51 protein-coding genes and 1 pseudogene (1 of these 52 running past the window's edge) are annotated in these 57047 nt (G+C 73.0%); 31 read left to right on the top strand and 21 right to left on the bottom strand.

Annotated elements, in window-relative coordinates; translation table 11 throughout:
* Positions 1 to 437 precede the first annotated feature (437 nt).
* Positions 438 to 1445, bottom strand: coding sequence for a stage II sporulation protein M (locus QK440_RS06590; RefSeq protein WP_282792032.1), 1008 nt, complete (start codon positions 1443 to 1445; stop codon positions 438 to 440).
* Between the two features lie 124 nt (positions 1446 to 1569).
* Between QK440_RS06590 and QK440_RS06595 the strand changes: the two genes are divergently transcribed.
* Entirely contained in the window at positions 1570 to 2532 is a 963-nt protein-coding gene (locus QK440_RS06595) for an RDD family protein (protein WP_282792033.1), read from the top strand.
* Between the two features lie 15 nt (positions 2533 to 2547).
* Here the strand turns inward: QK440_RS06595 and QK440_RS06600 are convergent, their stop codons facing one another.
* Both QK440_RS06600 and ahcY read right to left on the bottom strand, forming a co-directional pair.
* Positions 2548 to 3162 (bottom strand): hypothetical protein, encoded by a 615-nt coding sequence (locus QK440_RS06600; RefSeq protein ID WP_282792034.1) that lies wholly within the window; start codon positions 3160 to 3162, stop codon positions 2548 to 2550.
* 355 nt (positions 3163 to 3517) lie between these two features.
* Complete coding sequence (ahcY, locus tag QK440_RS06605; protein ID WP_282792035.1) at positions 3518 to 4975, bottom strand: adenosylhomocysteinase; 1458 nt, start codon at positions 4973 to 4975, stop codon at positions 3518 to 3520.
* Between the two features lie 448 nt (positions 4976 to 5423).
* Between ahcY and QK440_RS06610 the strand changes: the two genes are divergently transcribed.
* Positions 5424 to 7535 (top strand): fructose-specific PTS transporter subunit EIIC, encoded by a 2112-nt coding sequence (locus QK440_RS06610; protein ID WP_282792124.1) that lies wholly within the window; start codon positions 5424 to 5426, stop codon positions 7533 to 7535.
* A gap of 184 nt (positions 7536 to 7719) precedes the next feature.
* Here the strand turns inward: QK440_RS06610 and QK440_RS06615 are convergent, their stop codons facing one another.
* The 7 genes from QK440_RS06615 to QK440_RS06645 all read right to left on the bottom strand — a co-directional run bounded on the left by QK440_RS06615 (position 7720) and on the right by QK440_RS06645 (position 15991).
* Positions 7720 to 8697 carry a cation diffusion facilitator family transporter gene (locus QK440_RS06615; protein WP_282792036.1) on the bottom strand — a complete coding sequence of 326 codons (978 nt, stop codon included), beginning with the start codon at positions 8695 to 8697 and terminating at the stop codon, positions 7720 to 7722.
* 139 nt (positions 8698 to 8836) lie between these two features.
* Entirely contained in the window at positions 8837 to 9988 is a 1152-nt protein-coding gene (gene manA, locus QK440_RS06620) for a mannose-6-phosphate isomerase, class I (RefSeq protein WP_282792037.1), read from the bottom strand.
* A gap of 243 nt (positions 9989 to 10231) precedes the next feature.
* On the bottom strand, positions 10232 to 11386 hold the full coding sequence (locus QK440_RS06625) for an SIS domain-containing protein (protein ID WP_282792038.1): 1155 nt from the start codon (positions 11384 to 11386) through the stop codon (positions 10232 to 10234).
* A gap of 81 nt (positions 11387 to 11467) precedes the next feature.
* Positions 11468 to 11644 carry a Trm112 family protein gene (locus QK440_RS06630; protein ID WP_190138407.1) on the bottom strand — a complete coding sequence of 59 codons (177 nt, stop codon included), beginning with the start codon at positions 11642 to 11644 and terminating at the stop codon, positions 11468 to 11470.
* A 277-nt stretch (positions 11645 to 11921) separates the two neighbouring features.
* Positions 11922 to 13286 carry a phosphomannomutase/phosphoglucomutase gene (locus tag QK440_RS06635; RefSeq protein WP_282792125.1) on the bottom strand — a complete coding sequence of 455 codons (1365 nt, stop codon included), beginning with the start codon at positions 13284 to 13286 and terminating at the stop codon, positions 11922 to 11924.
* A gap of 311 nt (positions 13287 to 13597) precedes the next feature.
* Positions 13598 to 15214: an L-lactate permease gene (locus tag QK440_RS06640; protein WP_282792039.1), complete on the bottom strand. Its 1617-nt coding sequence runs from the start codon at positions 15212 to 15214 to the stop codon at positions 13598 to 13600.
* 351 nt (positions 15215 to 15565) lie between these two features.
* Positions 15566 to 15991, bottom strand: a complete 426-nt coding sequence (locus tag QK440_RS06645) for a DUF3499 domain-containing protein (protein WP_190138409.1) — start codon at positions 15989 to 15991, stop codon at positions 15566 to 15568.
* Between the two features lie 262 nt (positions 15992 to 16253).
* Between QK440_RS06645 and QK440_RS06650 the strand changes: the two genes are divergently transcribed.
* Positions 16254 to 16709, top strand: coding sequence for a metallopeptidase family protein (locus tag QK440_RS06650; protein WP_282792040.1), 456 nt, complete (start codon positions 16254 to 16256; stop codon positions 16707 to 16709).
* A gap of 193 nt (positions 16710 to 16902) precedes the next feature.
* Here QK440_RS06650 and QK440_RS06655 read toward each other — a convergent pair whose 3' ends face one another.
* The 3 genes from QK440_RS06655 to QK440_RS06665 all read right to left on the bottom strand — a co-directional run bounded on the left by QK440_RS06655 (position 16903) and on the right by QK440_RS06665 (position 22636).
* Positions 16903 to 18408, bottom strand: a complete 1506-nt coding sequence (locus tag QK440_RS06655) for a DUF5719 family protein (RefSeq protein WP_282792041.1) — start codon at positions 18406 to 18408, stop codon at positions 16903 to 16905.
* Positions 18405 to 22100 carry a glycosyltransferase family 2 protein gene (locus QK440_RS06660; protein ID WP_282792042.1) on the bottom strand — a complete coding sequence of 1232 codons (3696 nt, stop codon included), beginning with the start codon at positions 22098 to 22100 and terminating at the stop codon, positions 18405 to 18407. Before QK440_RS06660 ends, QK440_RS06655 begins: the two co-directional genes overlap by 4 nt.
* A gap of 272 nt (positions 22101 to 22372) precedes the next feature.
* Positions 22373 to 22636, bottom strand: a complete 264-nt coding sequence (locus QK440_RS06665) for a WhiB family transcriptional regulator (protein WP_030672713.1) — start codon at positions 22634 to 22636, stop codon at positions 22373 to 22375.
* 841 nt (positions 22637 to 23477) lie between these two features.
* On the opposite strand from QK440_RS06665, the gene QK440_RS06670 reads away from it, so the two are divergent.
* From QK440_RS06670 to QK440_RS06680, 3 genes are all read left to right on the top strand, one after another.
* Positions 23478 to 23993, top strand: coding sequence for a cysteine dioxygenase family protein (locus QK440_RS06670; RefSeq protein WP_282792043.1), 516 nt, complete (start codon positions 23478 to 23480; stop codon positions 23991 to 23993).
* An 88-nt stretch (positions 23994 to 24081) separates the two neighbouring features.
* On the top strand, positions 24082 to 25038 hold the full coding sequence (gene cofD, locus QK440_RS06675) for a 2-phospho-L-lactate transferase (RefSeq protein ID WP_282792044.1): 957 nt from the start codon (positions 24082 to 24084) through the stop codon (positions 25036 to 25038).
* A complete protein-coding gene (locus QK440_RS06680) occupies positions 25035 to 26507 on the top strand; it encodes a coenzyme F420-0:L-glutamate ligase (protein WP_282792045.1) in 1473 nt (490 codons plus the stop codon). Before cofD ends, QK440_RS06680 begins: the two co-directional genes overlap by 4 nt.
* A 12-nt stretch (positions 26508 to 26519) precedes the next feature.
* Here QK440_RS06680 and QK440_RS06685 read toward each other — a convergent pair whose 3' ends face one another.
* The 3 genes from QK440_RS06685 to QK440_RS06695 form a co-directional block, all read right to left on the bottom strand.
* Complete coding sequence (locus QK440_RS06685) at positions 26520 to 27590, bottom strand: DNA-3-methyladenine glycosylase 2 family protein (protein WP_282792046.1); 1071 nt, start codon at positions 27588 to 27590, stop codon at positions 26520 to 26522.
* Between the two features lie 163 nt (positions 27591 to 27753).
* A complete protein-coding gene (locus tag QK440_RS06690) occupies positions 27754 to 28836 on the bottom strand; it encodes an NDP-sugar synthase (protein WP_190138417.1) in 1083 nt (360 codons plus the stop codon).
* 95 nt (positions 28837 to 28931) lie between these two features.
* The gene (locus tag QK440_RS06695) at positions 28932 to 30572 is read right to left on the bottom strand and encodes a peptidoglycan recognition protein (RefSeq protein ID WP_282792047.1); all 1641 of its coding nucleotides are present in this window, start codon (positions 30570 to 30572) and stop codon (positions 28932 to 28934) included.
* Positions 30573 to 30710: 138 nt separating this feature from the next.
* Between QK440_RS06695 and QK440_RS06700 the strand changes: the two genes are divergently transcribed.
* The 4 genes from QK440_RS06700 (at position 30711) to QK440_RS06715 (ending at position 37775) form a co-directional block, all read left to right on the top strand.
* Positions 30711 to 31463: a TIGR03089 family protein gene (locus QK440_RS06700; RefSeq protein ID WP_282792048.1), complete on the top strand. Its 753-nt coding sequence runs from the start codon at positions 30711 to 30713 to the stop codon at positions 31461 to 31463.
* A 338-nt stretch (positions 31464 to 31801) separates the two neighbouring features.
* The gene (locus tag QK440_RS06705; RefSeq protein ID WP_282792049.1) at positions 31802 to 33232 is read left to right on the top strand and encodes an LCP family protein; all 1431 of its coding nucleotides are present in this window, start codon (positions 31802 to 31804) and stop codon (positions 33230 to 33232) included.
* Positions 33233 to 33479: 247 nt separating this feature from the next.
* Positions 33480 to 35276 carry an LCP family protein gene (locus QK440_RS06710; RefSeq protein WP_282792050.1) on the top strand — a complete coding sequence of 599 codons (1797 nt, stop codon included), beginning with the start codon at positions 33480 to 33482 and terminating at the stop codon, positions 35274 to 35276.
* Positions 35277 to 35669: 393 nt separating this feature from the next.
* Positions 35670 to 37775 carry an LCP family protein gene (locus QK440_RS06715; RefSeq protein WP_282792051.1) on the top strand — a complete coding sequence of 702 codons (2106 nt, stop codon included), beginning with the start codon at positions 35670 to 35672 and terminating at the stop codon, positions 37773 to 37775.
* Positions 37776 to 37838: 63 nt separating this feature from the next.
* Here QK440_RS06715 and QK440_RS06720 read toward each other — a convergent pair whose 3' ends face one another.
* Positions 37839 to 38870, bottom strand: coding sequence for a glycosyltransferase family 2 protein (locus tag QK440_RS06720; protein WP_282792052.1), 1032 nt, complete (start codon positions 38868 to 38870; stop codon positions 37839 to 37841).
* A 149-nt stretch (positions 38871 to 39019) separates the two neighbouring features.
* On the opposite strand from QK440_RS06720, the gene QK440_RS06725 reads away from it, so the two are divergent.
* Entirely contained in the window at positions 39020 to 40585 is a 1566-nt protein-coding gene (locus QK440_RS06725; RefSeq protein ID WP_282792053.1) for an LCP family protein, read from the top strand.
* Positions 40586 to 40768: 183 nt separating this feature from the next.
* Here the strand turns inward: QK440_RS06725 and QK440_RS06730 are convergent.
* From QK440_RS06730 to QK440_RS06745, 4 genes and pseudogenes are all read right to left on the bottom strand, one after another.
* A pseudogene (locus tag QK440_RS06730) lies at positions 40769 to 41068 on the bottom strand (acyl-CoA thioesterase); the annotation flags it as partial.
* Positions 41069 to 41089: 21 nt separating this feature from the next.
* The gene (locus QK440_RS06735; RefSeq protein ID WP_282792054.1) at positions 41090 to 42856 is read right to left on the bottom strand and encodes a recombinase family protein; all 1767 of its coding nucleotides are present in this window, start codon (positions 42854 to 42856) and stop codon (positions 41090 to 41092) included.
* 36 nt (positions 42857 to 42892) lie between these two features.
* Entirely contained in the window at positions 42893 to 43246 is a 354-nt protein-coding gene (locus tag QK440_RS06740) for a hypothetical protein (RefSeq protein ID WP_282792055.1), read from the bottom strand.
* 30 nt (positions 43247 to 43276) lie between these two features.
* Complete coding sequence (locus tag QK440_RS06745) at positions 43277 to 43735, bottom strand: helix-turn-helix domain-containing protein (RefSeq protein ID WP_282792056.1); 459 nt, start codon at positions 43733 to 43735, stop codon at positions 43277 to 43279.
* Positions 43736 to 43995: 260 nt separating this feature from the next.
* Here QK440_RS06745 and QK440_RS06750 point away from each other — a divergent pair, with 260 nt between their 5' ends.
* From QK440_RS06750 to QK440_RS06845, 20 genes are all read left to right on the top strand, one after another.
* Entirely contained in the window at positions 43996 to 44214 is a 219-nt protein-coding gene (locus tag QK440_RS06750; protein ID WP_282792057.1) for an XRE family transcriptional regulator, read from the top strand.
* Positions 44211 to 44402, top strand: coding sequence for a hypothetical protein (locus tag QK440_RS06755; RefSeq protein ID WP_282792058.1), 192 nt, complete (start codon positions 44211 to 44213; stop codon positions 44400 to 44402). Before QK440_RS06750 ends, QK440_RS06755 begins: the two co-directional genes overlap by 4 nt.
* Before the next feature lie 79 nt (positions 44403 to 44481).
* Complete coding sequence (locus QK440_RS06760; RefSeq protein ID WP_282792059.1) at positions 44482 to 44874, top strand: hypothetical protein; 393 nt, start codon at positions 44482 to 44484, stop codon at positions 44872 to 44874.
* Positions 44871 to 45248: a hypothetical protein gene (locus QK440_RS06765; RefSeq protein WP_282792060.1), complete on the top strand. Its 378-nt coding sequence runs from the start codon at positions 44871 to 44873 to the stop codon at positions 45246 to 45248. Before QK440_RS06760 ends, QK440_RS06765 begins: the two co-directional genes overlap by 4 nt.
* Positions 45245 to 46291 (top strand): ERF family protein, encoded by a 1047-nt coding sequence (locus QK440_RS06770; RefSeq protein WP_282792061.1) that lies wholly within the window; start codon positions 45245 to 45247, stop codon positions 46289 to 46291. The genes QK440_RS06765 and QK440_RS06770 overlap by 4 nt, the downstream gene beginning before the upstream one ends.
* On the top strand, positions 46288 to 46857 hold the full coding sequence (locus QK440_RS06775; RefSeq protein WP_282792062.1) for a hypothetical protein: 570 nt from the start codon (positions 46288 to 46290) through the stop codon (positions 46855 to 46857). Before QK440_RS06770 ends, QK440_RS06775 begins: the two co-directional genes overlap by 4 nt.
* Entirely contained in the window at positions 46854 to 48266 is a 1413-nt protein-coding gene (locus QK440_RS06780) for a DNA cytosine methyltransferase (RefSeq protein WP_282792063.1), read from the top strand. The genes QK440_RS06775 and QK440_RS06780 overlap by 4 nt, the downstream gene beginning before the upstream one ends.
* Positions 48267 to 48481: 215 nt before the next feature.
* Complete coding sequence (locus tag QK440_RS06785) at positions 48482 to 49438, top strand: mucin-2 (protein WP_282792064.1); 957 nt, start codon at positions 48482 to 48484, stop codon at positions 49436 to 49438.
* Complete coding sequence (locus tag QK440_RS06790; protein WP_282792065.1) at positions 49435 to 50127, top strand: cell surface glycoprotein; 693 nt, start codon at positions 49435 to 49437, stop codon at positions 50125 to 50127. Before QK440_RS06785 ends, QK440_RS06790 begins: the two co-directional genes overlap by 4 nt.
* Positions 50124 to 50594: a hypothetical protein gene (locus QK440_RS06795; RefSeq protein ID WP_282792066.1), complete on the top strand. Its 471-nt coding sequence runs from the start codon at positions 50124 to 50126 to the stop codon at positions 50592 to 50594. Before QK440_RS06790 ends, QK440_RS06795 begins: the two co-directional genes overlap by 4 nt.
* Positions 50594 to 50761: a hypothetical protein gene (locus tag QK440_RS06800; RefSeq protein WP_282792067.1), complete on the top strand. Its 168-nt coding sequence runs from the start codon at positions 50594 to 50596 to the stop codon at positions 50759 to 50761. The genes QK440_RS06795 and QK440_RS06800 overlap by 1 nt, the downstream gene beginning before the upstream one ends.
* A 128-nt stretch (positions 50762 to 50889) precedes the next feature.
* Positions 50890 to 51405, top strand: a complete 516-nt coding sequence (locus QK440_RS06805) for an HNH endonuclease signature motif containing protein (RefSeq protein WP_282792068.1) — start codon at positions 50890 to 50892, stop codon at positions 51403 to 51405.
* Positions 51406 to 51408: 3 nt separating this feature from the next.
* Positions 51409 to 51876 (top strand): single-stranded DNA-binding protein, encoded by a 468-nt coding sequence (locus QK440_RS06810; protein WP_282792069.1) that lies wholly within the window; start codon positions 51409 to 51411, stop codon positions 51874 to 51876.
* A 98-nt stretch (positions 51877 to 51974) separates the two neighbouring features.
* Positions 51975 to 52703, top strand: a complete 729-nt coding sequence (locus QK440_RS06815; protein ID WP_282792070.1) for a hypothetical protein — start codon at positions 51975 to 51977, stop codon at positions 52701 to 52703.
* Positions 52700 to 53620 carry a hypothetical protein gene (locus tag QK440_RS06820; protein WP_282792071.1) on the top strand — a complete coding sequence of 307 codons (921 nt, stop codon included), beginning with the start codon at positions 52700 to 52702 and terminating at the stop codon, positions 53618 to 53620. Before QK440_RS06815 ends, QK440_RS06820 begins: the two co-directional genes overlap by 4 nt.
* Positions 53617 to 54459, top strand: a complete 843-nt coding sequence (locus tag QK440_RS06825) for a zinc ribbon domain-containing protein (protein ID WP_282792072.1) — start codon at positions 53617 to 53619, stop codon at positions 54457 to 54459. Before QK440_RS06820 ends, QK440_RS06825 begins: the two co-directional genes overlap by 4 nt.
* A 159-nt stretch (positions 54460 to 54618) precedes the next feature.
* A complete protein-coding gene (locus QK440_RS06830; protein WP_282792073.1) occupies positions 54619 to 55476 on the top strand; it encodes a hypothetical protein in 858 nt (285 codons plus the stop codon).
* Between the two features lie 55 nt (positions 55477 to 55531).
* On the top strand, positions 55532 to 55885 hold the full coding sequence (locus tag QK440_RS06835; RefSeq protein ID WP_282792074.1) for a hypothetical protein: 354 nt from the start codon (positions 55532 to 55534) through the stop codon (positions 55883 to 55885).
* A gap of 54 nt (positions 55886 to 55939) precedes the next feature.
* Positions 55940 to 56278 carry a hypothetical protein gene (locus tag QK440_RS06840; RefSeq protein WP_282792075.1) on the top strand — a complete coding sequence of 113 codons (339 nt, stop codon included), beginning with the start codon at positions 55940 to 55942 and terminating at the stop codon, positions 56276 to 56278.
* Positions 56279 to 56335: 57 nt separating this feature from the next.
* On the top strand, positions 56336 to 57047 hold the 5' portion of the coding sequence (locus tag QK440_RS06845; protein WP_282792076.1) for a hypothetical protein. Its footprint extends 143 nt past the window's final position; only the first 712 of its 855 coding nucleotides appear in the window; its start codon is at positions 56336 to 56338; its stop codon lies beyond the right edge, outside the window.

Below are 57047 nucleotides of genomic sequence, written 5' to 3' on the forward strand. Positions count from 1 at the left end.
GGTATCAACATATCTGGCGTTGACTTTTGGCACGCTGTTGAGTTCTCAAGGAACGGACGCTTCCTTTGTACTCACCCTCTCGGGCTTTCCTCCGGGCGCTTCCCTTCGGTATTTCGTGTTTCCGACTCTATCAGATCTTTCCGGCTTCCCGGTCCGTTCCGATTTCCTCGGTGCCTTTCGGGGCTTCGCTTTCGCGTTTCCCTTTCCGGCGGTTCCGACTTTATCAGAAGTCTTCGGCCGGCCTGACCGGCTCAAGTTTCCGAAAGTCGGGGCGGCTTCTCGATCAATGAAATTCAAGAAGCAGGCAGATGTTCACTGCCGCCGCTCGAGCTGTACAGCTCTAGGCAACTGTTCGAATCTACCTCCCAGGTCCAGCCGTGTCAACGGCTTTTCCGGGGCGACGAGGAGACTAGCAGCTCAGCGGGGTCGTACGCACATCACGCTGCTGCGGGGACCTCGGCGCTCCGCTCCGAGGCGTCGATGTCACCGGTCTCGCCCGCACGGACTGCCCGGCCGCCGAGGACGTAGACGTACGCGAGGAAGAGCAGTTCGGCGGCGACTCCGATGGCTATGCGGGCCCACGTCGGCAGGCCGGAAGGGGTGACGAAGCCTTCGATGGCGCCGGACACGAGGAGGACCAGGGCGAGCCCGATGGCCATCCCCAGGGCGGAGCGGCCCTCTGCCGCCATGGCCACGCGGCGGGTGCGCGGGCCGGGGTCGATCAGGGTCCAGCCGAGGCGCAGGCCGGTGCCGGCCGCTACGAAGACTGCGGTCAGCTCCAGCAGTCCGTGCGGCAGGAGCAGCCCCAGGAAGGTGTCCAGGCGGCCCGCGGAGGACATCAGGCCGATGCCGACTCCTACGTTGAGCATGTTCTGGAAGAGGATCCAGATGACCGGGAAGCAGAGGAAGGCTCCCAGGACCAGGCACATCGCCGCTGCCTGGGCGTTGTTCGTCCACACCTGGGCGGCGAACGACGTCGCCGGGTGGCTGGAGTAGTAGGTCTCGTACTCGCCTCCGGGGCGCGTCATGTCGCGCAGCTCCGAAGGGGCCGCGATCGAGGACTGGACCTCGGGGTGGGTACCGACCCACCAGCCGATGACGGCCGCCAGGAGGACGGACAACAGGGCCGTGGGTACCCACCAGTGGCGGGAACGGTAGACCGCGGCGGGGAAACCGTGCGCCAGGAAGCGTGTGACGTCTCTCCAAGAGGCTCGGCGTGTGCCGGTCACGGCACTCCGCGCGCGGGCCACCAGTTGTGTGAGGCGTCCGGTGAGCTGCGGGTCCGGGGCGCTGGACTGGATCAGGGAGAGGTGTGTGGCGGTGCGCTGGTAGAGGGTGACGAGCTCGTCGACCTCGGGGCCGGTGAGGCGGCGCCGGCGGCGCAGCAGGGCGTCGAGGCGGTCCCACTCGGCTCGGTGGGCCGACACGAAGACGTCGAGGTCCATCGGGTTGGCTGCTCCTCGGCTTCTCGTACTGCTCGCACTCTCGTACTGGTCCTACTGCGGCGCGATCACTCTTCAGCTTGGCAGACTGGCGGTTCCGGGGGCAGAGACGGGAAGGACGGCGGGCGTGAGTGAGCTTGTGACGGGCGAGGCGGTGGCGCTGGAGCTGCGTCCCGCGAAGCTGCCGAGCCGGGTGCTGGCCCTCCTGATCGACATGGTCGTGGCCTGGTCGGTTTATCTCGCCGTGACGCTGGGGCTGCTCGCCGCGACGGCGTCCCTCGACGACGCGGCAGCCGCCGCCGTCGCCGTCGCGACCTTCGTCCTGGTGCTGGTGGGCGTGCCCATCGCCGTGGAGACACTCAGCCACGGGCGGTCGCTGGGCAAGCTCGCCTGCGGTCTGCGGGTCGTACGGGACGACGGCGGGCCGATCAGGTTCCGGCACGCGCTGGTGCGGGGGGCGATCGGGGTCGTCGAGATCCTGATGACGTTCGGGGTGGTCGCCTGCGTCGCTTCGCTCGTGTCGGCGCGGGGACGGCGGCTCGGGGACGTGTTCGCCGGAACGCTGGTCGTACGGGAGCGGGTGCCCGCGGCACGGACCGGGTATGTGCCGGCGCCGCCGCCCTGGCTGGCGGGGCGGTTCTCCGAGCTCGACCTGTCCGGGGTGCCCGACGGGCTGTGGCTGGCGATCCGGCAGTACCTGGCACGGATGGGGCAGCTCGACCCTCAGGTCAGTTGGAGCATGGCGGAGCGGCTCGCGAGCGACCTGGCGGCGCGGACCGGTGCTCCCGCGCCGGAGGGCGTTCCTCCGGCTGCGTTCCTGGCCGCCGTCGTGCACGAACGGCAGACGCGGGAGGCGCAGCGGGCCTTCGGCGGCGGTGGGTTGCAAGGTGGTGCGCCGGGTGCCTGGGGTGGCGCTCCGGCCTCGTACACCCCTCACACCTCGTACACCCCGCAGGACTCCGCGGGTCAGTGGGCGGCTCCGGGCGCGACCGGGGCCGAGGCGCCTCGGTCCTCGGCGTCCGCCCAGCCCGCTCCGGACGCCGCCGCGGAGCCGGAGCGTCCGGCGACGGGCTTCGTACCGCCCGCGTGACGGGGCGCGGCCGCGTCAGGCGAAGACCGACGGCGGCGACTCGAGGTGTTCGAGCTCGATGCCGGGGGCGGCGAGGACGACGTCGCCGCTGAGGTGGACGGCGTGCTGCTCGCCCGTGTCCAGAGCTGTGACCTGGTATTCGTCCACGGTCAGCGGGCCGTTGTCAGTGGCGTGTGCTTCTCTTGCGAGCAAGGCCCAGGACTGGTCGAGGGTGCGCGGCGCCAGGACCGGGTCGGTGAAGGCGACCAGGCGGACGCGCGTCGCGGGGGCGGCGGGGGCGAGGCGCAGCAGCCGGGCGGTGGCGACGAGGAAGGCGGGGGACGTACCAGTGAAGGCATGAGCAGGGGCGTTGTTCTCGGTGGCATGTGCGCCGGTGGCGTCGGTGCGGACCCAGGTGACGCCGTCGAGGGCGGCGGCCCGTACCTGCCAGCCCGCGGCGTTGAGTTCGAGACGGATGGGGCGGCCGAGTTCGTCGAGCGCCAGGTCGACGGAGCCCGCGTGGTCGCCGGAGGGCGTGGTGCGCTGGGCGACGTAGCGCCAGCCGGACGGGCCTGGCGCGCAGTGGAAGTGTTCTTCGCCGAGGGGGGTGTGATCGTGCGTGTCGTACAGCAAATAGCGGCCGCGGGGCATGAGGGCGTGGTCCTTGTCGGGGGACGTGCGTGACGAGGGCGTACGTGACGTGAGGCGTACCTGAGGGGCGTCCTGCGGCGGATGGCGGGGCGGCAGGTCCCGGGAGCGGATTCGGCGGCGGGTTCGCGGCACTCGGGCGAGCGCCCGTGGGCCGCCGCGCGCGGTGGGGCGTCGGGGCCGCTACGGCGGCAGGCCCCCGCCGGGGTGGCGAGGGCCTGCTGGAGTCGTCCTGCCCGCTGGTCCGTGCCGGGTGCCGTGCCGGGCAGCAGTCGGACCGGGCAGCCGCCGACCGTGGTCCGGGCCGGGCGCCCCGCGCCGGGGCGGTCCGTTCCGGGGTCCACGGTCGGGCGGAGGCTCAGTAGCGGTAGTGGTCCGGCTTGTACGGGCCCTCGACCTCGACGCCGATGTACGCGGCCTGCTCGGGGCGGAGCGTCGTGAGCTTCACGCCGAGCGAGTCCAGGTGCAGGCGGGCGACCTTCTCGTCGAGGTGCTTGGGGAGCACGTAGACGCCGATCGGGTACTCCTCCTGCTTGGTGAACAGCTCGATCTGGGCCAGGGTCTGGTCCGCGAACGAGTTGGACATCACGAAGGACGGGTGGCCCGTCGCGTTGCCCAGGTTCAGCAGGCGGCCCTCGGAGAGGACGATGATCTTCTTGCCGTCGGGGAAGGTCCAGGTGTGGACCTGCGGCTTGACCTCGTCCTTGACGATGCCCGGGATCTTCGCGAGGCCGGCCATGTCGATCTCGTTGTCGAAGTGGCCGATGTTGCCCACGATCGCCTGGTGCTTCATCTTGGCCATGTCCGAGGCCATGATGATGTCCTTGTTGCCGGTCGTGGTGATGAAGATGTCGGCCTTGTCGACGACCTCGTCGAGCGTGGTGACCTGGTAGCCGTCCATCGCGGCCTGCAGGGCGCAGATCGGGTCGACCTCGGTGACGATCACGCGGGCGCCCTGGCCGCGCAGGGACTCGGCGCAGCCCTTGCCGACGTCGCCGTAGCCGCAGACGACCGCGGTCTTGCCGCCGATGAGGACGTCGGTGGCGCGGTTGATGCCGTCGACGAGGGAGTGGCGGCAGCCGTACTTGTTGTCGAACTTCGACTTGGTGACGGCGTCGTTCACGTTGATCGCCGGGAAGAGGAGGGTGCCCTCGCGCTGCATCTCGTACAGGCGGTGGACGCCGGTCGTGGTCTCCTCGGTGACGCCGCGGATCTCCGAGGCGAGCTGGGTCCACTTCTGGGCGTTCTCACCCAGGGTGCGGTGCAGGACCTCGAGGATGACGCGGTGCTCGTCGTTCTCGGCGGTCTCGACGGCCGGGACCTTGCCGTCCTTCTCGTACTGGACGCCCAGGTGGACGAGCATGGTGGCGTCGCCGCCGTCGTCCAGGATCATGTTCGGGCCGCCGGTGGGCGTGTTCGGCCAGGTCAGGGCCTGCTCCGTGCACCACCAGTACTCCTCGAGCGTCTCGCCCTTCCAGGCGAAGACGGGGATGCCCTGGGGGTTGTCCGGGGTGCCGTTCGGACCCACGGCGATGGCGGCCGCGGCGTGGTCCTGGGTGGAGAAGATGTTGCAGGAGGCCCAGCGGACCTGGGCGCCGAGGGCGGCCAGGGTCTCGATGAGCACGGCGGTCTGCACGGTCATGTGCAGGGAGCCGGTGACGCGGGCGCCCTTGAGGGGCTGCGCGTCGGCGTACTCCTTGCGGAGGGCCATCAGGCCGGGCATCTCGTGCTCGGCGAGGCTGATCTCCTTGCGGCCGAACTCGGCCAGGGAGAGGTCGGCGACCTTGAAGTCCTTGCCGTTGACGGCAGTCGTCATGGTGAGCTGCTCCTCGTGGTGGGTCGAGGGTGGGCATGGCTGATCTGCGGCGTCGGGGCACGGAGGTGCGCCGGCGCGCGCAGCGCAGTCCGTCGGAGGCCCTCTCTCCCTCGGCCGGTCCAGGGGCGGACCGCCCGACCGCCATCAGCAGCGACGTCTGGCACTGTCACGAATCTACACCGATCGGCGCAGTGAGCCACAAGGGCGCCCGGCGCCAGCCTCGTGGCCGGATCGCGCCCGCGGCGACGTCCAAGCGACGAAGAGACAAAGGCCGCGATGTCCGATGAACTGGGACCTTTGCTTTTTTGATCCTGTGCCTCCCTGTTGCAGGATGCCTGGAGATCGGGAACATATGCGCGATCTTTGGCCACGGCGTGAGGAGAACCACGTGACCAGTCCGGCCGAGCCCTCGGCAGGCGTCGGCGGGCAGCAGCCGCGGAAGCGGCCGATGCTGCTCGCGGTGACCGCCTGCCCGACCGGCATCGCCCACACGTACATGGCGGCGGAGAAGCTCCAGCAGGCCGCCGAGCGCCTCGGCGTCGACATCAAGGTGGAGACACAGGGGTCCATCGGGGCCGAGAACGTGCTCTCTGACAACGATGTCAGAGGCGCTGACGGCGTCATCATCGCCGCCGACAAGGACGTCGACCGCAGCCGGTTCGCGGGCAAGCGCGTGCTGTCCGTCGGGGTGGCCGAGGGCATCAGCCGGCCCGAGCACCTGATCGAGCAGGTCCGGAGTGCGCCCGTACAGGGCGCCGGGGACCAGGGCACGCAGACGGCCGCGGACGGCGGCGACGGAGGTGGCGGCGCGCCAGGGGCCGCGGGCGGCAGCGGCGGCCGGGAGCGGAGCGTCGTGTACAAGGCGCTGATGAACGGTGTCTCGTACATGATTCCGTTCGTCGTGGTCGGCGGTCTGCTGATCGCGATATCGCTGTCGCTGGGCGGGCACACCGACCCCAAGGGCGGGCTCGTCATCCCGGACGGTTCGTTCTGGATGCACGTGAACCAGATCGGCGTCATCGGGTTCACGCTCATGGTGCCGATCCTGTCCGGGTACATCGCGTACGCCATCGGGGACCGGCCCGCGCTGGTGCCGGGCATGATCGGCGGGTGGATCGCCAACACCGGTGAGCTCTACGACTCGGAGGCGGGGGCCGGGTTCATCGGGGCGATCGTGACCGGTTTCCTGGCCGGTTATCTGGTGCGCGGGATCAAGCAGGTCAAGGTCCCGAAGTTCGTCCAGCCGATCATGCCGATCATCGTGATCCCGATCCTGGCGACGAGCGCGCTCGGGCTGTTCTTCATCTACGTCGTCGGCAAGCCGATCTCGTGGGTCTTCGAGCACCTGACGGACTGGCTCGGCGGGATGACGGGCACGAGCGCGATCCTGCTCGGCGCGATCCTGGGGCTGATGATCGCCTTCGACATGGGCGGTCCGGTCAACAAGACGGCGTTCCTGTTCGGTGCGGGGCTCATCGCCACCGGCAACCAGACCGTCATGGGCATGTGCGCGGCGGCGATCCCCGTGATGCCGCTCGGGCAAGGGCTCGCGACGCTGGTCCGCAAGCGGCTCTACACCGATCAGGAGCGGGAGACGGGGCTCGCGGCACTGTTCATGGGGCTGTTCGGCATTTCGGAAGGAGCAATTCCGTTTGCTGCGGCCCGGCCCGCGCAGGTGATTCCGGCGAACATGCTCGGCGGCGCGGTGGCCGGTGCCGTCGCGGGCCTGGCGAGTGTGGAGGACGCGGTGCCGCACGGCGGCCCGATCGTGGCGGTGCTCGGCGCGGTCGGCGGCGTACCGATGTTCTTCGTGGCCGTGGCCGCCGGAACGGTCGTGACCGCGCTCGCCACCGTGTCCCTGGTGGACCTGAGCGAGCGGAAGCGCCGTGGTGGTGCGGCGCTCGGGGAAGCGAGCGGGGTCGAGGTCGCTGTCGCTGCGGCCGTGCCCGCCGCCGCGCCGCCCGCGTCGGAGGCTTCGGCCGGTGCCGCCTCGGCCGGTGCCACCTCGGCTGACGCCGCCTCGGCCGGTGCCGAGCCTCCGCGTGCGCCCGAGAGCCCCTGGGAAGCCGCGGCGGCTGCCTCCGACGCGCCCGCGGAAGCCCCCGAGGTGCTCTCCGGGTACCTCACCGAGCAGACCGTGAAGGTGCGGCTCGAGGCCGGGGACAAGGAGGCCGCGATCCGCGAGATGGCGGAGCTGTTGGCGCGTACGGGCAAGGTCGCGGACGTGGCGGAGCTGGTGCGGACCGCGCTCGCACGTGAGGCGCAGGGGACCACGGGGCTCGGTGAGGAGATCGCCGTCCCGCACGCCAAGACCGACGCCGTGACCGCGCCGGTCGTCGGCTTCGCGCGGTCGGCCGAGGGCGTCGAGTGGGGATCGCTGGACGGTACGCGGGCCAGGCTGATCTTCATGATCTCCGTACCGGAGGCCGCCGCCGGCGATGAGCATCTGCGGATTTTGGCCCTGCTCTCGCGGAAGCTGATGGATGTCGGGTTCCGGGAGCGGCTGGTGGCCGCGGGGGACGAGGCGGCGGTCCTGGAAGTGCTGCGCGAGGTGGAGTGAGCCGCTCCGTTCGGCGCATGCCGCCCCGGCATGGCGGAGGGGCCCGCACCTGTGTGGTGCGGGCCCCTCGTCAGTTCGTTGCCCTGTTGACCGCGCCGCGTTCGTGCCCTCGTCGGCTGCATCGCGCCGGGCGTCGGGCCCGTCCCGTCCTGCGGGGCGCTAGCCCGCGGCACCAGGGCCTGCGTCAGTGGCCGGGCTCCGGTGCCGGGCCGCCCGGGGTCTTCGTCGGGCTCGGGCCCGCGGCGGCCGCTGCCTCGCTGTATATGTCCGGCTCCAGGTAGATGACGCGGGCGATCGGCACGGCGGCGCGGATGCGGTCCTCGGCGGCGTTGATCGCGTCGGAGATCTCGCGGGCGGTGTCGTCGTGCCGGACGGCGATCTTGGCGGCGACCAGCAGCTCCTCCGGGCCGAGGTGGAGCGTGCGCATGTGGATGACGCGGGTGACGGTGTCGTCGTCGACGAGGGCCTTCTCGATCTTCGCGACCTCTTCGATGCCCGCGGCCTCGCCCAGCAGCAGCGACTTGGTCTCGGCGGCGAGGACGATCGCGATGAGGATCAGCAGCACGCCGATGCACAGCGTGCCGACGCCGTCCCAGACGCCGTCGCCGGTGGCGAGCGCCAGGCCGACGCCGCCGAGCGCGAGGACCAGGCCGACGAGGGCGCCGAGGTCCTCCAGGAGCACGACGGGCAGCTCGGGCGCCTTGGCCCGGCGGACGAACTCCTTCCAGGAGAGCGAGCCGCGCAGGGTGTTGGACTCCTTGATGGCCGTCCGGAAGGAGAAGGACTCGGCGATGATGGCGAACACCAGGACGCCGACCGGCCAGTACCAGTGCTCGATCTCGTGCGGGTCCTTGATCTTCTCGTAGCCCTCGTAGAGGGCGAACATGCCGCCGACGGAGAAGAGCACGATGGAGACCAGGAACGCGTAGATGTAGCGCTCGCGTCCGTAGCCGAAGGGATGCTGGGGGGTGGCTTCGCGCTGGGCCTTCTTCCCTCCGAGCAGCAGCAGTCCCTGGTTGCCGGAGTCGGCCAGCGAGTGGACGCTCTCGGCGAGCATCGAGGACGAGCCGCTGAAGAGGAACGCCACGAACTTCGCCACCGCGATCGCGAGGTTGGCGGCGAGCGCCGCCACGATCGCCTTTGTTCCGCCTGACGCACTCATGTGTGCCCGTCTGTCCCTTCGATTGCCTGCCATGCCTGCCGCACGGCCCGCGTACGTACGTCGTTCCGTGCCGGCCGCGCGCCCAGGGGGGCGGCCGGTGCGGTGGGTCATTGTTGCAGCACGTGGTGCGTGGGGTGGTTCAGGCCACCACAGTGGCGCGGAAAAGGGTGCCGCTGCCGGATACGCCGGTCTTTTCACCCGCGGGGACGAACGCGGACCGACCGGGTGTCAGGGAGAGGTCGCCGACGCGGACTGTTCCCGCCGTGCAGAGCAGGATCTGCGGGGTCTCGGCGGTGAGGTCGTGCCGGGTGTCGCTCCCGGGCAGGACGAAACGGGAGAGGCGGAACTCGTCGGTGGGCGTCTCGTAGACCTCCTCGCCGTCGGGCGAGGCCTCGGGGCGCAGCACGCCGGGCTCGCCCGCCTCGAAGCGCACGACCCGCAGGAGCTCGGGCACGTCGACGTGCTTGGGCGTGAGGCCGCAGCGCAGGACGTTGTCGGAGTTGGCCATGATCTCGACGCCCATGCCGTTCAGGTAGGCGTGCGGGACTCCGGCGCCGAGGTAGAGGGCCTCGCCGGGCTTGAGGCGGACGTGGTGGAGCAGCATGGCCGCGATGACGCCGGGGTCGCCGGGGAAGTGGCGGGCCGCGTCGGCGTACGGGGCGTAGGGGCCGCCGAGGCGCTCGGCGGCGGCCGCGGCTTCGGCGACGGTCTTGGCCATCTCGCCGCGGTCGGCGGTGAGCACGGCCGTGAGGACCTCGCGCAGGGCGGCGTCCTCGGGCTGGGCGCGCAGCAGGTCGACGTACGGCTTGAGCGAGTCGACGCCGAGGCCGTCGAGCAGTCCTGCGGCCTCGGCGGGCGCGCGGAAGCCGCACAGGCCGTCGAAGGGCGTGAGCGCGCAGATGAGTTCGGGCTTGTGGTTGGCGTCCTTGTAGTTGCGGTGGGGAGCGTCGAGCGGGATGCCGCGGGCCTCCTCGTCCTCGTAGCCCTCCCTGGCCTGCTCCCGGTTCGGGTGCACCTGGACGGAGAGCGGGACGCCCGCGGCGAGGATCTTCAGGAGGAACGGCAGGCGGGGGCCGAACTTGTCGACGGTGCGCGGGCCCAGCTCGCGGCGCGGGTCCTCGTCGATCACCTCGTCGAGCGGCCCGCGCTCGGTGCGCGAGGGCGCTCCCGGGTGGGCGCCCATCCACATCTCGGCCTCGGGCTCACCGGTCGGCTCGACGCCGAGGAGGCCCGCGAGGGCGGTGGTGGAGCCCCAGGCGTAGGGGCGGATGGTGTTGGTGAGGCGGTCCACGGAGAGGTCTCCCTTACGGGCTTGCGGGGACGCGTACGAGGGGATCTCTCCGCGCGCGTACGCGGTGTCTGTCGAGCGTGGGTCCTACGGGTGCGGGTGCCGGGGCGGATACGTGTCTGCGGGCGCGGGCCCGGCCGCGCGTGCGGGCCTGCCCGCGTACGGGTGCCTGCCCGCGTGCGCGCACGGGTGCGGCCCCGGGCGTGGCCGTGCCGGGCGTGACGGCGCCGGTGCCGAGGACCGGGGTCATGGTCGGCCTCCGGAGGCGACCGCCAGGTAAACGGCGGTGAAATCCGTGACGGCGATCAGCTCGGCGAGGCGCTCCAGGTCGTCGCCGTCGTCCGGGTGGAGTTCGCTGAGGGCGACGTCGTGGCTCTGGGCCAGCTCACGGGCCGCGGGGGCGGCGGTGAGGCCGCCGGCGTCGGCGGGGCGGTCGCGCAGCAGGACGGCGCGGGGCCGCAGCGGGGCCGCGTCCTCGACGCGGTCGCGGAAGAAGTCGTCGCCGTCGGCACCGCCGGCGGGCCCCTGCCCGAGCAGGGCGGCGTGCGCGGGCAGGGCTTCGGGGAGCTCGGCGGCGAGCGCCGGGTGCCCGGCCAGCTCGGCGAGGGTGGCCGCGAACCGCCGGCCGACCGGGCCCGCGGTCGGGCCCTCCGCCCAGATCAGCGGCAGCGCCTCGGACAGCTCGGCGGCGAGGGTCTTCGCGGGGTTGCTGTACGTCGCGACGGCGGGACCGCACCGCTCCGCGACGGCGTCGAGGCGGTCGGCGACCTTCTGCAGCGTCTCGGTGGGGGCGGTGAGCAGGCCGGCGCGGTCGAGCAGGACGAGGAGCGGGGTGAGCAGGGCCCACAGGGTGCCGGGTGCGGCGGCGGGGGCCTCGGCCCCGTCGGCGGCGTCGCCGGCGGGCTGCGGCGGCAGGGCCATCGGGACGGCGAGGCCGTGGGCACCGCGGACGCTCTCCGTGAGCGGGGAGCGGGCCGGTGCCACCGCGACGACGGTGCAGCCGCGGCGGTAGGCCTGCTCGGCGAGGAGGGACAGGCCCGGCTCGGAACCGTCCGGCGTGGCGATGAGCAGCAGGTCCACCGAGCCGACCCAGCCGGGCAGGGCCCAGCGCAGGGCGCCCGCGGCGGGGGCCACGCCCGTGGGGGCGAGCCGGACGACGGGGGAACTGGTGCCCACGAGCGCGTCCAGGAGGTCGGCGACGCCGGTGGCCGCGGTGCCGGGGCCCGCGAGGAGGACGGCGCGGGGGCGGCCGTCCGGCTTCAGTTCCGTGACCCCGGCCTCCGTGGCGTGCCGGATCGCCGTCCGTACGCGGGCACCGGCTTCGGCGGCGCCGCGCAGCAGCTCGTGCCGGTCGGCACGGACGAGGTCGTCGGGGGCGTCAAGAAGTGACTCGTCGAGCATGGGGGCGGCCTCCGATCACCGGGCACGGCGGGTATGCGGCTGGGCGTACGTGGGAACGCGCGCCTCGCCCGCGTCTGATCCTTACTCGGGGCGGCGGGCCTCGTCGACCAGGAGGACGGGGATGCCGTCGCGGACCGGGTAGGCGAGACCGCAGTCGGTGCCCTCGGCGGTGCAGACCAGCTCGGTGTCCGTCTCCTTGAGGGGGGCGTGGCAGGCCGGGCAGGCGAGGATCTCCAGGAGGCCGGCTTCGAGCGGCATGGGGCGGGTCCCTTCGGTGGTCGGTGAGGTCCGCCCAGCCTATCGCTGGCCTGGGGGCCTCGGGCGGGGCCGGGGCGGGGGCTTCGCCCCCTTGCCCCCTGCCTCTCTGCCTTGTTCTGGTGTGCTGTTCGGTTACGGGCGCGGGCGGGTGGGGTCTCCGTGCGGCCGACGGGCTTCTCGGCGCGGGCCGGCGGGGGCGTTCGTGCCCATCCGTTCCGCCCCGCGGAGCGCCTGCCCACACACGCCGGGCGGTGTCGGTCGCCCCGCGCTCGCCGGGTCAGGCCCTGATGATGGCCAGGGCCGCGTCGCGGACCTTCTCCATGGTCTGGGCGTCGCGGGCCTCGGCGTTCAGGCGGAGCAGCGGCTCCGTGTTCGAGGGGCGGACGTTGAACCACCAGTCGGCCGATGTGACGGTCAGGCCGTCCAACTCGTCGAGGGTGACGCCGTCCTGTCCCTCGTACGCGGCCTTGACCGCGGCGAGGCGGGACTTCTGGTCGGTCACCGTGGAGTTGATCTCGCCCGAGCCGACGTAGCGGTCGTACTGCTCCACCAGGCCGGACAGCGGGCCCTCCTGGCCGGCGAGGGCGGCGAGGACGTGGAGCGCGGCCAGCATGCCCGTGTCCGCGTTCCAGAAGTCGCGGAAGTAGTAGTGCGCGGAGTGCTCGCCGCCGAAGATCGCGCCGGTCTTGGCCATCTCCTCCTTGATGAAGGAGTGCCCCACGCGGGTGCGCACCGGGGTGCCGCCGCACTCGCGCACGACCTCGGGGACCGACCAGGACGTGATCAGGTTGTGGATGACCGTGCCCGAGCCGCCGTGCTTGGCGAGCTCGCGGCCGGCCACCAGGGCGGTGATCGCCGACGGGGAGACCGGGTCGCCGTTCTCGTCGACCACGAAGCAGCGGTCCGCGTCGCCGTCGAAGGCGATACCCAGGTCGGCGCCTTCCTCGCGGACGCGCTGCTGGAGGTCCACGATGTTCGCCGGGTCCAGGGGGTTCGCCTCGTGGTTCGGGAACGTGCCGTCCAGCTCGAAGTACATCGGTACGAGCGTGAGCGGCAGGCCTTCGAAGACGGTGGGGACGGTGTGGCCGCCCATGCCGTTGCCCGCGTCGACGACGACCTTCAGGGGGCGGATGGCCCTCAGGTCCACCAGGGAGTGCAGGTGGGCCGCGTAGTCCTTGAGGGTGTCGCGCTGCGTGCGGGTGCCCGGGGTGGCGGCGGGCTCCGGGGCGCCCGTCTCCGCCCAGGACTCGACGAGCGCGCGGATGTCGGCGAGGCCGGTGTCCTGGCCGACCGGGGCGGCGCCCGCGCGGCACATCTTGATGCCGTTGTACTGCGCCGGATTGTGGGAGGCGGTGAACATCGCGCCGGGCAGGTCCAGCGCGCCCGAGGCGTAGTAGAGCTGGTCCGTGGAGCACAGGCCGATCTCGGTGACGTCCACGCCGAGGGCGGCCGCGCCGCGCGCGAAGGCGCCGGCGAGGCCGGGCGACGAGGGCCGCATGTCATGGCCGACGACGATCGCGGTCGCACCCGTCACACGTGCGAAGGCGGCGCCGAACAGCTCGGCGAGGTGCTCGTCCCACTGGTCCGGGACCACCCCGCGCACGTCGTACGCCTTCACGATCTGAGACAGATCAGCAGCCACGGTCAGCCCTTCCTCGACGTTCTGCACTCCATGCCGCACCTTCGCCCGGCGGTCCCCAAACTACCTCCAACCGCTGACGGGCGGTGGTGATGGAGTGACAGATCAGGGTCGCGTCCGGGTCGGTCAGGGGCAGATCAGGGGCAGGCTCGGGATCGTGTTCGAGGTTGACGTCCGGCCCGCCCGTCTGTCGGCCCCGTCAGGGGCCTTCTGCCCCGTTCGTCACGTCTGACCCATGAAGTTCGCCGGGCGCCCGCATGCGTCGGATCCTTCGGATTCGCTCGACGTCATCACTCCCGCTTCCACGAGGCTCATCAGGGCAGCATCCAGCCGAGCGCCGCCGTGCTCTGACCCACCACGATCAGGCACATCAGGAGCAGCAGTCCGAGGCTCCAGGGCAGCACCTTGCGGAGCAGGTCGCCCTCCTTGCCCGCGAGGCCGACGGCCGCGCAGGCGATGGTCAGGTTCTGCGGGGAGATCATCTTGCCGAGCACGCCGCCCGAGCTGTTGGCGGCGGCGAGCAGTTCGGGCGACAGCCCCGACTGCTCGGCCGCGGTCACCTGGAGGGCGCCGAACAGTGCGTTCGCGGAGGTGTCCGAGCCGGTCACGGCGACGCCGAACCAGCCGAGCACCGGGGACAGGAAGGCCAGGCCCGCGCCCGCGTCGGCCACGAAGTGCCCGATGGTGGCGGCCTGCCCGGAGAGGTTCATGACGTACGCGAGGGCGAGGACGCTCGTCACCGTGAGGATCGCGTACCGCAGCTCGTGGACGGTCGCCGCCCACTCCCGTGCCGCCACGCGCGCGTGCACGCCGAGGATCGCCGCCGTCCCGCAGCCGGCGAGCAGCACGAGCGTGCCGCCGGTGGCCACCAGGGGCAGCGAGAAGACGTTGCCGCCGACCGGGTCGCCCGTGGGGTCGGCGACGTCCAGGAACGGCCAGTCGACGGTGCGGGTGGCCTCGGCCAGGACGTCCTTGACGGCGGGGATCTGGGCCACGGAGAAGACCGCGACGATCAGGGCGTACGGGGCGTAGGCGCGCAGCACGTCCGCGCGCGGGTCGTCGTGGTCGAGGTCCTCGCTGCGGGCGCCGGTCAGGACAGCGGCCCGAACGGGCTCGGCGGCGGGCCTGCGCGCCTGCGGCACGGCCACGAGCGCGCCCGCGCCGGCCAAGGCGGCGGCGATGTCCGCCAGTTGCGCGGAGACGTAGTTGGAGGCCGCGAACTGTGCGACGGCGAACGCGAAGCCGCACGCCGTCGCGGGCAGCCAGGTCTCGCGCAGGCCGCGGCGCCCGTCCACCAGGGCGACCAGGAGCAGCGGCACGACCAGCGCGAGCAGCGGCGTCTGGCGGCCGACCACGGAGGCGACGGTGTCCAGGGGGATGCCGGTGACCTGGGCGAGCGTCACCACGGGCGTGCCCATGGCGCCGAAGGCCACGGGCGCGGTGTTGGCGACGAGGGCGACGACCGCGGCCCGGACCGGGTCGAAGCCGAGGGCGACGAGCATCACCGCGCTGATCGCGACGGGCGCGCCGAACCCGGCGAGCGCTTCGAGCAGCGCGCCGAAGCAGAAGGCGATGACCAGCGCCTGGACGCGCGGGTCGTCGGAGAGGCGGCCGAAGGAGCGGCGCAGGACGTCGAAGTGCCGGGTGCGGACGGTCATGCGGTACACCCACAGGGCGTTGACGACGATCCACAGGATGGGGAAAAGCCCGAAGGCGGCACCCTGTGCGGCGCTGGAGGCGGTCTGGCCGAGGGGCATGCCGAACGCGAGCCAGGCGACCGCGACGGCGACGCCGAGGCCGATGAGCCCGGCCAGGTGCGCCCGCATGCGGACGCCGCCGAGGAGGACCAGGACGGTCAGCAGGGGCAGGGTCGCGACGAGTGCGGACAGGCCGAGCGAGTCGGCTACGGGCTCCAGTTCCTGGACGAACATGCGGGCCTCCCCGGGGTGCCGCGGCCTCGCGCGAGTGAGGGATCACGGTGGGGGCATGGTCAGGTCCGCGCGAACGGAGCGTCAATGGGGCGTGGGGGACTGGTCGTTCAGCGGTGAACAACGCGTGTCCACGGAGAGGGGCGGTGTCCATGCGGGCCACCTAGGGCACCGATGTCTCGCCCTGTACCGCTGTGCCGGGTGCGTGTCGCCGGGTACGCCGTGCCGAGCGCGCCTCGCCGGTACGCCTTACTGAGGGGCCCTCACCGGGCGGGCCTTGCCGGGCGGCCCTCACCGGGCACGCCGTGCCGGGTGCGTCCAGCAACGCCAGGCGTACGCGTCCCGCGTGCCGGCTCAGGACTCCGGTGAACGCAGTACCCGCAGGTGACCGCGGCGGGCGACCTCCATGGGGTCCGCCCCGCGCGCACCGCTTCCGCCCGCCTCCGCGGCACGTTCCTGCGGCCGGGCCGCCTCCCGTACGGCGTTGGCCAGCGCTTCCAGGTCGTCGCCGCTGGGGCGGGCCGGGCCCGAGCCGTCGGCGAGCCGGACGACCTCCCAGCCGCGCGGCGCGGTCAGGCGCTCGGAGTGCTCGGCGCACAGGTCGTAGCAGTGGGGTTCGGCGTAGGTGGCGAGGGGGCCGAGGACCGCGGTCGAGTCGGCGTAGACGTACGTCAGCGTCGCGACGGCGGGTCGGCCGCAAGCGGTGCGCGAACAGCGACGTACAGGGCTCACGACGTTGGACGGTACCGCACTCTTGAGCGGGCCGCGACGACTCTCCACCAGGTCACTCCCCCGTGTCGTGCTGTGATCCCGCCCACAGGGTGTCCGGAAAGCGCCGCTCTGACCTGCGGCGACACAAGAGGCCAGCGGGGCCTGAGGTGTTGGACCCGGTCGCGACCCGGAGCAAATACTGCCAATCGGGGCGAGATCGACGGTCCCGGAGAGATACACAATCGAGCTCAAGCTTGGCTGGAATGGTCAGGAAGCGACATGCCGTGCTCCGTGCGGAAAGGGCGATCTCGGGGACTACGCTTCGTCAGTGATGGACGACCCCGTACAGCCCCCCTCCGCCGAGCCGAGGCCCCGCCGCCGGGACCGCCACGGCCGGGGCATGCGCGGCCCCGTGGCGCCGCCCCAGGTCCCCCTCTCCGCGAGCCGCGCCGAGGCCTTCACCGACCTCGTGCAGGACTCCGTGGAGCGCCTCGAACGGCGCTGGCCGCAGCTCAGCGACATCGACTTCCTGGTCCTCGAGGTGCCGCCGACCGTCGGGGGCGCCGCCGACGGCGAGTGGAGCGGGGAGGGCGTGCCGCTCGGCGGCACGGTGACCGCGTCCGAGGGCCGGCCGGCGCGGGTCGTCGTCTACCGGCGGCCGGTCGAGATCCGGACCAAGGGGCGGGACGAGCGGGCCGCCCTCGTCCACGAAGTGGTGGTCGAGCAGGTGGCGGAGCTGCTGGGGCTGTCGCCGGAGTCAGTGGACCCGCGGTACGGGGAGGACTGACCTCCCGGCCGCCTCACAGGGCGGGCCCGCTCGACCGCCCCACAGGGGTGCCGCCTCGGTCCCCCGCAGGCTGGACCGCTCGCCCCACCCGCACGGAACCCTCAGCCGCCACCCGCGCGGGACCACCCGGCCCGTCAGCACTGCCACGCCGTTCCCCGGGTCCCGGGCGGGCGGGAGACCTCCCCGGCGCCTCCTACCTCTGCAGCACCTCCACGTCCTGCTTCGCCCGCGGCACCGCCACCGTCCCCCGGTCGTCCGGCGCGGCCTGGATCGTGAACATGGGGATGCCGTTCTCGGGCAGCTCCAGAGTGCGGGAGGCGTACACCGGGGTGTCCGTCTCGGGCTCCAGGGTGAGGGCGTAGGAGCCCTTCAGGCCGGGCGGGACGGGCGGGGTGACGGCCAGGGTCGTGCCGGCCTTGACCGTGTACGTCTTGGTGGTGGGGTCGCCGGACTCCGTGCCCGCGGACGCGGTGACCTTGACGCGGGCGTCCTCGTCCGGCGCCGCCAGGGAGAGCGTGGAGCCCTTCTCCCTGTTGTCGGCGACGGTGGCGCGGCTGCCCACCGGTCCGGTCGCCGGGATGAACGCGACCTCCTGCCGGGCGCCCTTGCCGCGGACCACGCGCAGGGCCGCGACGACCGGGACGGGGTCCTCCGTGGGCGTGAGGACCAGGGAACCCGCCTCCCCCTTGGTCACGTCGCCGAGGTCGACCGCCGTCGTCATGCCCGCCTTGACGTGCAGGGTCTCGTGCCCGGCCGGGGTGATCGAGCCGGAGGGCGAGGCGAGCTGCACCTTCAGGTCGGCGTCGCCGGCGCCCGGCGCGAAGGCGACGAGACGGACCGACGTGGCGTCCCTGGGGATGCCGGGCAGGACGAGACGGGGCGCCGGGTCGGTGCTCGCGGGCAGCCAGTCGCTGCCGAGCTTGTCGTCGGAGGACTGCACGGAGGCGGCGACACGGCCGCTGCGCGCGGTCACCCGTACCGTGAGGTCGGTCTGCGGCTTGGGCGTGAGCGTGGACAGGAGCACCGGGAAGCTGGTGCGGGGCTGCACCTGGATGGACTCGCCGACCTCGGCCTTGAGCGCGCCGTCGGGGCCGTACAGCTCGATGTCCACCACCGCCGCGGTGTCGTCCGGGTTCGTCAGGTGGACGTAGTCGTCGCGGCCTTTGGCGGAGCCGGCGCCCGGGAACCAGAAGTCGGTGTCCGGGGCGACGCAGTGGGTGCCGAGGAGGCCGCGGCCTGCCCCCGCGCTGACCGAGGTGGTCTGCTGGACCGTCCAGCCGGGCGCGAGGCGGCCGTCGGCGCTGCCGACGAGCGCGGGGGCCTCCGCGCCGGACTCCTCGCCGGAGACGGGCCTGCCCGGCGCCTTCTGCGTCAGGAACGGCTTCGGCCCCTTGCCCTCGTCGCCGTCGTGCGCGTCGGTCAGCGCCTTGACGACGGGGAACAGGGCGGCCCCGCCCGCGCGCGCGGAGGCCGCGGAGTCCTCGGGGGCCTTCGACTCGGGCGTGAACGCCGTGTACGTCGTCTCCGCGAGGTCCGAGGCGCCGGGCTGGGGGCACAGCAGGCTGGTGCGCTCCACCGGCAGTTGCTTCGCCGCGGCGGCGCCGTCGTCACCGCCTTCCGGGGCGTTGACGGCGGCGAAGCCGGTGACGGCCGCCAGGGCCGTCACCACGGCGATCAGGGACAGGGTGGTGCGGTTCACTGCTGGCTCCCGTCGGGGCGCTCGCTGCCGGTGCCGTGCGGGGGCCTCGGCGGCATCGGGGGCTGCTGCGGGTAGGGGGCGTCCGGGGTGTCGTACGCCTGGCCGTAGCCCTGGTCCGGTCCGTAGGTGCCGTACGTGCCTCCGTAGGCGTACGGGTCGTACTGGGCGCCCTGGTGCGGGTCCTGCTGGTACGCCTGGTCGTAGCCGCCCTGTGCGTACGCCCCGCTCTGGTGGTGCTGTTCGCCGCCGTACGCGCCGTAGTCGGGGCCCGCGTGGGCGGGGGCGCCCCAGTCGCCCTGGGCGGACGCGGGTGTGTGCTGGGGCGGGACCGCGCCCAGAGCGGTGTCTTCGGGGTGGGGTTCGGGGAACCCCTCCTCCGGGGTGGCCTGTTCGCCCTGGGCGCGCAGCCGTCGGGCCCTGCGGCCCTCGCCCGTGGCCGCCTGCGCGGGCACGAGCTCCTCGGGGAGGTCGTCGTCCACGTCGCGGCGCCGCCCGGGCAGGGCGAGGACCACCAGGACGAGCGCGAGCGCGCCCTGGGTCCACAGCAGCGCCGTGTGGGCCAGCGGCGGCTCGTACGTGATGTCCAGGTGGCCGCCCGCGGCGGGCAGTTCGAAGCCCTGGGCCCAGCCGTCGACGGTGGTGCGGGTCAGCGCGTGGCCGTCCAGGGTCGCCGTCCAGCCCGGGTCGGCCGCGTCGGCGAGGCGCAGCACGCGGCCCTCCTTGCCGGGCGGCACCTTGGTGTGGACCTCGACGGGGCCCGCGGCGACCGGCTCGGGGTCCTTGGAGCCGGACACGACGGTCGCGCGGGCGACCTGCCGGTCCACGCGCCACAGGGCGCTGCCGTCCTCCTGGCTGAGCCGGGTCAGACCCGGTGTGGTGTCCAGGGTGCGGCTGAGCTCACGGGGCGCCCCGTCGCGGACAAGGACGTACCGCACCGCGTAGCCACTGAGCTGGTCGGCCTGGTCGGCGCCGGAGCCCGCGAGGAGGCGGGCCACGATCCGGTCGAGGCGCCGGTCGGTGCCGTCCTGGGCGGCGAGCTCCGCATCTCCGAGGCGGGCGCCGGAGCCCCGTACGAGCATGTAGGAGACCTGGGCGGTGGTGTCGCTGTCCAGGACGAGCGTGCGGGCCTGGTCCTGGGTGCCGCTCTCCTCGGCGACGAACGCGGGCACCTGTACGGGGTCGCGCCGTTCCAGGGGGCCGTCGGCGCCGCGGATCATCCACCCGGCGGCGGCGAGCAGCGGCCCGGCGGCCGCGGCGAACGCGATCAGGGCGGCCACCGGCTGGCGCCAGCCGAAGCTCTGCTCGGCGACGCGCGCGCGGGCCCCGTCGGCGCCGAGCGCGGCGGCCGCGAGCAGCGCGATGCCGTAGGCCAGGGTGGCGGGGCCCGCCCACGCCGAGCCGTTCGACACCGCGGCGAAGACCAGGGAGACGAGCGCGACGGCCCAGGCGGCGCGCACGGCCGGCTGCCGCTCGCCGCGCAGCAGGGCGGCCAGCGCGGCCAGGACGATGCCGCCGAGCATCAGGCCGTGCACGGTGCCGGGGCCGCCGGGGCTGGAGCCGAGCAGGTCGAGCGCGGACGCGGCCCCGGTGCCGTGGGCGAGGCCGGCTTCCTTGAAGAAGCCGGTCGGCAGCAGCGTGAGGGACCACGGCGCGAGGACGAGCAGCGGCGTGCCCAGGGTGGCGAGGAAGCGCAGGCCGTACGCGACGAGGTCGCTGCGGCGCAGGGCGAGCACCAGGAGGCCGAGGACCAGCGCGATCGGCCACACGACGGGGGTGAAGGCGGTGGTGACGGTGAGCAGCAGCGCGTACGCCCAGGTGGCGCGCCAGCTCCCGCGCGCGCCCTGCGGGGAGGTCAGTCCGGCGGCCGCCGCGCCCGCGCGCGCGATGAGCGGCAGCAGGACGGCGAGGACGGCCGTGCCGACGCGCCCGCCGGCGAGCGCGCCGGTGGTGGCGGGCAGGAAGGCGTAGGCGACGGACGCCCACGCGCGCAGCAGCCGGGAGGTGACCAGGGGCCGGGAGGCGAAGTACGCGGTGATGCCGGCGAGCGGCACCGAGCCGATCAGCAGGACGGTGACGGCGAGCCCGGTGGAGCCGAACAGCAGGGTCGACAGGCCGGCGAGGAGGGCCAGGTAGGGCGGTGCGGCTTCGGTGCCGCCGATGCCGACGGGGTGCCAGGCGTCCGCGTAGCGCGACCAGAGGCCGGCGGCGTCGGCGGGCGCGGGCAGGAGCGCGCCGCCCGCGAGGGCGCCGCCACCGAGCAGCGAGCGGCAGGCGACGAGCGACACGAAGAGCAGGACGACGAAGAGCAGCGGCCCCGGTCTGCGGGCGATGCGCTTGAGGCGGGCGAACTGCTCGATCTCCAGGAAGTCGGCGTCGTCGCCGCCGGGCCCCGACTCGACGGCTCCGTGCCGTCCTGCGGAGGAGACCTCGGGGTCGGAGCGGCCGACCACGTTGCTGGCGACCTGCTCGACGGTGGCGCGCAGCGTGGCGCCGGGCGGCGGGAACAGCGGGCGCATCTCGCCGCCGCTCACCTGGGGTGTGCCGCGCTGCTTGCGGGCGCTCAGGATGCGCTCGGGCCGCAGCAGCGTGCCGAAGAGGCCGGCGACTTCGTCGAGGGCCTGTCCGGGGGCTTTGCCGAGGAGCAGGCCCAGCGTGCGCAGCAGGGTCCCGACGACGAGCCGTACGAGCACCCAGGGGAGCACGGCCGAGCGGGAGTTGGCGAGGAGGGTGTAGACCGCGCCGGCCTTGTCGACGCGGTGCGGGGAGGCGGCGGTGCGGCCCACGCAGTCGACGGCGCGGCGCTCGCGGGAGGCGGCCTCGGCGTGCCGGACGACGGCCTCGGGGGCGACGAGGACGCGGTGTCCGGCCGCGTGGGCGCGCCAGCACAGGTCGATGTCGTCCCGCATGAGGGGCAGTCGCCGGTCGAAGCCGCCGAGCTGCTCGAAGACGTCGCGGCGGATCAGCATGCCCGCGGTGGACACGGCGAGCACGGGCCGTACGTGGTCGTGCTGGCCCTGGTCCTGCTCGCGCCGGTCGAGGCCGGTCCAGCGGCGGCCGGAGTGGGCGATGGACACGCCGACTTCGAGGAGCTGCCTGCGGTCGTACCAGCCGCGCAGCTTGGGGCCGACGACGGCGACCTCCTGGCCCGCCTCGCGCTCCGCCTCGACGACGCGCAGCAGCTCGGCGAGGGCGCCGGGCTCGGGCGCGCAGTCGTCGTGCAGGAGCCACAGCCACTGCTCGGGCTCGCCGTGCGGCAGCTCCGGCAGGTCGTACGCCTCGTCGCGCCAGGTGCGGCTGACCGGGTCCCAGCCGCTGGGGCGCTTCAGGTAGGGCAGGTCGTCCGGGGTGAGGACGGGGGCCGTGCGGACCGCCTCGTCGACGGCGGTGCCGAAGCCGGAGCGGCGGGCCAGGTGCAGCACGCGGTCGTCGCCGAGGGCCTCGCCGACCAGGCGCGCGGAGTCGTCGGCGCTGCCGGTGTCGGCCGCGATCGCGTTCTGCACGGGGCGGTCCTGGCCGAGCAGTCCCGCGAGGGCGTCGGGCAGCCAGCGGGCGCCGTCGTGGGAGACGAGCACCGCGGTCACGACGTGACGCGGGAACTCGGGTGGGCTTGCCGGGTCGAACCCGGCCGCGCGGGACGGGTCGAACCCGGCGGCAGCGCCCTGGTGGGCTGCCGGGTGGCTGTGCACGGACATCGAGGTACGGGCCCCGGTTCGATGGACTGTGGTGGACGCCCGCGACCCGCGGGGGCGCTGTGGCGTCTCGGACGGGGCCCCACACTAACGGCTGGCGCCGCAACGGCCCGCCGCCTGTGGACAACTGGGGAGTACCGGGAACGGCGGTCACCCTCGCGGGGTGCCGCGGGCCGGGTGCGCCCGGCCCGGAAACGTCCGCGGGCCGGAACTCGGGGGGAGTTCCGGCCCGCCGGTGTGCGGGAGCACTCCGGTGTGCGAGAGGGGGGCGGGGGTCAGACGGCGGCCTTCTTGAGGCGGCGGCGCTCCCGTTCCGAGAGGCCGCCCCAGATGCCGAAGCGCTCATCGTTCGCAAGTGCGTACTCAAGGCACTCGGAGCGGACCTCGCAGGCGAGGCAGACCTTCTTGGCCTCGCGTGTCGAACCGCCCTTCTCAGGAAAGAAGGACTCGGGGTCGGTCTGGGCGCACAGTGCGCGCTCCTGCCAGCCGAGTTCGTCGTCCGCGTCCTCGACCAGCAGTTCCTGAACCAGCTCGGTCATGTGCGCCCCTCGTCCGTCTGTGCGTCCCCGTGCTGTCGTTACCGATTTCGGCTGAACGACACGAGTGAAATTACAAGTGTGCCGATCCGGGCCAGTCAAGCCGAGATCTGCTATTGGGCCCCTTATTCACTCTGCGGAACCAAGGCTTTGCGGAAAGTGTTCATATCTACCTAAACCATGACACTTGCCAGTGGCCTGTTCCGACGCGCGCGTCGACCCGTCCCCTCAGTGACTGGGACGCCGCGGCTCCCACTCCCGTTGCAGGGGTCCCGTCGAAGCGAACCGGATCACACAGGGATCACGACTGCGCCCCGGCAGTCGCGCGCCGGTTGACGCGCTGATTGACGCGCCGCGTCGAGCGCCGGTTGGAGCGCCTTGTGTCCCGAGCGGCGATCGCACAAACCTTTCGCCAGTCAGCGCAACCGGATGAGGTGAAACAATGTCCACATTCCGGACAATGAGTTGACATCCAAGGTGTGAGCCGCTGTCCTGGTGGGCATGCTCGCGAAATTGGCGCTTTCCGTGACCCGCACCAGCGGGTCTTCCGGTGCTGCCCCCGCGCGCTGTCGCTGTACCCGCTGTACCTGTACGTGCGCTTGTTCCAGCTGTTGAGCCACACCGCTTCCAGCTGTTGAACCCCTGAGGCGCACCACCCCGCGCTCTTCGCACGCGCGCGCCGTGCGCCGCACGCCCGCCGCGCCCCACCCGGCGTCTCACCCCCCGCGCCGTCCCTCTCCGCCCTTCCGCATCTCGCATGGCACCCGTCTTCCCCCGCTTTCCCTCGCGACACCCCAGTACTCCGACGTTCCAGCTCTCCGACGTTGAGGAACCACCGCACACTATGAACAGCGACAGCGACCTCCAGATCGCCGGCGACATCCTCGAGGTCCCGCACCTCCTGCAGCCCGCGCGCGAGCACCCCGTCACCGTCGCGGAGTTCGCCGGACTCGCCCGCGCCATCGCCGCCGACCGCGCCCAGTGGGCGCACCTCGTCCAGTACGACGCCACCAGCCGCTGGTACCACCGCCTGCGCACCGGGCCCGGGTACGAGGTGTGGCTGCTCTCCTGGGTGCCCGGCCAGGGCAGCGGGGTCCACGACCACGGCCGCTCCTCCGGCGTACTGACGCTCCTGGAGGGCGAGTTGACGGAGCGCAGCCGGCGCGGCAGCCGCACCCTGACGGCGGGCGCCCAGCGCGTCTTCGCCCCGGGGTACGTCCACGAGGTGGTCAACGGCTCCCTGGAACCGGCCGTGAGCCTGCACGTCTACTACCCCGGCCTCACCGACATGCCGATGCACACGGCTCGTTGCGAGGCTCGCGCGCCGCGGAACACGGCGCACGACGCACTCACCGTGTAAAAAACACCACCGGCGCGATCCCGCCGCTCCTGTGGCCGATCCGGCGACCGGCTGCCGCGATGTCACACCCGCCTGCGATGCTGGGCACATGCGCATTGTGGTTCTGGCCGGCGGCATCGGCGGCGCCCGTTTCCTCCGCGGACTCAAGAAGGCCGCGCCCGACGCGGCGATCACCGTCATCGGCAACACCGGTGACGACATCCACCTGTTCGGCCTGAAGGTCTGCCCCGACCTCGACACGGTGATGTACACGCTCGGCGGCGGCATCAACGAGGAGCAGGGCTGGGGCCGCGACGACGAGACCTTCAAGGTCAAGGAGGAGCTCGCGGCCTACGGCGTCGGACCCGGGTGGTTCGGCCTCGGCGACCGGGACTTCGCCACGCACATCGTGCGGACCCAGATGCTCGCCGCCGGCTATCCGCTCAGCGCCGTCACCGAGGCGCTGTGCGAGCGCTGGCAGCCCGGGGTGCGGCTCATCCCCATGTCCGACGACCGCGTCGAGACGCACGTGGCCGTCGAGGTGGACGGCGAGCGCAAGGCCGTGCACTTCCAGGAGTACTGGGTCCGCCTGCGGGCCTCCGTGGACGCGCACGCGATCGTGCCCGTCGGCGCCGACCAGGCCAAGCCCGCGCCCGGCGTCCTGGAGGCCGTCGCCGAGGCGGACGTCATCCTCTTCCCGCCGTCCAACCCCGTGGTCAGCGTCGGCACGATCCTCGCCGTGCCGGGCATCCGGGAGGCCATCGCCGAGGCCGGGGTGCCCGTGGTGGGCCTGTCCCCCATCGTCGGGAACGCGCCCGTGCGGGGCATGGCCGACAAGGTGCTGGCCGCCGTGGGCGTCGAGACGACGGCCGCCGCGGTCGCCGAGCACTACGGCAGCGGGCTGCTCGACGGCTGGCTCGTCGACACGGTGGACGCCGGCACCGTGGAGCGCGTGGAGTCCGCGGGCATCCGGTGCCGCGCCATACCGCTGATGATGACGGACGTCGACGCCGCCGCGGCCATGGCCCGCGAGGCGCTCGCGCTGGCCGAGGAGGTGCGCGCGTGAGCGGTACGGACGCGTCGGCCGAGGGCGCGGGGAGCGGTGCCGACGAGGAGACGTCTGGGCCGGCCCCGGCGTACCGGGTGTGGGCCGTTCCCGGACTGCCCGAGGTGCGCCGGGGCGACGACCTCGCGAAGCTCATCGCCGCGGCCGAGCCCGGGCTCGCCGACGGGGACGTCGTCCTCGTCACCTCGAAGATCGTCAGCAAGGCCGAGGGGCGCGTGGTCGCCGCGGCCGACCGCGAGGCCGCCATCGACGCGGAGACCGTACGCGTCGTCGCGCGCCGGGGCACCCTGCGCATCGTGGAGAACCGCCAGGGCCTGGTGATGGCCGCCGCCGGTGTCGACGCCTCGAACACCCCCGCCGGGACCGTACTGCTGCTCCCGGAGGACCCCGACGCGTCCGCGCGGGCCCTGCGCGAGGGGCTGCGCGGCGCACTGGGTGTGAACGTCGGCGTGATCGTCACCGATACGTCCGGCCGCCCCTGGCGCGCCGGCCTGACGGACGTGGCCGTCGGCGCCGCCGGGGTGCGGGTCCTCGACGACCTGCGCGGCGGCGTGGACGCGTACGGGAATCCGCTGCAGGCCACCGTCGTCGCGACCGCCGACGAGCTGGCCGCCGCCGGGGACCTCGTCAAGGGCAAGGTCTCCGGGCTGCCGGTCGCGGTGGTGCGGGGGCTGGGGCACGTGGTGCGGGGGATCGGCGCCGAGGCGGCCGAGACAGCCGAGACGTCCGGGACCGCCAGGACATCCGGGGCCGCCGAGGCCCCCAGGACCGCTGCGGCTTCGCAGGCACCCCAGGCACCCCAGGATCAGGACAGCGGGGCCCGGGCGCTGGTGCGGAGCGCCCGGGACGACATGTTCCGGCTCGGTACGAGCGAGGCCGTGCGGGAGGCGCTCCGCCTGCGCCGCACGGTGCGCGCGTTCAGCGACGAGCCCGTGGACCCGGGGGCCGTACGGCGCGCCGTCGCCGCGGCCGTGACCGCGCCCGCGCCGCACCACACCACGCCCTGGCGGTTCGTCCTCCTGGAGTCCGCCGCGGCGCGGCTGCGGCTCCTCGACGCCATGCGGGACGCCTGGGTCGCGGACCTGCGGCGGGACGGCAAGTCCGAGGACGCCGTCGCGCGCCGCGTGCGGCGCGGGGACGTGCTGCGCGACGCGCCCTACCTGGTGGTGCCCTGCCTCGTCATGGACGGGGCGCACACGTACGGCGACGAGCGCCGGGACACGGCCGAGCGGGAGATGTTCGTCGTCGCCGCGGGCGCGGGGGTGCAGAACCTGCTGGTGGCGCTGGCCGGGGAGCGGCTGGGGTCCGCGTGGGTCTCGTCGACGATGTTCTGCCGGGACGTGGTGCGCGAGGTCCTGGACCTGCCGAAGGAGTGGGACCCGATGGGAGCGGTGGCCGTGGGCCACCCGGTCGCGGCGCCGCCGCCCAGGCCGGAGCGGGACCCCGAGGCCTTCGTGGTGGTGAAGTAGGGCCGGAGCGGCTCAGAGCAGTCCGATGTCGGTCTTGGGCATCTTCGGTTTCCGGCGGGGCGGGGTGTGGCCGCTGAGCAGGACCAGCCGGGCCGCGCGGTGGCGCTGCCCCTGGTAGGGGGCCAGGAGTTCCAGCATGCGGGCGTCGTCGGCCTCGCGTTCACCGGCCAGGGCGTAGCCGACGATGCCGGGCAGGTGCAGGTCGCCGACAGTGACGGCGTCGGGCGCGCCGTTGCTGCGCTGGACGGTTTCCGCCGAGGTCCAGGGGCCGATGCCCGGGACGAGCTCCAGGCGGGCCTGGGCCGCCTCGGGCGCCATCGCCGCCGCCTCCTCCAGGCGTTCGGCCACCCGCACGGCGCGCAGGATCGTGGCGGCGCGCTTGTTGTCCACGCCCGCCTTGTGCCACTCCCAGGACGGGATGTGCCGCCACGTCGCCGGGTCCGGCATCACGTGCATCCGGGCCTGGGCGGGGGTGGGGCCGGGGGCCGGTTCCCCATACGCACGGACCAGGAGGCGCCAGGCGCGGTACGCCTCGTCCGTCGTGACCTTCTGTTCGAGGATCGAGGGGATCAGGGATTCGAGCACCAGGCCCGTGCGGGTCAGGCGCAGGCCCGGACGGCGGCGCTCCGTGTGGGCGACCAGGCGGTGGCGCGCGGTGAAGTCGGCGGGGCTGTCCTCGGCGCCGAGGAGGCGTGGGAGCTGGTCCAGGATCCAGTCCGCCCCCTGCCCCCAGGCGTCCGCCTCGGCGGTGCCCGCGCGCAGGGCCACGCGCAGGGTGGCGGGGCCCTCCGGGGTGCGGGTGGCCCGCCACACCGAGCCGTCGGGGGTGGCGCGGAAGGTGGGGTCCGCGGGGCCTCGGCGCAGGGGGCCCAGGGTGAGGGCGAGGTCGAGGGGGGTGGGAGGGGTCCAGGTGCGGTGCCTGGTGGTGGCCGCGGGGCGGCGGGTGGCCGGGGTCGGCCGGGGCACGGTGGTTGCGTCGGTGCGCTGGGGGGTCGCCGCGGGGCGCTGCGCGGCGCCGCGCCGCGGGGTTGCGCCGCCGCGCCCGGTGGTGCGGGTGGGGCGCGGGGCGAAGCGGGAGGACACCTGTCGAGGGTACGGGGTGGGGCCTCGCGGGGGCGCCCCAGTCCCGCCCCTTTCCCGAAACCAGGGGGCTGCCGCCCCCTGGACCCCCGCTCATCGGCGCTCCGCGCCTCGTCCTCGAACGCCGGACGGGCTGAAAAACCCTGCCGGACGGGCTGAAGCAGCCCTACTGGTCCGAGGAGAAGCGCAGGGCGCCTGCCGGGAGGGTGGCTTCGCACCAGACGCGGGCCCCGGCGCGCAGTTCGTTGTCCGCGCCCACGCGTGCGCCGTCGCCCACCACGGCGCCGGAGAGCACCGAGCGGGCCCCGACGGAGGCGCGCGTCCCGACCAGGGAGTCGGTGATGACGGCGCCGGGCTCGATGACCGCGCCGGAGAGGATCGTGCTGCCCACGAGCCGGGCGCCCTCGCCGATCACCGCGTCCTCGCCGACGACCGTGCCGCCGGTGAGCTTGGCGTCGGAGGCGACCCGGGCCGACGGCAGGATCAGGCGGTCGCCGCAGCGGCCGGGGACCGCGGGCGACGGGGCGCGGCCGAGCACCAGGTCGGCGGAGCCGCGGACGAAGGCCTGGGGCGTACCGAGGTCCAGCCAGTACGTCGAGTCGACGCGGCCCTGGAGGTGGGCGCCGGAGGCCAGCAGGTCCGGGAAGGTCTCGCGCTCGACGGAGACGGGGCGGCCCGCCGGGATGGTGTCGATGACCGACCGGCGGAACACGTACGCGCCCGCGTTGATCTGGTCGGTGACGATCTCCTCGGGGGTCTGCGGCTTCTCCAGGAAGGCGAGCACCCGGCCGGTCTCGTCCGTGGGGACCAGGCCGTACGCGCGCGGGTCGGTGACCCGGGTCAGGTGGAGCGAGACGTCGGCGCCGGTCGACTCGTGCTCCCCGACGAGCGCGCGGATGTCCAGGCCGGTGAGGATGTCCCCGTTGAAGACGAGGACCGGGTCCTGGGGCCCCGAGTGCAGGCGCGAGGCCACGTTGCGGATGGCCCCGCCGGTGCCCAGGGGCTCCTCCTCGGTGACGTACTCGATGTGGAGGCCGAGCGCGGAGCCGTCGCCGAAGTACGGCTCGAAGACCTCGGCCAGGTACGACGTCGCCAGGACGATGTGGTCCACCCCCGCCGCGCGGGCCCGGGCGAGCTGGTGGGTGAGGAACGGCACGCCCGCCGCCGGGACCATGGGCTTGGGGGTGTTCACCGTGAGCGGCCGCAACCGGGTGCCCTTGCCGCCGACCAGGAGGATCGCTTCTGTCACCTGTCGTCTCTGCTTCCTGCTGGGGCCGGCCGAACTCTGTTACGGCCGGCCAGTGTATGCAGACGTCATCGCGGACCGTGCAGTGCGACCGGGCCTCAGCGGCCCTGGAGGCGGGCCGACGCGGCGCGGGCCGTGCCGAGTTTGCCGTAGAGGCGACGGCCCGGGCACTCGGTGGCGAAGCCGTCCCGGTGGCCGGAGATCACATGCAGCCGGACCTTCGTGCCCTTCCTGTAGCGATTGCCACCTCCGGACTTCAGGTAGGTCTTACCGCGCGGGTTGGCTCCGAACAGGCCGAGCTTCCATGCCGTGAGGCGGGCGACGGCGTTGACCGCGGCCTTCGGCGGGGTGGCACTGGTGTAGGTGCCGATGACGGCGATGCCCATGCTGTTGGTGTTGAAACCGAGGGTGTGGGCGCCGAGCACCGGCTTCGCCACGCCCCCGGCGCGGCCTTCGTAGATGTTTCCGCACTTGTCGATGGCGAAGTTGTAGCCGATGTCGCGCCAGCCACTGCTCTTGACGTGGTAGCGGTAGATACTGCGCAGGACGGAGGGCGCCTGCGAGCAGCGGTACTTGTTGCCGGTGACGGTGTGGTGCAGGAAGGCCGCCTTCACGGTCTTGGTGTACGCGAAGTCGCGCTCGCGCAGGCGTTCGTCCGCGCCCCAGCCGCGTCGCGTGATGATGGCCGGGCGCGGGCCGACGTAGGGGCGCGCCGCGGTGGTGTTCGCCAGGCCGAGGGTGGTGAGCAGGTCGGCCTCCGTCTGCGCCTTGGTGAGTTCGGGGATGAGCGGCGCGCCGAGCGGGGCGAGGTCGGCGTTGACGGCGGAGGCCGCCGCGGTCGCGGCGGTCAGGCTGTTCGCGCGCGGGACATCGACGGGGGCGCCGCCGGGCGGGGGCTCCTCGCCGGGGTCGACGAGCTCCAGGCGCAGCCCCGTGGGCAGCCGGGGGGCGGTGGTCCGGCCGTCCTGGCCGCGTTCGGCCGGGGCGGGCCGGACCCGCACCTCCACCCCGTCCGAGTCCCCCACCCACAGCGGCGCCGTCGACCCGCGCACCCGGCCGGAGTCGCGCTCGGCGGTGCCGGGGTCGGCGGCGTGCTCGTGGTTGTGCGCCTCCAGGTCCTGCCAGGCGGACCAGACCGTGCCGCCCGTGGCGCGGGTGCGGACCTGGACGCTGCCGCGCAGCTCGGCCTCCGGGTCGTCCCAGACCACGCCGAGCAGGGAGAACGGCGCCACGTCGCGCCGGGGCAGCCCCTGCGGGCGCCCGGTGTCGCCCGCGCGGTCGGAGCCGTCGAGCGGCACGAGCGGGAGCGACCGGGTGGTCCCGGACAGGGCGTCCGCGGCGGGCCTTCCGCGCGCCCCGGGTTTCCCGCCCGCGACCGGCTTCGCGCCCGTGACCGGCTTCGCGTCCGCGACCGGTTTCACGTCCGCGACCGGTTTCACGTCCGCTAGGGGTCTCGCCTCCGCGGCGGGCTTGCCGCCCACGGCGGGTCCGGGGGCCGTGTGGGACCCGGCACCCGTGGCGGGCTTGGTCGTCGTGGCGGATCCGGTCGTGGCGGGTCCGGTCGTCGCGGCCGGCCCGGTCGTCGTGGCCGGCTTCACGTGCGCGCCGAGCCGCTCGTCCGCGCCGGGCACGCCGGGCACGCCGGTTGCCGCGGCGGCGTCCGCCGAGGGGAGGGTGAGCGGCAGCGCGAGCGCCGCCGCACAGGTGACACCGATCGAGGAAGCAAGGAATCCACGCATGCAGACGATCGTCGTCATAGCGGGTCATATCTGTCCATTGGGGAACTGACGGTCCGTCGGCGGGTCGTCGGCCGAACCGGTGGCCCAACTGCCCCGCCCGCACGGGCGACACGCGGGTCCCCGCGTACCCTTGCGGCCGTGAACGCCAACGACCGCACCCCTGCCGACCTGCTGCGATCCGCGCTCGCCGCCGACCCGGCGCGCCCGCTCGTGACGTACTACGACGACGCCACCGGTGAGCGCGTGGAATTGTCCGTGGCCACCTTCGCCAATTGGGTGGCCAAGACCGCCAATCTGCTCCAGGGCGACCTCGCCGCCGAGCCCGGCGACCGCCTCGCACTGCTGCTGCCCGCGCACTGGCAGACGGCGGTGTGGTTGCTCGCCTGCTCCTCGGTGGGCGTGGTCGCCGACGTGGGCGGGGACCCGGGCGGCGCCGACCTCGTCGTGAGCGGGCCCGACGCCCTCGACGCGGCGCGGGCCTGCTCCGGGGAGCGGGTGGCGCTCGCGCTGCGGCCGCTCGGGGGACGCTTCCCGCAGCCGCCGGAGGGCTTCCTGGACTACGCGGTGGAGGTGCCGGGCCAGGGTGACCGCTTCGCCCCGTACGCACCGGTGGACCCGGACGAGGCCGCGCTCGCCGTCGGCGGGGCGGAGCTGACCGGGGCCGAGCTGGTGCGGCGGGCCGTGGCCGACGCCGGGGAGTTCGGGCTCGGGCCCGGCTCGCGGCTGCTGTCCGGGCGGCCGTACGACACCTGGGAGGGGCTGAGCGCCGGGCTGTACGCCCCGCTGGCCGCCGGGGGCTCGGTGGTGCTGTGCCGGCACCTGGAGCGGCTGGGCGAGGACGGCCTGGAGAAGCGGGTGGAGACGGAGCGGGTGACGTCGACGGTGCGCTAGGCCGTCGCGGGCGCCCCGAGCCCTCTTCCGCCGCGCCCGTCAGCGGCTCCACCGCGGGCGGGCGCGGCGCCGTCCCGGACCCGCCACCCCGACCCGCCACCCCGGACCCACCGCCCCGAACCTGCCACCTCGGACCTGCCACCCCGAACCCGCCACCCCGCCCCCCCGGACCCGCCGGCACCGGTGCTCCGCGTCCCCTCCCCCGACGCCGGGAAGCCCGCTCACGCCCCCCGCGGGTTCACCCGTTCGGCTCACCCCATCCCCGCCCCGCGCGGCCTCGCGGGCCATGGTCGTAGGAGTGCCACGCACCTACGCAGCCACGAGGGGTGGACTCACACGTGACCGAGACCGCGCGCACTCCGTCCTCGCCGCAGGCCGTTGTCGGGCCCGGGGCGGGGGCGAGCCCGTCGGGGCTCGGGGGGCGGCGGCGCAGGGGGCGGTGGCTGCGGGGCGCGGCCCTGGCGACCGCCGTGGCGGTCCTCGCGGCGGGCGGTGCCGGGTGGGTGGTGTACGAGAAGCTCGACGGGAACATCACCGAGGACACCGGCGCCGCCGCCGAGCTCGCGCGCTACGAGAGGGAGCGGCCGACGCCGCTGGTCCACGACGCGCAGAACATCCTCCTGATCGGCTCCGACACCCGCTCGGGCCCCGACAACCGCAAGTACGGCCGCGACCTCGGCACCCAGCGCTCGGACACCACGATCCTGCTGCACCTGGCCGCGGACCGGCAGAGCGCGACCGCCGTGTCGCTGCCGCGCGACCTGATGGTGCAGATCCCGAGCTGCCGCCGGCCGGACGGCTCCCGTACGCGGGCCCAGTTCGCCCAGTTCAACTGGGCCTTCGAGTTCGGCGGCACCGCCTGCACGATCCGTACGGTGGAGAAGCTCACGAACATCCGCGTCGACCACCACATGGTGGTGGACTTCGCCGGGTTCAAGGACATGGTGGACGCGGTGGACGGCGTCCACGTGTGCCTCAGGGAGCCGATCGACGACGCCGACGCGAAACTGCGGCTGCCCGCCGGGCCGCAGACGCTCAACGGCGAACAGGCCCTCGGATACGTACGCACCCGCAAGTCGGCCGGCGACGGCAGCGACACCGAACGCATGGACCGGCAGCAGGAGTTTCTCGGCGCGCTCGTCAACAAGGTGCGCGGCAACGACGTCCTGCTGAACCCGGTGAAGCTCTATCCCGTGCTCGACGCCGCCACGTCGTCGCTCACCACGGACCCGGGACTCGCGAGCCTGCGCGGCCTGTACGAACTGGTGCGGGGGCTGCGCACCATCCCCACGGAACGGGTCCAGTTCCTCACCGTGCCGCGCCGCTCGTACACGTACGACGCGAACCGGGACGAGCTGGTGGAGCCCGCCGCCGAGGCCTTGTTCACCCGCCTCCGCGAGGACGAGCCGGTGCAGGTCACCCCGGCGGAACAGGACACCGCGAACGGCGTCGGTCCCGCGCGCGAAAAAGCCGGGGACGGCCGGGAGTACGGAGAGGCGCCCGAAGGCACGCGGGAAGACGCGCCCGAAAACACGCGGGAAGACGCGCAGGAAGGCGCGCACGAAGAAGCACAGGAAGAGTCGTACGAAGAGACGTACGAAGAGGGGGCGTTCGACGGAGAAGGCGCGGGAGGCGCCGAGGAGAGCGGGGAACGCGGCGACGGAAAGGGTCCCGGCCGCGGCGACGGGAAGCCGGACGACCCCACCCATACGCCGAGTCCGGCGCCCACGTTCCGGGGCAGCACCGCCGCCGGAACCGCCTGCGGGTAATGCGGGCGGCGGAGGGACGGCGAACGGGTGGCACGGGCAAGGGACACCGGGACAAAGAAATCGGGCGGATTGCCCAGGTGTAGGCGAGTGGAATTTGTCACCGGCGTCGTTGGAGGCTGAACTGGGCGGATAGTGTGAGCCGATCCGGTGTCCGGCCGCAGCGCCGCACACCGCTGGTACGAGTGACCGAGCGCCTTCTTGAGGGGGGAAAGGCGCCGCGTGGCCCTGACGGAGGACGCAAACAACCGTGGACGCGCAAGGCCGTGGGCGGGCTGACAACATCGACCCCGCAGACCAGTGGGTGCTCAACCCGCAGACCGGCGACTACGAGCTGCGACTGAGTCCTTCCGCAGAGCAGTCGGCGCCCCAGACAGGCGTACCCGGGCCCCGCAGGGCGGCACCGCGGCAGGGCTCGTCCCGGCAGGGTTCGTCCCGGCAGGGCGGTGCGCGCCAGGGCGGCACCCGCCAGGGCGCGCCGCAGCAGGGCACCCCGCGGCCGGGCGGCCGCGGCGGCGGCCGGGACCAGGTGCCGGGTCCGCGCAGGCGGCGGGCGGCGCAGCCGGAGGCGGCGGGCGGGCGCCGCAAGCAGAAGGCCAAGAAGGCCACGGGGAAGCGGATACTGGCGTGGACGGGCGGCACGGTCGCCTTCGTGATCGTGGCGGTCGGCGTCGGCGGCTACCTGTACTACCAGCACCTCAACGACAACATCACGTCCGTCTCCGACGACGGCGCGGGCACCGGCGGCTTCAGCAAGGACCGCGCGATCAACATCCTGCTCATCGGCACGGACAAGCGCAGCGGCGACGGCAACAAGGGCTACGGCGACGAGGGCAGTGTCGGCCACGCGGACACCACGATCCTGCTGCACGTCTCCAAGGACCGCTCCAACGCGACCGCGCTGAGCATCCCGCGCGACATGATCACGGACATCCCGGACTGCCCCACCAAGCAGGACGACGGTTCCACGAAGGTGATCCCGGGCTCGCAGAACGTCCGCTTCAACGAGAGCCTCGGGCAGAACGAGCGCACGCCGAGCTGCACGATGCGCACGGTCACGCAGATCACCGGCATAAAGCTCGACCACTTCATGGTGGCCGACTTCAACGCGGTCAAGACGCTGTCCAGCGCGGTCGACGGCGTGGACGTGTGCCTCGCGAAGGACATCGACGACCCCAAGTCGCACCTGAAGCTGCCCGCGGGCGAGCACTCCATCGAGGGCGAGGAGGCGCTGGCGTTCGTCCGTACGCGGCACAGCGTGGGCAACGGCGGCGACCTGAGCCGGATCCAGCTCCAGCAGCAGTTCCTCAGCTCGCTGATGCGCAAGCTGAAGTCGAACGACACCCTGACGAACCCGAAGAAGATGATAAGTCTGGCGGAAGCGGGCACGAAGGCGCTGACCGTCGACTCCAAGATCGCCGACATAATGAAACTCCGTGACCTGGGCATGGAGCTCGGCAAGCTCGACATGAAGAACCTGACCTTCGCGACGACCCCGGTGGACGACAACCCGGCGGAGAAGGTGAAGGCCACCGTCGTCCTGAACCGGGCCAAGGCCGACGAGCTGTTCTCGATGATGCGCGAGGACGTGTCGCTGACCGAGGTCAAGAAGCAGGAGAAGAAGGAGAAGGCCGCGGTGGCCGCGCGGCTCAAGGGCCCGCGCTCCGAGCCCGGTGACGTCCGCGTCGACGTCTACAACGGCAGCGGCAAGACGGGCGCCGCCCAGGCGACGCTGAGCTGGCTGCAGAACAGCGAGGGCGTGACGAAGTCGAGCCAGCTCGGCAACGCGCCGAAGAACCTCGCCAAGACGACCGTGGAGTACGGCGCCGACCAGGCCGACCAGGCCCGCAAGCTCGCCGACCTCATGGGCCTGCCCGCGTCCGCCCTCAAGCCGGGCAAGAGCAAGAAGAACGCCCAGGGGCTGCCCGCGATGGTGCTGACGCTCGGTGCGGATTTCAAGGGTGCGGGGGTACCCGTGAAGGCACCGTCGAAGGCTCCGGAGGGCATCCAGAAGGTCGAAGCCGACAAAACCGTGTGTGCCAAGTGACCTGAGGCGGTTGTTTCGCGTCTCACAGAACGCCCCGGTGGTTGAAGCGTGATGCATCGCCCCGGCCACGGGGCGCGGCGGCGGCGTGCCGCACGTGGCCGCCGGGCGGCCGCACCGGGCAAGCACGGCGGGGAGGGACAGGGGATGGGGCAGAACAAGGTGCGTGGGGAGGGGGCGCCCTCGGGGGGGGGCGCCCAGGCGCGTCCGCGGGCGGGGGGCGGGGCGCAGGCACGGCCCCGCACCGAGGGCGCGGCGCGGGAGGGGTCCCGCGCCGAGGGCGGATCGGGGGAGGGGTCCCGCGCCGGGGACGAGGGCCGAGGCGGGGCGCGCGCCGAGGGCGAGGCGCGGGGAAGATCGCGCGCCGAGGGCGCGCGCGGTGCCGCGCGAGCCGGCGTGGAGAGCGCATCCGGCGCCCCCGACACGTCCGGTGCTGCCGGTGCTCCGGGTACTCCCGGTGCTGCCGGTACTCCCGGTGCTGCCGGTGCTCCCGGTACTCCCGATACCCCTGGCGTCCCGCCCCAAGGTGCCGCCTCCGCTGACGCCGCGACCGTCAAGGCCACCCCCGCCAAGGCCGCGACCGCCGAGGTCGGGACTCCCAAGGCCGCGACCCCCAAGCCCGCGACCGCCAAGGCTGCGACCGCCGAGGCCGGGACCCCCAAGGCTGCGACCGCCAAGGCCGCGACCCCCAAGCCCGCGACCGCGACCACCAAAGCCGTGCCCAAAGCCTCCCGGAAGCGCTTCCGGAAGGCCACCGCCGCAGCCGGTCCCGCGGCCTCCCTCGCGGCGACCGCCCGAGCCGCGTCCAAGGCTCCCGCCCACACCCCCAAGGCCTCCACCCCCGGCTCCTCCCCCGCCGGAAGCGGCCCCGCCGGAGGCCAAGCCGGTGACGCCGCCTCCGTCGTCGAGGACGCGCCGGTCCCCCGGCCCCGTACCGGGGGCGGAGGCCGCAGCGGGGGCGGCGGCCGCGGCCGGGGCGGCCGCGGGGGGCGAGGGCGGCGCGAGGGGCGTACGCCGCCCAGCCGCAAGCGGCGCGTGCTGCGCTGGTCGGCGAGCATCCTCGCGGTCCTGATACTCGGCACGGCGGGTGCCGGATACCTCTACTACCAGCACCTCAACGCCAACCTGGAGACCGACGACCTGAACCTGGGCGAGCACCGCGCCCCCGCGCCCACGCCCAACTCCGCCGGTCAGACGCCCCTCAACATCCTGCTCATCGGCTCCGACGCGCGGGACTCCAAGGAGAACCAGAAGCTCGGCGGCGCCAAGGAGACCTTCGGCGGCCCCCCGCTCGCGGACGTGCAGATGCTGCTGCACCTGTCGGCCGACCGCAGCAACATGTCGGTGATCAGCATGCCGCGCGACACCCTCCTGACCATCCCCAAGTGCACCGACCCCGACGACGGCAAGGTGTACGAGGAGACCGGGCCGCGCGCGATGACGAACGAGTCGCTGGGCCGCGGCGGCCCCGGCTGCACGGTCGCCACCTGGGAGCGGCTGACCAACATCCACATCGACCACTTCATGATGGTCGACTTCTCCGGCGTGGTGTCGATGGCCGACGCCATCGGCGGCGTCCCCGTGTGCGTGGACAAGAACATCCACTCCCGCGACAGCAAGGGCCACGGCTCGGGCCTGAAGCTGGAGAAGGGCACCACGAAGGTCAAGGGCGAGCAGGCCCTGCAGTGGCTGCGCACCCGCTACGGCTTCGAGGACGGCAGCGACATCGCCCGCGCCAAGGCCCAGCACATGTACATGAACTCGCTGGTCCGCATGCTCCGTGAGAACACCGGGCTCACCAGCCCCGGCCGCCTGATGAACCTCGCCGACAACGCCACGAGGGCCCTCAAGGTCGACCCGGGCCTCGGCTCGGTCAAGAAGCTGTACGACCTCGGCAACGAGCTGAAGAAGGTCTCGCCGGAGCGCACGACGATGACCACGATGCCGTTCGAGTACTCCGGCTCCCGCGTGGTGCCCAAGCCGGGCGACGCCGAGCAGTTGTTCCGCCTCGTACGCGACGACATCGCCCTGGACGGCAAGGACGAGCGGAAGAAGCCGAAGGAGAAGCTCTCCGACGACCCGGCCGCGCCGGACGCCGAGATCGCGCTGCAGGTCCGCAACGGCACCCGCACCGCCACCGAGCCGCCCATCAGCGGCCGGGCGAACGCGGTGGCGAAGCTGCTCGCGCGCAAGGGCTTCGCGAAGGCGGCGCCGGACACGGCGTCGGCCCTCACCGAGGCGCGTACGGTCATCCGCTTCCCGACGGTCGACCTGGAGGGCGACGCCCAGCGGGTCGCCAAGTCCCTGGGCCTGCCGCTGAGTTCGGTGAAGAAGTCGACGGACGTCTCCGGCATCACGCTGGTCGTCGGCGCCGACTGGCGCGAGGGCGCCAAGCCCGAGAAGCCGAAGAAGCAGGACGACGCGACCCCGGACTCGGCGGACGCGATGAACGGCTCCGACAAGAAGGCGTGCATGAAGGTGGACCCGAACTTCACCTGGTGAGGCGGGAGTCGGGGCGGAAGTCCGGGTCCGGGTCCGTTCCGCTCGGGCGGTGCCGCGCCGCGGTCAGGCGTCCTGCGCCATCGGCATGACGGCGGGGCGGCGCGAGGCGATGACCTTCCTGGCGAGCGAGCGGGGGCTGGTGAGGAAGCCCCAGCCCCACGACATGTGCATCGTCGCCAGCGCCACCGGGATCCGCAGGCGCGCCTTCAGGGGCAGCCCCTTGCCGGCGGGCACGGACCCGGCGACGATCGCGGCCAGGTAGCCGCCGGGGACGACGAAGCCCCAGGGGGTCAGGGCCGCGCCGACGACGACGCCCGCGGCTATCGCGCACACGGCGGTCGGCGGCGCGAGGTAGCGCAGGTTGATGGAGCCCTCGTGGTAGCGGGCGACGACGTGGCGCCAGCGGCCGTAGTCCTTGTACTGCTTGGCGAGCGCCTTCACGCTCGGCCGCGGGCGGTACGAGACCTTCAGCTCGGGCGAGAACCAGATGAGGCCCCCGGCCTCGCGGATGCGGAAGTTCAGCTCCCAGTCCTGGGCGCGGATGAACTCCTCGTTGTAGCCGCCCTGTTGCTCCAGGGCCTCGCGGCGGAAGACGCCGAGGTAGACGGTCTCGGCGGCCTGGGCGTCGCCGCCCGTGTGGAACGCGGCGTTGCCGACACCGATCTTGGAGGTCATCGCGGCGGCGACGGCGCGCTCCCAGTCGTTCTCGCCCTCGGCGTGCATGATGCCGCCGACGTTCATCGCGCCGGTCTCCTCCAGGAGCCGCACCGCGGTCGTGATGTAGCCGGGCGAGAGCGCGGCGTGGCCGTCCACGCGTACCACGATCGGGTGGCGGGACGCCTTGATCGCGGCGTTCAGCGCCGCCGGCGTACGCCCCGTGGGGTTCGGGACCGTGTGCACCCTGGGGTCCTCGCGGACCAGTTCCGCGGCGATCTCGTCCGTGCGGTCGGTGGAGGGGCCGAGCGCGACGACGACCTCCATCTCGCCCGCGTACTCCTGCTTCAGGATCGCGTACACGGCCTCGCGCAGGTGCCGCTCCTCGTTGAGGACCGGCATGATCACGGAGACGGCGGGCGGCTGACCGTCAGAATTCACGTGCGGGGTTCCTTCTCGTCTCTCGGTCCGGGTCACGGAGGCGGCCGTTCCGGGGAGGCCCCGGACCACGCAGCACCGTGCGTCACGTTACCGCGAACGGGGGATACGGTCGCGCGCCGTCCGGGTCGCTGCCCGGGGTCGCAGATCGTATGGGCCTACGGTTCTGGGGTCCCCTCGGCTCAGCCGCGACCGCGGAGGTGTCCTCGCACGTGACCGCACCGCCCCGCTCCCCCGCTCCGCCCCCGCGCGGGCCGTACCCGCCGCGGCTCGCGGACCCGCCGCGCGAGGGGGCTTCGCCGGTGGCCCGGCGGACACGGCGGCAGCGGCGGCCGCGCTGGGCGCTGCGGTGCGCGGCGGCGCTGTCCCTCGCGGTCCTCGCCGCGGCTGGCGTCGGGCACACCGTGGTCACCGGCCTGGACACCGGGATCAGGCGCGTCGACGCCTTCAAGGACATGAAGAACCGGCCCGAGGGCGGCCACGGCATGAACGTGCTGCTCGTCGGCACCGACGGGCGGGACAAGATCAGCCGCGCGGAGCGGAAGAAGTACCGCCTGGGCGGCGAGCCCTGCCACTGCACGGACACGATCATGATCGTGCACATCTCGGCGGACCGGAACCGGGCGAGCGTGGTGAGCCTGCCCCGGGACTCGTACGCGGAGCTGCCCGAGCACGTCGACCGGAACTCGAAGAAGAAGCACCGGCCCCACCCCGTCAAGATCAACGCGGCGTACGCGGAGGGTGGCCCGAACCTGACGGTCCGCACGGTCGAGCGCATGACGAAGGTGAAGATCGACCACTACCTGGAGGTCGACTTCACCAGCTTCATGAAGACGGTCGACGTGCTCGGCGGCGTGGACATCTGCACCACCCGCCCGCTGAAGGACGCGTACACGGGCCTCGACCTGCCCGTCGGCACCCACCAGCTCAACGGCGGCCAGGCGCTGCAGTACGTCCGCTCCCGGCACATCGACGGCGCCGCCGACCTGGGGCGGATGCAGCGGCAGCAGCGGTTCCTCGCGGCGCTGATCGCCAAGGCGACGAGCAGCGGCGTGCTGTTGAATCCGGTCAAGTTCCGCGACGTCACGCAGACCCTGCTCGGGTCGGTGCGGGCGGACAAGGGCTTCGGCACGGAGGACATGCTGGCGCTCGGGCGGGCGATGCGGGACTTCTCGCCGTCGTCGTCGGAGTTCACCACCGTGCCGCTGGACCAGCAGGGGCGGACGGTTCCCGGGGTCGGGGCGACGCTGGCGTGGCATCCGAAGAAGGCGCCGAAGCTGTTCCAGGCGCTGCGGGACGACAAGCCGCTGGCGCCGCACCGGGTGCGGCGCAAGGCGGTGCTCGTGCCGGTCTCCCCGGGCCTGATCCAGGTGCAGGTGGACAACGGCACGCGCACGCCCGGCCTCGCGCGGCGCGTCGACGGGGCGCTGCGCAAGGTCGGCTTCCGCACCACCGGGGCGCCCGGCACGCTGCCGCTGGCCCCCGGGGCGAAGCCGCTCGCCCGGACGGTCGTGGCGTACGACCCGCGCTGGGACCGCTCGGCGAAGTCCCTGGCGACGGCGCTGCCCGGGTGCGAGATGCGGCAGGTGCCCGGGCAGGGGGCGGTGCTGAAGGTGCTGGCGGGGTCGGATTTCCGCCAGGTACGCAGGGTGCGGGCGGAGGACGCCTTCCAGGGCGAGTTCGGCGTGGTCACCGGCGACGAGGTGGTCTGCCGCTAGGGCCGGGGCCGGCTCCGGGCGCCTCCCGGCTCGGGCCGCCTCCCGGCTCCAGCCGCCTCCCGGCTCCGCCCGGCTCCGGCCGCCCGGGGTGGTCCCGCCCCGCCTCGGCCCGCCGCTCCCGCGAGGCGCACGCCGTGGTGGGGCCGGGCGGCCGGCGGGGCACCGCGAGGCCGGACCGGCCCCTCAGTCCTCGAAGCCCTCCGCCGCGCGGGCCTCGCGGAGCTCCTTGATGGCCCGGCGCCGGGCCAGCCGGTGCGTGCGGCGGATCTGCGCCTCCTGGTACCGCCGCCGGTCCCGGTCGGTCTCGGGCAGCACCGGCGGCACGAGGCGCGGCTTGCCGTCGGCGTCCACGGCGGCGAAGACGAGGTACGCGGAGCCCACCTGCTGCGCGGGCGTCGACTCGTTCCAGCGCTCGGCGAGGACGCGGACGCCGACCTCCATGGACGTCCGTCCGGTCCAGTTGACCTGCGCTTTCACATGCAATGTGTCCTGTAAAACACAAACTTAGGCAGCAACAAGCTTGAGCCCCTTGGCCTGCTGGCCTTGAGGCTTCTTGGTCAACGACACCTTGCGGGGTGCCCACGGGTCGGGCTCCCAGATGGGGTGCAGTTCGTAGCGGGACGTGGCCCGCTTCCCGGGGCCTCGGTCGACGCGGTACACAACGACCCGTCGCACCAGCTTCCGCAGGATCTCGTTTCGGGCGGCGTAGGGGAGCGTGTCCCACTCGTCTATGAGGCCGACGATCAGCGGTTCATAGTCGACCTGCTGGGGCGTCGCCTCAATTTCGGCGACTTCCTGTAGCGCTTGCTCGGCCGCCGCCTTCTTCTTCTTGATCTTGTCCCGTGCCGCTTCGTACTCGCCGGGGCCGTACTCTTCCGGATTCACGGCGTGGTCGGCGCGGAGTCGGGCCAGGCCGTCAGCCTGTTTCTGAATCTCCTTGGTCAGTCTCTCCTTCTCTCGCGCGGCGAGTTCCCTCGCCCTGCCGACCTCGCGGCGCCGCTCCTCGACGGCCGGGGCCGCGTCGATGTCCGGGGCCGCTTCCGTGGCCAACCAGTCCAGTACGAACCGTTCCAGGCGGGCCCGGGTGGTGCTGACTCCGCAGCATCCGCTACCGCCGCTCTTGATGTACCAGTTGCAGCGGTAGCCGTAGCCGTTGACGGTCTTGCCTGTCGAGCCGCCCCGGAATGCGGCCATGCTGCGACGGCAATCGCCGTGGCGTACCAGGCTGGTGAGCGGGTAGCTAGCGTTCCTCTCGCGCGGGGGCAGGCTCTTTATCAGGGCGCGGTTTCCCTGGTACGCCTTCCATAGTTCGTCGTCGACGATGGCCGGTTGCGCACCGGGTAGGTATCTCCAGTTCTTGCAGGTGGAGAGTTCGCCACATTTACAGGCCGTGTCGTGCGAGCGGAGGTATCCGGCGGCGAATCCGCTGTCCATGTACTTGCGGAGTGCGGATTGTTCCCAGAGGTTCCCCATGGTGCTGCGGAAGCCCAAGGAATTGAGCCAGGCGCAGATGACTGTGAAGCCCTGTCGGCCGTAGACCTTGCGCTCGTATGCTTCGAGCAGTATTTCCGCTGTTTCGGGATCGAGCGAGTACCGCTCTTTTTGCAGGGTTTCTGTTTTCGGGTCCCAGCGGCGGTGCCAGATGTAGCCGAAGCGCTTGCGGCCGGTGGCCGGAAGCCGTTCGGTGTTGCGGCGGTGCTCGTGGGTCTCGCGCCATTGTTCACCGGCGCGGTTGCTTTCGTAGTTGCCGAAAGCGAAGATCATTTCTTGCTGGAACTCGCCGATTGCTGTTCCGGCGTCGACGGGTTCCGTCGCTGATTCGAGGCGCCCGCCTGCGTATTCGAGGCGGGCGAGGTTGACAGCGTTGCCGGTCCTGTTGCGCCCGAATCGGCTGTAGCGCCATACGGCTATGCCGGAGGCGAATCCCGCCTCAACTCCTTCTATGGCGCGCATGATCTTGCGCTTGAAGTTCCTGCCGGTGGCGTCGAGATCGACAATGTAACCGATGATGCGGCGGCGTGTGCGGCGGGCCCACTCGTCGAGGGCCGCCTTTTGCAGTTCGGGGCTGATTTTCTCCTCTCGCCATGTGCTGACCCGGATGTAGCCGATGTACGCCTCAAGGTCATCAAGGCCTGACAGGTCATCCGGTACTTGCATGTCCGGCAGAAATGTCGCGGGCGTGCCGCCCGCGTTGAAGGATTCAGGTACCTCCCGGAAGAGCTTTTGCAGTTCTTCCCATGTGATAGGCGGTGTTCCTGCTGTGCGTATCACGTTTCCCTTTCCCGTTATCGGGTCGGTCCGGATGGGTCACTGTGCCTTTCGTTTGGAGTGACTGGTGTGGGGGCGCAGTGTGACCACGTTGCCCGGGGCCTGCTCGTCCCCGTCCCCGGCGGGTTGGCCTCCGTTCGGGGGTGCGGTGTGCTGGTCGAGCAGGCCGCGCGCGACGTGGTCGAGCGCGCGGCGGTATCCGGCGTTTTCCGCTTCGGCGAGTTGGTGGGCGTTGAGGCGTTGGGCGTTGTGCACGGTGTGGACGATCAGCAGGGGGACCGCGGTGAGCACGGTGAGGGCTCCGCACATGGCCGTGTTGTCGTGATCGCTAAGGATTCCGTAGATTCCCGCGCTGAGCCCGAGTGCGAGGAGCGCGACGGCGAATGCGGGCATGTAGCGGGTGATCAACTGTGCCTCCGTGCGTCAGTTCTCGGCGGTGCGCCCTTCGCCGTTGTGGGGCGGAGTGCGTTGCAGGGTTTCTGTTGTGGCGATGAAGACTCGGCGCGCTTGGGGGTCGTGGATGCCGAGTTCGTCGGCTGCCTCTTCGGGGGTCAGGGGGTGTTGGCGCGGTTGGGGGGCGCGGACGCGGTCGAGTTCGGCGGCGCTGATGATGCCGGCGGCGATCAGGACCTCGGGCAGGGGCAGCGTTAGGGCCTCGGCGAGTAGGGCGAGGTTGCGGGTTTCGGTGCTGCCCTTGCCGCTGAGGATGCGACTGATGGTGGCGCGCCCGATGCCGGAGTCTTCGGCGAACTTGGTTTGTCCGCCGCCCCTAGGCCCTAGGTCGTAGCCGCGCCTGGTGAGCTGATCTCGCAGCCAGGCGGCGAACTGCTCTGCGGTGGCGCGGGTCTCGTAGCGGGGCGTCGCCTCGGTTCGTCGTTTCATGAACGAAACATAGCGTGCATGAACCGAACGAGACATACCAACCTGCGGATGCGCGCAGCGTAACCACCCCCTTCACCCTCGTGCCGCCCTGAGCTGCGCATATGCATCGAACATATGTCGGAGTAACTGAGTGTGCATGTGCTGGCACGGCCAGTCAAGCGTGATAGCGGAGTGAAGTTCGGTCATTTGTGTGGCGCGTGTGTTCGATCTCAGTGCTACGGTTCATCCATGAACGATAACGGTTCGTTCATGGAAGGACGATGTTGATGGTTGTCTACGACCGCGCACGCCTGATCGAGGCCGCCCGCGCCGCGGGCGATGCCACCCCCTCTGACACGGCCCGGCGCCTGGAGGTTGCCCGGGCCACCGCGTGGCGCCTGTGGCACGGCCGCACCGCCCCGTCAGCGGCAGTGATCGCCGCAGTGGGACGGCACTACGGCATAGCCGCTGACCAGCTGATACAGCGGGTGGCCCCGTGAACGGGCCGGTGATCAGCCGCGCCCAGGCGATAGCCGATGCCCGCCGTGCCCTTGACCGGGCCCGCGCCCGGCGGGATGCCGACCGCGCCGCGGGCCGCCTCGCGCCGGAGATCGAACTCATCTGCCGCCGCTTGGAGCGCCAGCAGCGCGCCGCGCGGGCCGCTACCGCGCCGCGCCGCGCCGCCTGAACGACAGACGGAAGGGGCCGCCCCGGATTGCGCCCGGGACGGCCCCGCCACGACCGCCAGCTAAGGACCGATCGTGACCATGCCCGACCCTACTCGCCCTGCCCCGCGGGCCCCGCTCGCCATCCTGGGGGCCCGCACTGCCCGGCGGCACCTCCAGCGGACCGGTGTCATCGCCCGCCAGCTGCACGTCATCGCCCCGGGCACCGTCCACGTGCGGACCGTTCCCGTGCGCAGCAACCGCCGCGGTGAGTTCCGCCTCGCAACGCATGTCGCCCTGACCGGGGCGGACGGTCGCCCCGTGGCCGCGTCCGTGGACGCACACCGCGCCGTCAAGGGGTTCTTGACCCGGATGTTCCCTGCCGCCGACTGGTCGCGCCCCCTGGCCTACGACGCGCGCACCGGCCGCCTGGCCGCAGATGAGCCGGCCGTGCCCGCCGCGCTCAGCCGCGCCGCCGGGGAGGTGGGCCGGTGATCCGCCCGCAGCTGTCCGCCGACGGCCTTGCCGTGCGTCTGCCCATCGGGGCCCGCGCCGAGCAGCTGCTCGACGACCTGGCCCTCGCCTATGCCGAGGACCCCGACAACGTTGCCGCCCTGCTCGCCCATCACGGCGAAAACGTGCGAGCGCTCGACCACGCGATCTACGGGCACGGCGTGCCCGAGTACGAGCGCGCCATGAGGGCCGCCGCCGCGGACGGGAGCCGCGAGGCCCTGGCCGCCGAGGCGCCGATCGCCGCCGACCTCGACGACCTGCTCGGCCCCGACGCGGCGATCACCCTCGCCGGGCGGATCACCCGCCTCGCCGCCCACATCCGCCACACCAGCACGAACCGGAGCCCGCGCCCGTGAACGTCACCACCCTGCCCACCGCCCTGACCGGCCACCTCGACCCCGTCACCGGGCCCGCCCGCACGCCCGACGTGGTGTACGTGCCCGCGCCCGACGGCGCCCCCGCCGACGCGCCGCGCGTGTTCGCCGCCATCAACGCCGTGATGCGCGACGCGATGCCCGTCGGGAAGGACCGGCGGAACGAACAGCAGAACTACGCGTTCCGAGGCATCGACGATGTCATGTCGGCCATGGCGGGCCCGATGCGGGCGCATGGCGTGTTCATCCTGCCGACGATCGCCGACCACCAGACCCAGCGTGACGGGAAGATGACCCGCACCCTGATCACGATGCGGTACCGGGTGTACGGGCCCGCGGGTGACTGCCTGGTCGCCGACGTGCCCGGCGAAGCGTTCGACTACGCCGACAAGAGCACCAACAAGGCCCAGAGCGCAGCCCTTAAGTACCTGCTGTTCACGCTGTTCATGCTGCCCGTCGACGGCCGCAGCATCGACGACGGCGACCGCCACCACCCCGAGCCGCCCGCCGAGCACCGCGCCGAGCAGGCACAGCGCCAGCAGCGGCAGCAGAACCAGCGCCAGCAGCGCGGGCAGCAGCCGCGCCGCGGCAACCGCGCCGAGCCGGGCCCGTGGGAGCAGCCGGCCCAGCGGCAGCAGCGCCGCGACTACCTCGCCGAAGCCCAGCGGGCCGACAACGAGCACCAGTTCGCCAAGATCCGGGCTGCCGCCGCCGAGAACGGCGCCCCCGCGGACTACCTCGCCCGCCTCGACGCCGTCGCGGCGCAGAAGCGGGCCGCCGCCCAGCAGCCGCAGCAGCAGGCCCAGGGCGCACAGCAGCGCGGGGCCCCGCAGCAGGCCGAGGAACACGTCGCAGCCGTGGGCGAGATGTTCGACGCCGCCCGCACGGCGGGCGTGACCGACCGCGCCGAGGTCGAGCAGCTGTTCACCTCGCGCCACGGCGTGAAGCCAGCCGAGGCCACCGTCGCCCAGCTGCGCGAGATGCGCGACGACCTGCTCGACGCCGCCAAGGAGGCGACCGCATGAGCGCCGAGCGGCAGACCGAGCAACCGGCCGAGTCGCTGCGCGAACTCGCCACGCAGGAAGCCGTGTTGAAGCTGCTCGCCGAGCGGGTGGCCGCCGCGCAGAAGGACGTGAAGGCTCGCACACAGCGCGCCCTCGACGCCGCGCAGAAGCGCGACGGGACCGAGCGGGTCGGGGCGTACCTCCCGACCGGCGAGCAGGTCGCCACGATCTCTCTCCGCAAAGGCGAGACGGGGCCGGTCGTCACCGACGAGGAAGCCCTCGCCCGGTGGATCCGGCAGACGTGGCCCGGCGAGGAGTGGACCGAGACCCGCATCGTGCGCACGGTCAAGCCGTGGCGCCTCGCCGAGATGCTGGCCGAGATGGACGCCGCGGGCGCGGCGAAGCTGGTCGACAAGACGACGGGGGAAGTCCTCGACGTGCCCGGCGTCGTCATCAAGCCGACGCGCGCCCGCACGCACGGGATCACGTGGCGCACGGGCGGTAGGGAGCAGACGGCCGAGGCGTGGCGCACGGGCGTCCTCGCCGGTCAGCTCGCCGCCCTCACGTCCGGGGGTGAGGCCGCATGACGCGCACCCTCGACCGTGCCGAGCAGCTGATCGCCGAGCGGTTCACGGACGTACCCGGACAGCTCGCCCTCGACGTGGCCGACGGATTGCGCGTGGGGTCGCTCTGCTCGGGTTATGGCGGCCTCGACATGGCCGTGTGCGACGTGCTCGGCGCGTCCGTGGCATGGCACTGCCAGTACGACCCCGACGACAAGCACCAGTACGCCGCGCGCATCCTCGCGGAGCACTGGCCCGACGTGCCCAACCTCGGCGACATCACGCTCATTGAGTGGGTCGCGATCCTCGCCCTGTACGGCCCCATCGACGTGCTGACGGCCGGGTTCCCGTGCCAAGACGTGAGCCTCGCCGGTCTGCGCGCGGGCATCGCCGAGGGCACGCGGTCGGGCCTGTGGGCCCACGTCGCCCGCGCGATATCCGTCCTCCGCCCCCGATTGGTAGTGATCGAAAATGTCCGCGGACTTCTCTCGGCCAAGGCCGCTCGCGGTGTGGGACCCGACGGCACGCCTCTGGATGAAGACTCCGCCGGAACCGACACTCTTCGAGCTATCGGTGCCGTTCTCGGAGATCTGGCCGGCCTCGGGTTCGATGCGGAATGGCACGTGCAGCGTGCATCCGACATCGGGGCCCCGCACCAGCGTGCGCGCGTTTTCGTCATCGCCTGGCCTGCTGCCGACTCCGACCACGAGCGAGGGGAACGGTCCGGGGGCCCCGGACGGGAACCGCAACGACACGTTGCGGGCCCGCGTCCGGCAGCTGCCGACGCCCAGGGCGAGGGACGGCAAAGGTGTGGGGTTCGAGGACGGCCTACCGGCGGTCGTGCAGCTGCTCAAGACGCCAACCGCACAGCTTGCGGTGAACGGGGGCTCGCAGCACCCGCACAAGAGGAAGCGGGGCGGGCACGGCCCGACGCTCGCCGACGAGGTCGAGCACCTGTTGCCGACGCCAACCGTGGCGGACTCCCGCGACACCAGGAATCGGCGGCCGGACGGGACACCGTACGGCCAGGGGTACGGGGAGACGCTGACGGATGCCGCGGCACTGCTCCCCACGCCGAGGGCCAGCGACGGCACCAAGGCGAGCCCGGGCCAGAAGCACGGCGACGGAACGCCGTCGCTTGCGGGCGCAGCGGCATCGATTGGGGCCCCTACGCCCACGCCGTCGCGCGCTGGGAAGCGATCACGCAGCGCCCCGCACCCCGGCCAACTGACGATCGAGGCCGCCTGACCGCCGCGTTCGTCGAATGGATGATGGGCCTGGACAGCGGCCATGTCACAGGCGTGCCGGGCCTGTCCCGCCCCGCCCAGCTCAGGGCGCTGGGAAACGGCGTCGTGCCGCAGCAAGCGGCCTACGTATTGCGCCTGTTGCTGCGCCGTGCGGGTATCGCCGAGCGGTTCGGACTGACCGCATGAGCGCCGAGGGCCCGCCGCCGCCCGCCTGTAACCACGGCAACCCCCGGTGCGGCTCCCGGCCGGTCCGGTTCTACCCGTGCGGGTGGCGATGCGAGGAGCACCAGCCCGCCCGGACGCGCCCCTACCTCCGCGCCGCCCAGTGACCGCCCCGGGGCGAGGACGAGCCGCCGACGCCCCTCGCCCCGGGCGCACCGCCCGACAGGAGCACAACCCCAGTGACTTGGTTCAAAGTCGACGACACCGCCCACGCTCACCCGAAGCTACTCAAGGCCGGTAACGCCGCCCTCGGCCTGTGGGTCCGCGCGGGCGCCTACGCCGCGCAGCACCTCACCGAGGGTCTGATACCGGGCGTCGTCGCCCAGCTGTACGGCACCGCGCCCCAGGCCCGGAAGCTGATCGCCTCTGGCCTGTGGCACACCTCCGGCCACGACTGCGCCCGGTGCAAGCAGCCGCCCGCCGGCGACTACGTGATGCATGACTTCCTGGTCTACAACCCCAGCCGGGCGCGCGTGGAGGATGACCGCGCACGCTCCGCCGAGCGGCAGAAACGGGCTCGCGAGAAGGCCGCCGAGCAGCGGACCCAGGAGCGTAATCCGCCCGGTCCCTCGGCGGACCGTCCGCGATCCGGTGACGATCCGAGGCCGGAAAAACGCGAACCGTCCGCCAATCAGAACGAGTTTCCGGACGGCATCGCAGGTCAGAGGGACCCGTCACGGCGTGACGGCGTGGAAGCGTCACGGTCCCCCCGTCCCGACCCGACCCGACCCGCTGTACCTCCTACGGAGGTACAGCAAGCTAGCTACGGCTCGACCCCCGCCGTGCCCCCGAACGTCGTCCCGCTCCGCGACGAACTCACCGCCGCCGGGATCGTCGTCGAGTGGTCCCTCGAAACGGCCGAGTGGTTCCGCCTTGAGGCGATCGTGAAGCGGACGGCGGTCCCGGCCCTGGTGGACCACGCCCGCGAGCAGTGGCGCCGCGCCCGGTCCCGCCCGCGCTCCGTCCGGTACTTCCTGCCCGGGTGGACCGCGCTCCCCCCGGTGCCCCCTGGTGGCCCGACTTCGCCCGGCGCCGACGTGATCCCCCTCGATGCCGCCCGCCCCGGCCGCGTGGCCCGTGCCGCCGACCTGTTCCGCACCGCCGCCCAGGACGACCCCCGGGAGAACGCCCTGTGACCCGCCAGGAAGTCGCCGCCCTACTGGCCTACGCCGTGAAGCTCGACCCTCGCAGCGCACCTGCCGACCAGGCCGCCGCCGACGAAGTCCTCGACCAGTGGGCCGATCTGCTCGCCGACGTCCCACCGACCGCGCCGCACCCCAACGGGCGTCACTGGGACGCCGCACAGGTCGTGCGCCACCACATCGCTACCAGCCCGTACCCGATCAAGCCGTCGGACGTGTCCCGCCCGTGGCACTACTTCCGCCGCGACGTAGTCGACCGGCACCACGACCCCGTACCCGCGGCCGATCCGGACGACCCCGCCGCGTACCGCGCCGCCCTGGTCACCACCCGGCACGCCGTCGCCATCGGCGCCGCGCCGGCCGCCACGTTCCGCGTGCTGACCGGCGGCACCCGCGAAGAGCGCGACCAGGTAGCCGCCGGACGCCTCGCCGCTCTCGGCAACTACGTCCCCCGGACCGTGCGCGACGCCCTCGCTCCGTACCGGCCGCGCCGCGCCGAGCGGGAGAACCGCGCCGCCGAGGGACTGCCGGACCCGCTCAACGTGGCGTGCCCCTACGAGCAGTGCCGCGCCCGCGCGGGTGAGCCGTGCCGCACCTTCCGCCGCACCCCGCGCAGCACCGCGCACCCCTCCCGCCTTGACCTCGCCACCCACCAGCACTACGCCCCCAAGGAGTCGGCATGAGCACCCCGAAGCAGGCCCGCACCCACCGCCGCAAGGCGAACCCCGGTGACCGCACCCGCAACGTCAACGCCTGCCGCGTCGAGGCGAGTTGGAACGACCGCCCGGACAAGCCCGCCACTTTGAAGACGTCGGACCGCAAGCGCGCCCGGCGCCTTGCCCGCCAGTGGGCCGCCGAAGGCGCGTACGTGATCGTCCAAGAACACACCGGGTGGGACACCTGGCGCACCGTGACCGAGATCGACGGCCCTGCCCTGGTCGCCGCGCAGCAGCGCGCCGCCGCCGAGGAGCACCGCCGCATGGAGGAGCAGCAGCACGCCGCCGCCAAGGCGGAAGCCGCCCGCCGTGCCGCTTCCGGCCGGGCCGAAGGCACTCGCGCCGACCTTGCCCGCCTCATGAGGCGCCCGCCGGTCGCGCGTGAGCAGTGCGGGCGCCGCGACGCCCGGCACGTCACCGGGGCGCAGCGGTGATGCCCGACGCCGCCCTCGCCGCCATCCGTGCCGCCGTAGAAGCCGCACACGCCCATGACCTTGCGACCGCCGAAGCCGTGGCCGCGTACGTGGCCGATGAGCTGACGGCCGTGGGGTGGACGCTCACCCTGGACGAGGCCGCCAGCAGCACGCCCGCCGCCACCTAGCAGCGCACAGGGGGCCGGTATTCCCGGCAGACCGGGCCGCCCCCGCCTGCTATCGTCCGTTCATGAACGGTAGGCACCGTTCATTAACGGACATCCGGCGCGATTGCATCCCGACGGAGGTACTTCCCATGGACCGGCCCACCCCGGCCGCCCGATTCGCCGCCAAGGTCCGCCCAGGCCCCTGGTCACTCCGCCGGGACTGCCCCGGCCCCTGCCACCTGTGGGGCGGAAGCCAGAACGAAAAGGGCTACGGAGCGTTCTGGCTCGACGGCCGCACCGTCAAAAGTCACCGCTACGCCTACGAGCAGGCCCACGGCCCGATTCCCGCCGGCCTTGAGGTAGACCACCGGTGCCGCCGCCGCGCCTGTGTCGCCCCCGCCCACCTTGAAGCAGTCACGCACCGCGAGAACGTGCTCAGGTCCACGAACCACGTCGCCGCCCGCGCCGCCGTGACCCACTGCCCCGCGGGCCACCCCTACGACCAGGCGAACACGATCCGCGCGAGGGACAGCACGCGGAAGTGCCGCGCGTGCAAGAACGCGTCCGCCCGCGCCGCCCGCCGCCGCGCCCGCGAGGACCGCCTGACCGCCGTCGAGCCCATCCGCCCCCGCACCACCTCACCCATCCTCGAAAGGGCCGCCTAACCCATGAGTGGCGAGACCACCATCACCATGACCGGCAACGTCGTTGCCGACCCCGAACTCAGGTCCACCCCCGGCGGCGCCGCCGTCTGCAACTTCCGCATGGCCAGCACCCCCCGGCGGTTCAACCGCCAGTCCAACGAATGGGAGGACGGCGACCCGCTGTTCCTCGGCGTCGCCGTGTGGCGCCAGCAGGCCGAGCACGTCGCCGAAACGGTTCAGCGCGGCATGCGCGTGATCGTCGTAGGCCGCCTCACCCAGCGCCAGTACGAGGACCGTGAGGGCAAGACCCGTTCCTCGTACGAGATCCAGGCCGACGAGGTCGCCCCGTCGCTGCTGCGCGCGACCGCGGTCGTCACCAAGGCCAACGGCGCCGCCCAGGGCGCACAGCAGTCCGCCCCGCAGTCGTACGGCCAGCAGCGCCAGAGCGACCAGTGGGCGACCAGCGGATACAGCGACGAGATCCCGTTCTGATCAGGCCCCCCGCGACCGGCCGCGCGTCCGGTCGCGGGCCCTGCCGCGCGCGTGAGCACTGCCTCGACCACCTCAACCCCGGACAGGAGCGCACCACTATGCCCCGCATCCCCGACGCCGTTGCCGTCGCCTCACTCGACACGCACCGCCTGATCGTCGCCGTACGGAACGACGGACACGCCAACGTGACATCCAACCTCGCCCCCCGCGACGTCGCCCGCGTACTGCGCCAGATCGCCGACGGATACGAGCAGCGCGCCGGACAGTGCTCGCGCGCACTCGCCACAGGCCGCCCGTGCCCCGTGCACGACGCGCCCGCCTCGCCGTCCGAGGCCCTGCTCGCCGCCGGGACCGGCGCCGCCGAGGCCGCCGCCCGCGGCATACGCAAGGCGCAGCGCTCCGCCGGCCTCGACGCCCTGCTCGCCCAGTTCGCCGCCGCCAGGTCCCCGGCCGCCGACGACCAGGCCGCCGAGGAGCCCGACGCGCTCACCGCCGACGACGTGCGCGCCGCCCTCGACTTCAACCGGCCCGACCGCGACCCGGCCCTCGCCACGCTGCGCGATGTCCTGCTCGACGACGCCCCGTGCACCCCCGAGCAGGCCCTCACCGCCGCCCGCATCATTCTGTCCGCGCACGCCCGCCACCTCGCCGCCGTGGTCGAGCGCGAACACGAGAGCACACAGAGCCGATGGGGACTCAACCGCTCTACCCGTGGCCTGCTCACGGGGTACAGCGGAGCACGCCGCGCCATCCGGGCGTACGCCGACCGCCTCGACGACGAGCAGGCCCTCGCCGAGGGCGCAGCGAACGAGCAGGCCCAGCCGTGAGCCCCCGCCCCCAGCAGCGCGCGCCCAAGGGACGCGACCGCGACCGCGGCGACCGGCGGGCCGTGGTCGACGTCCTGCTCGCCCGCGCGCACCGAGGCGTACTCACGCCCGCCGAGGGCGCCCTACTCGCCGAGCACGTACGCGAGGAGCAGCGCCTCGCCGACGAGACGCGCCGCGCCATGGCTGGCACTGCCCAGGCCCTTGACCGCCACCGCGAGGCCGCCGACGCCGCGATCGTCGAGGCCGAGCAGCGCGCCACCGACGCCGAGGGCAAGTTGTCGCAGTCCGAGACTTTGGGGCACCGCCTGTTGCAGCGGGCCGAGCGCGCCGAGGAACAGCTCGCTCACGTCCAGGCCGAGCGCGACCGCCTCGCCCGCGACGTCGACGCCACGACGCGTGAGGCGTACACCGAGCGCAGGCAGCACCGGCAGGCCCTCGCCGAGCAGCGCGCCCGCGTCGACCAGGTGCTCGCCCGCGTCCGCAACGCCCAGTCCCTCGGCGACGTCCTCGCCGCCGTCGCCGAACACGACGGGCTCTCACCGGCCGCCGCCCGCGCCCACGGCCGCATGCTCGACCGCGCCGACACCACCGAGGCCCGCCTCGCCGAGCAGCAGCGCGAGCACGACATCGCCCTCGCCACCGAGCGTCGCCGCACCGAGGGATGGAAGGCGCACACCCGCGAGGCCGAGCGCCAGGCAGGCCGGTACCGGATTGCGTGGCTGGCCGCCCGCCGCGACCGCTACGCCGACCGCGCCGCCATGGCCGCCGAACTCCCTGCCGTGCAGGCCGTCGAGCGCGTGCGCGCCCTCGCCACCGACATGCGCGAGTGGTGCAGCCCCCACGGCATAGCCAGGGACTACGCCGAGCACATCGAGCAGGCCCTCGCCGACCACCAGCACCAGGAGCAGCACGCATGACGACCACCCCCGCCCCCGCCGCCTCGCTGGTCGCCCGCCGCGCCGCCGTCGACCTCGCCGCCGTGCGCGAGCAGTGGGGCGACCTGCTCGCCGCCATCGGACGCCGCCCGGCCGCCGAGTGGCCGCCGCGCGAGTGCGCCGGGTTCCTCGACCAGCTCGCCGCCGACGACCGCGCCGAGGACGACGAGCAGCCGACCGAGGCCGTCGTCGGCCGGCTCCCCCTGCTGCTGCGCGAGCACCCGGCCCCGCTCAACCTCGACGCCCTGGACGCCGCGATAGAGGTCGAGCGCGAGCTGTTCGACCTCGCCGACGCCGTGGCCGGGCACGTGCAGCGCCCCATACGACCGGCGCGCGACAGCCGCGGCCGGTCCATCCCCGACCAGGCCGACGCCGCCGATCCGGCCCGGTGGCACACCGCCACGCACCGCGACGCCGGAGCGGCGAGCGCCGCCTCGGCAGGCTCACGCGCGTTTGGTCTGCACTGGGCCGCCATGTGGCTGGAGGGCCGCGCCCTCGACGAGACGTACGGCGACCTGTTCACCCCTATCCCCGCCCTGGTGCTCGACCAGGTCGCCGCGGTCGCCCGGCGGGCCCGGCGCACCGTCGAGCGGGCCCTCGGCCGCGACGGACGCACAACGGCCCTGGCCGAGGCGTGCCCGTGGTGCGGGGGGAGCCTGACCGGCCGGACCCGTCCGGGGGGTGAGCCGGTCGTCGTCTGCTCGGCCGGTGAGGCGTGCAGCGCGCCTGCCGACGGCCGCCGCCGGGGGGAGTGGCGGGGGGCGGAGCTGGTGGCCCTGTGGGGCGGCCTCGCCGAGGTACGCGGGCGACCAGCGGCATAGCGGCCCGGCCCCAACTCCCGGCGCGCGCCGGACGGTTGTCCGGCCGCCTTGTTGTGATTCGACTTGTGAACGGGGTTGTGAAGTCACTTCAGAAGTGCCTACAGTGTGCGGGTCACGGCGGCCCTCACCCGCCACCACCGATCAAGGGAGCGACCCCCTATGAGCACCAACCGCACGCGCTATCACGTCGGCATGAACGAGATCGGCCTCGACGCCGAGTACCGGATCGAATGCCTCGCCGACCTCGACGGCGCCCGCGCGTGGCTGACCGCCGACATCACGAACACGGCCGAGGACGCCGAGATCGTCGACGAGTTCGACGCCCTGCTGTGCAAGCTCGCCGAGATGCCCGACGCCGAGATCGTCGGCGAGTGGACGTGTGACGCGTACGTGTTCTGGGTGCGCGCCGCCGAGGACTGCGGTTGCCCGTGCGACTGCGCCGAGACTGGCCGCGCCGACGAGTGCGACGGCGTCCACAACCGCGAGGCCGCGCCCGAGCCCCAGCTCGCCGAGCCCGACGCCCAGGGCCGTTCCACGTTCGAGCTCAACGGCGACACCTACGCCGTTTTCAGCACAGCGGACGAGGCCCCTGAGGGATACTGGGCCGTCTCCAAGGTCCCCGCCGACGGTTCGATCTACCCGAGCCGCGACTACCTCGGCGCGGGCATCAGCACCCGCGAGAACGCGTTCGCGCTCGCCGTCGAGAAGCTGCTCGCGACGCGCTTGATCACCTTCCTGCCGCGCGTCTACCGCAGCATCACGGACGACGACGCCATTCGCGAGGCAGGCGAGTACCCGACCACCGACCGCGACGGGTGGGTGTGCGCCTGGTCGACCGAGGGATACGCGGTGGTGTTCGAAAACCGCGTGGAGCGCGGCATCGTGTGGCCCGGGCACTCCGTCGTAGCGAGCGTGAACGGCACTGACGGCCGCTCTCACGACCTCGGCGGGCAGTGGCGGACCGTTGAAACGGCCGCACTCGCCATCCGCGCCCACGTCCTCGACTCCCGCGCCTGACCGACTGCCAAGGGGGGCGCCCCGCGCGGGGCGCCCCCGCCCGAAGGGACACACGATGTTCGTCGAGTTCTTCCCCGTGGTCGTGACGGCGCTCCCCGCCGACGAGGACCACGCCCCCTTGCTGGTCGACCCCGCTGCCGCCCGCATCGTGCGCGCCGAGCAGGTCGTCGACGGCGACACCGTCCTCGCGTCGTTCAACGCCGCCCAGGGCCGCATGCCCGCCGCCGACTACTTCAACGACCAGTACACCGCCCGCCCCAAGCCGTACGACCCGACGTGCGCATGCGGGTCGTGCGCCACCATGGCCGACCACGAGGGGCCCGTCGTCGACCTCGGCAACGCCAACCCGTGGGACGTATGCGACCCGTGGCCCGCCACCGACCTGGTCCTGATCGTCCCCGCCGCCTGACCGTCCAGGGGCCCGCCCGCCGAGGGCGGGCCCCGCTCTCAGGGAGCACCCCCCGTGGAGACCTACGCAGCGCGCGGCGCCGCCATCAAGACAACCGGGCACTACCGCCGCCCCGGAACCCGAGAGCTGTACTGCGGGCGTCTTGCGGGTGGGCGTAACTCGATCTTCGCCGCAGTGCGCGGGTGGCGCCTGTGCAAGCGGTGTGTACGGGCCGAGGCCCGCGACCGCGCCGAGGCCGAGGCCGTCGCCGCTCAATGGCGGACCGAGGCCGTGCCCGCCGAGCCCGTCAGCCCGCTGGCGGCCTCCTCACCGTGGCAGGCACACCGCCCCGAACAGCTCACCCTCGACGGCGTGCCGTGCCCGCCCGAACAGGGCGCGCTGTTCGCCGCATAACCAACCCGCCCGCCCTCGCCCGGGGGCGGGCCCTACTACCGACAGGAGCAGCACAACATGAGCACCAGTGACCGCGAGCCGCAGACGCCCGAGGAGCAGCAGGCCGACGTCGAGCGCGCCCTTGGAGTACGCGCCCTCAAGGCGCGGCCCGAGCCTGACGCCCGCGAACTGCTCGACCGCCTGCTCGACGGCCGTCCGCAGCTCACCGCCCTCGCGCTCAACCTGGTGAGGGCCGCCCTGGAATCGGGGGCGGTCGTCGCCGACAGCCGCCCCATGACGTCGTTCGACATCACGAGCACGCTCCGCAAGGGACGCCGCGCGCAGATGCTCGCCGAGCGGACTGCGATGATCGAGCGCGAGTTCCCCAAGCACCTGTGGCCGATGGCTCAGGCCCTCAGCCAGCTCGCCGAGACCCGCAAGGCGGGCGAGAAGGCTGTCGAGAGGACTCCGCTCATGATCCGCCGCGCCAAGGCCGAGGGCATGAAGCCCACCGACATTGCCCGCTTGCTCAAGGTGTCCGACTCCCATGTGTACGCGGTCCTGCGCAAGCCCGACCAGGAGACGACCAGGGTCGAGGCATTGGTCGCCCAGTTCGTCGGACCCATGGAGCAGCTGGAACAGGACCGGTATGAGGCGCGCCGCGCCCAGGTGCCCGAGGGCCGCACCCTGTACACGTTCCGCATTGAGCTGTTTGACGGCCCTGCCGGTGAAGGCTGGCAGGCGTGGGAGGAGGGCGACACCGACGCCGACCCGGGGACCGAGGCGCAGG

The organism is Streptomyces sp. CC224B, assembly GCF_030010595.1.
GTDB classification, from domain to species: Bacteria; Actinomycetota; Actinomycetes; order Streptomycetales; family Streptomycetaceae; genus Streptomyces; species Streptomyces longispororuber.

What these genes read in the sequence shown, in the direction of transcription:
- QK440_RS06590 (WP_282792032.1), bottom strand. Translation starts at nt 1,445, where the DNA reads ATGGACCTCGACGTCTTCGTGTCGGCCCACCGAGCCGAGTGGGACCGC.
- QK440_RS06600 (WP_282792034.1), bottom strand. Translation starts at nt 3,162, where the DNA reads ATGCCCCGCGGCCGCTATTTGCTGTACGACACGCACGATCACACCCCC.
- ahcY (WP_282792035.1), bottom strand. Translation starts at nt 4,975, where the DNA reads ATGACGACTGCCGTCAACGGCAAGGACTTCAAGGTCGCCGACCTCTCC.
- QK440_RS06610 (WP_282792124.1), top strand. Translation starts at nt 5,424, where the DNA reads ATGCTGCTCGCGGTGACCGCCTGCCCGACCGGCATCGCCCACACGTAC.
- QK440_RS06615 (WP_282792036.1), bottom strand. Translation starts at nt 8,697, where the DNA reads ATGAGTGCGTCAGGCGGAACAAAGGCGATCGTGGCGGCGCTCGCCGCC.
- QK440_RS06625 (WP_282792038.1), bottom strand. Translation starts at nt 11,386, where the DNA reads ATGCTCGACGAGTCACTTCTTGACGCCCCCGACGACCTCGTCCGTGCC.
- QK440_RS06630 (WP_190138407.1), bottom strand. Translation starts at nt 11,644, where the DNA reads ATGCCGCTCGAAGCCGGCCTCCTGGAGATCCTCGCCTGCCCGGCCTGC.
- QK440_RS06640 (WP_282792039.1), bottom strand. Translation starts at nt 15,214, where the DNA reads ATGTTCGTCCAGGAACTGGAGCCCGTAGCCGACTCGCTCGGCCTGTCC.
- QK440_RS06650 (WP_282792040.1), top strand. Translation starts at nt 16,254, where the DNA reads ATGGACGACCCCGTACAGCCCCCCTCCGCCGAGCCGAGGCCCCGCCGC.
- QK440_RS06660 (WP_282792042.1), bottom strand. Translation starts at nt 22,100, where the DNA reads ATGTCCGTGCACAGCCACCCGGCAGCCCACCAGGGCGCTGCCGCCGGG.
- QK440_RS06665 (WP_030672713.1), bottom strand. Translation starts at nt 22,636, where the DNA reads ATGACCGAGCTGGTTCAGGAACTGCTGGTCGAGGACGCGGACGACGAA.
- QK440_RS06670 (WP_282792043.1), top strand. Translation starts at nt 23,478, where the DNA reads ATGAACAGCGACAGCGACCTCCAGATCGCCGGCGACATCCTCGAGGTC.
- cofD (WP_282792044.1), top strand. Translation starts at nt 24,082, where the DNA reads ATGCGCATTGTGGTTCTGGCCGGCGGCATCGGCGGCGCCCGTTTCCTC.
- QK440_RS06695 (WP_282792047.1), bottom strand. Translation starts at nt 30,572, where the DNA reads ATGCGTGGATTCCTTGCTTCCTCGATCGGTGTCACCTGTGCGGCGGCG.
- QK440_RS06725 (WP_282792053.1), top strand. Translation starts at nt 39,020, where the DNA reads ATGGGCCTACGGTTCTGGGGTCCCCTCGGCTCAGCCGCGACCGCGGAG.
- QK440_RS06740 (WP_282792055.1), bottom strand. Translation starts at nt 43,246, where the DNA reads ATGCCCGCATTCGCCGTCGCGCTCCTCGCACTCGGGCTCAGCGCGGGA.
- QK440_RS06745 (WP_282792056.1), bottom strand. Translation starts at nt 43,735, where the DNA reads ATGAAACGACGAACCGAGGCGACGCCCCGCTACGAGACCCGCGCCACC.
- QK440_RS06750 (WP_282792057.1), top strand. Translation starts at nt 43,996, where the DNA reads ATGTTGATGGTTGTCTACGACCGCGCACGCCTGATCGAGGCCGCCCGC.
- QK440_RS06760 (WP_282792059.1), top strand. Translation starts at nt 44,482, where the DNA reads ATGCCCGACCCTACTCGCCCTGCCCCGCGGGCCCCGCTCGCCATCCTG.
- QK440_RS06775 (WP_282792062.1), top strand. Translation starts at nt 46,288, where the DNA reads ATGAGCGCCGAGCGGCAGACCGAGCAACCGGCCGAGTCGCTGCGCGAA.
- QK440_RS06780 (WP_282792063.1), top strand. Translation starts at nt 46,854, where the DNA reads ATGACGCGCACCCTCGACCGTGCCGAGCAGCTGATCGCCGAGCGGTTC.
- QK440_RS06795 (WP_282792066.1), top strand. Translation starts at nt 50,124, where the DNA reads ATGAGCACCCCGAAGCAGGCCCGCACCCACCGCCGCAAGGCGAACCCC.
- QK440_RS06800 (WP_282792067.1), top strand. Translation starts at nt 50,594, where the DNA reads ATGCCCGACGCCGCCCTCGCCGCCATCCGTGCCGCCGTAGAAGCCGCA.
- QK440_RS06805 (WP_282792068.1), top strand. Translation starts at nt 50,890, where the DNA reads ATGGACCGGCCCACCCCGGCCGCCCGATTCGCCGCCAAGGTCCGCCCA.
- QK440_RS06810 (WP_282792069.1), top strand. Translation starts at nt 51,409, where the DNA reads ATGAGTGGCGAGACCACCATCACCATGACCGGCAACGTCGTTGCCGAC.
- QK440_RS06815 (WP_282792070.1), top strand. Translation starts at nt 51,975, where the DNA reads ATGCCCCGCATCCCCGACGCCGTTGCCGTCGCCTCACTCGACACGCAC.
- QK440_RS06825 (WP_282792072.1), top strand. Translation starts at nt 53,617, where the DNA reads ATGACGACCACCCCCGCCCCCGCCGCCTCGCTGGTCGCCCGCCGCGCC.
- QK440_RS06830 (WP_282792073.1), top strand. Translation starts at nt 54,619, where the DNA reads ATGAGCACCAACCGCACGCGCTATCACGTCGGCATGAACGAGATCGGC.
- QK440_RS06835 (WP_282792074.1), top strand. Translation starts at nt 55,532, where the DNA reads ATGTTCGTCGAGTTCTTCCCCGTGGTCGTGACGGCGCTCCCCGCCGAC.